The sequence below is a fragment of the Streptomyces sp. NPDC126510 genome, from assembly GCF_040302345.1.
GTDB lineage: Bacteria > Actinomycetota > Actinomycetes > Streptomycetales > Streptomycetaceae > Streptomyces.
Genome location: NZ_JBEORR010000020.1, coordinates 55402 through 113072, shown reverse-complemented (window position 1 = coordinate 113072; position 57671 = coordinate 55402). Strand labels below are relative to the sequence as shown.

Below are 57671 nucleotides of genomic sequence, written 5' to 3'. Positions count from 1 at the left end.
GAGCACGCTGTTGACGACGGTGGCGAGGGCTCCGCTGCGGAAACGCACCAGGGCGGTGGACACGTCCTCGCTCTCGGTGTCGTGGACCAGCCGCGCGGCCATGGCCGAGATCTCCTCCCACTCGCCGAGCAGGTGCAGCAGCAGGTCGTACTGGTGGATGCCGTGGCCCATGGTCGGGCCGCCGCCCTCGCTGGCCCACTTCCCGCGCCACGGCACCGCGTAGTACGCCGCGTCCCGGTGCCATGTGGTCTGGCAGTGCGCCACCAGCGGGGCACCCAGCTCGCCGCTGGTGATCAGCTCGCGGGCGTGCACGGCGCCGGATCCGTAGCGGTGCTGGAACACGACCGATGCGTACCCGCCGGAGGCCTCCTCGGCGGCGGCAATCTCGTCGTACTCGGCGAGCGACAGGGTGAGGGGCTTCTCGCACAGCACCCAGGCGCCGGCCTTCAGCGCGGCCACCGTCTGCTCGCGGTGCAGCGAGGGCGGCGTGCCGATGAGGACCAGATCGGGGCGTACGGCGTCCAGCATCGCGTCCATGGAGGTGTACCCGGCGACCTGCTCACCGGCCAGTTCGCGGAAGGCGTCGAGGCGCTCCTGGTCCACGTCGACGGCGGCCACCAGTTCCACCCGGTCGGAGTGGGCCCGCAGGGCGGGCAGGTGACTGCCGCTGACGATGGCTCCGGTGCCGACGACGGCCACGCGGCGGCGGGTGGGGGACAAGGACATGCGGCGCTCCTCGGACAACCGGCTGACAGGCGCTTGGAAAGCGCTTGCACTCGGAAAGGACCCTAGGCGCGAGAGAATGTCTGGACAACCCCCCTGCAGCGACCTGCACAAGGTCTGCCCGAGCATTCTCCCAGCTTGGGGCGGAGATACGGGTAGTCGCCCTCGTCATGGAAACGGCATTCCCCCCTTCTCCGCGCTGGGGATGACCCCACCTGGAACCGGCCGTCAGCCGGAGTGATCGCGCGGCGCACCGTCCCTGGCGTTCTGTGGCACAGCCCCCTCTTTCTGCATGCCCCTGCCATGCCATCGAGGGGTAACAGCGAAGGCCCCGTGGCTCGCCGGGGTGCTCTAGTTCGTGCTCACGGGCGCCGACTCCCCCTACGGCGGCGCGCAGAGGGCGATCGCGTGCGGTGACAACACCGGGCCGCGTGATCCCGAGGTGTCCTGGCGCGACGTCCAGCGCTCCCGTGCCCAGGACCCGCTGTTCGGGCCCGTCAGGAACGACCTCAATCCCTGCGCGTTCTGGGACCGGCCGCGTGAGCGTCTGCGCTGCGCGCGCGGGAGGCTAGCCGGCCCGGCGGTTCGCGGGACGGGGCCGGGCCGCTCAGCACCTACAGTGGCCGTCTGCGATCACAAAGTGACCGTGCGGCCGCCGCGCCGACAGGCCTCTCACATACCGCGCGGGCGATGGGCCCGCTCCCGACGCCGGGCGGGACGAGCCCGTTGCCCGGCCCACCTCTTCGGAGTCACCATGGCCGCGCCCCCGCACCCGCCCCGCCCCCGCCGCTCCGGGGCGTCCGTCCTGGTGATCCTGCTTCCCCTCGCGGTCCTGATCCTGGTGGCGGTGTCCGTGGGGTCGTGGCTGCAGTTCACCGAGCGGCAGGCGAAGGACACGGTGCACACGGTCGGGTCGGGAGCCGCCGACCGGGTGGACGTGGAGGTCACCACCCAGAGCGTCGACGCCGCGGCCGGAGAACTCGTCCTGCGGGTCCGGGTCCGTCCACGCGGGGCTCTCGGCGAGGAGGAGGGGACCGCTCCGGTGGCCGATCTCCACCTCCAGACATCCGCGGCGACGCTGGGCGACCTGGCGTTCGAGGCGCACGAGCGGCTCGCGCCCAAGGATGTGCAGGTCGCGCTCACGGGCGGGTCGACCAGCGACTACCCGTTCGACACCTACGACACCGACATCGAGTTCTGGGCGGTGCTGGGTGGCGAGCCGGTGCCGGTGCGGATGCTCTTCTCCAACAACGACACCCTCTTCTCCATCGCCGTGACACCCCCGCCCTCCCGGCAGGAGGCCGTCCTGGGTCTGAAGCTGTCCCGCTCGGGCAGCCTGCTCGTCTTCGCGGTCTTCATGATGGTCGTGATGTGGGCGCTGGCGACGTCCGTGCTCCTCGGTGCCTGGTTTCTGACGACCCGCAGGCAGGGCCTGGTCTGGCCGGCCCTCGCCTGGATGGCCGCCACGCTGTTCGCTCTCGCGGCGTTCCGCAACACCGCCCCCGGCACGCCGCCGATCGGCTGCGTGATGGACTGGTTCGCCTTCTTCTGGGCCGAGACCATCATCGCCCTGTGCCTGATCGTCGTGGTCACGGCCGGCATCCGCACCGCTCTGCGCGCGAGCGACGACCGCCCCCCTTAGGAGTGCCACCGGGCCACCCGGGCCGCGACAGGCAACCGGCCCTGATGGTCACCGCCCGCGAGCGGTGTCCATCAGGGCCGGCCCCGCCGAGTCAGGACTCGACGATCTTGCGCACGTTCTCCACGGAGCCGCACCCGGCCTTCAACTGGCGCTCACGCTCCTGCCAGAACGCCAGCCCGAGTTCCTCGCGCCGCTCCATGGCCACGTTCTCCCGCGCACCGTTGAGGATGGTGCGCTCCTCCTCGTCGGCGTGATGGGTGACGGCCTCGACCAGCTCCTCGAGCTTCGAGTCCCACTCCTCGGAGCCGACCTCCTCGACCTCGAGGAGCTCCAGAAGGGCCTCGTTGCCCTCGTCGTGCTCGTGCTCGCCGTGCTCGACCTCTTCGTCATCGATGTTCTTGTACCGCTTGAGCGCCGGGTAGACCTTGGCCTCCTCGGCCTGGGCGTGCGCGATCAGCAGGTCCGCGAACTCGCGCAGGGCATCCGCCCGGTCGTCCTCTACGCTCCGCATCCGACGGAAGAGGTCTTCCATGCGCCGGTGATCCTGAAGGATGAGTTCTACGACGTCTTTCGTGTCGGCCATGGAAATGGAACGCCTTTCCTGGGAGAGCTTCGGGTTACTTTCGTCTACCTCATTCCTGACGGTTTGCTCGCCACCGACATGCGGTCGGCCTGCCGGTCTACCAGCGGTACCAGCGACCCTTGCGGCCACCACTGTCCGCGGTACGCAGCACGAAGCCGAGCAGCCACAGGACCAGCACGATCACCGCGATCCACCACAGGGCCTTCAGTGCGAAGCCCGCACCGAACAGGACCAGGGCCAGCAGCAGGACGAGAAGCAGGGGAACCATAGTCATCAACCTCCGCTCCCTCTGGTGCCCCACCCGCAGACGAACACACAGTCGAATTTTCATGTTTCTTCACAAGGATCACGGGCACGTGAACCGCTTGCGCCCGGCGGGGGCCAGGATCGGATCACGACCGAAGTCCCCCTCTCTGCAAGGGAGTTGTTCTTCACTCCGCGGGTATGCGGAGCGGCGGCCGGTGCACCGGCCCACTCCATTCGACCCGAGGGGGGTTTCCATGGGCAGTTCCGCGAGGCGCGTCCGGGCGAGATCGAGCTGCGTGACGGTGACGGCACTGGCGGTCCTGGCCGTCGGCGCCGGTCCCGGCGGTGCGGCCGCTCCGGCACCCGCGGCCACTCCGGCAGCCGCGGCCACTCCGGCGATCGCCAAGGCGAGGGCCAAGGTCACCACGGAGCCGGCGGACGCCACGCTGGGCTACCGCGCCAACGCCCGTCACGACAGCTTCGTCGCCGGGGCCACGGCGGCCCCACCGTTCACCAAGGCCTGGTCCGTCGACCTGGGCTCGGCCGTCTCCGCGCCGGTCGCGGTCGGCGGGAAGGTCTTCGTGGTGGTCAACGCGGCCGAGGAGGAGGGGAGCGACGGCCCGCGCATGGAACTGGTCGGCCTGGACGCGGCCACCGGCAAGAGGCTGTGGCCCCAGCGGCTGATCGCCGACAACGACCCCAAGGCCACCCTTGCGTACGGTGGCGGGCTCCTCTACACCCAGACCGGCAGGGGTGTCCTGACCGCCTGGGACCCGGCGACGGGCGGGCAGCGGTGGACCCGCAGCATCGGCTCCGGCTCCTGCGAGTACCCGCCGACGTGGTACGACGGCACGCTGTACACCCAGGACGGCCGGGGCACGGCGCTGGCACTGCGCCCGAGCGACGGAGCCGAGCTGTGGCGGGCTCCGCTCGTCGACTGGGGATGGTCGCCCGTGGTCGTCGACGAACTCGGCGTGTGGTTCGGCTTCGACAACGCCTCGTACCAGCTCCTGGACCGGCGCACCGGCCGGGAGCTGCGCCGCTACGACGTGCCCGACCTGCTCGCGCTCGGCGGCAACCCGATCGCGCGCGGCGCCGGGGCGCTGTGGCTGCGCAGCGACGACGCGGACGACGAGCGGACCATGGCGTACGACCAGAAGACCGGCGCGGTCCTGCGCTCCTTCCCCGCCGACGCAACGCCGGCGTTCGGCCCGGGACGGATCTACGTGGCGTACCGGGGCGTCGTGAAGGCGATCGGCACGACGACCTACGCCACCGCCTGGAGCTACCGCAGCCCGCGCGGGGCCGCGACCGTCCGGCTGGTCGCCGGCGGGTACGTGTACATCCAGGACGGCAACGGGAAGCTGATGGCGCTGAACGAGCGCACCGGCGCGGTGGTCTGGTCCTACCAGCGCTGGGCCGAGCCGCACCCGATGGAGAACGTGCTCGCGGAGGAGGACTGGCGCGGCTGGGTCAACCCCGGCATCGCCACTGCCGGAGGCCGCGTGTTCGCACCCGGGCAGAACGGCGTCCTGACCGCGTTCGAGGACTGACCCCCCAGGGTGCGCCGGGGGCCCGCATGGGCGACCCGGCGCCCCAGGCGTTCCGAAGGGCGCTCCCGTTCCGGCATCACGCCCCGTCAGTGCCCGCACCGGGATCTCTCAGTCCGTCCCCACGACGATCACCTCGTCGGCGGCCGTCCAACGGCGGCGCTCCGACTTGGGCGGGTTGACCCGCACGCCGTAACCCGGATGCGTGGAGGCGTCGTCGTGACTGCGGTAGCCGATGGCGCACTCACCGCGCCCGCGTGCCGCGGCCACGACGGTGGCGAAGGCCGTCTCGCACCCGGGCAGCACGTAGTCGCCGGCCGGCCTCAGGCGGATGCCGGCGCCGTCGGCGGAGAACAGTTCCTCGAAGACCGCCGCGAGGTGCCGGTTCTGGGAGATCTGTGCCATGAGCAGGCCGATGAGCTTGCCGCTGATGATCACGTCGGCTCCGGGCCCGAGGGGTGCCAGCGCTCGGTTGCGGTCGTCCACCAGCTCGGTGACGACGGGGAGTTCACGCCCCGAGGCTTCTTCCATCTGTCGTAGCAGCAGCAGGGTGACGAGCGTGCGGTTGTCGGGTTCGTCCGGGGGCTGTCCCGGAGCGGGGTCCTCCCCCACGACGATCACGCTGTCGTAGGAGTGCACGTCCAGACGACGGAGCGTCTCGGGGTGGGTGACGTCCCCCCGGTGGAGGGTGACGGCCAGGCCGGTGCCGTGGGGCCCTCCGGACTCACGCACCTGCCGGACCGTCGCTTCACCGCCGTCCGCCACGACGTCGACGACCGAGCCGGGCCGGGCCCGGCGGCGGAGCTGGTCGACCATGAGCGGCGCCCGGCGGTTCCAGCCGAGCAGGAGGACCCGCTCCGGCCCCGCGGGCGTCGCGGGGCCGGAGGCCATCGCCGCCTTCTCGACCCACTGCCCGCACTCCCCCGCCCAGGACGTGTCGTCGTCGCGGGAGATGACGATGAGCAGATCGTCCGCGGCGACGGTCGTCTGCGGCGGCGGGTTGAGCAGCGGGGTGCCGCCGCGCACCAGCCCGACGACGCTGGACGTCGGATAGGACAGCAGCGCGTCGCCGAACGGGCGGCCCGTCAGGGACCCTTCGGCGACCAGGTAGAACTCGTCGCCGGCGAAGTCGAGGAGCTCCTGGTGGACGAGGGAGAGCCCGGGGTGGCGGGCGGCCTGGACGATCAGCCGGGCCGTGACGGTGTCGCTCTCCAGGACGACACCGCCCGGGCCGGCGGCGAGGCCTGCGGCCGGCCGGTAGCGGTCGTCCCGGACGGCGGCGACGACGGGCGGGCGGTTCTCCACCCCGGCCAGGGCCGCCCGCAGCGCCAGCAGCGTCTTGACGACCTCGGCGTCGGCGTCGGGCTCGTCGCGGGGCAGGACCAGCACGACACCGGCCGTCGCCGGACTGGTCAGGGTGAGCACGGCCGGGTCGGCGGTGGGGCCGCTGCGGCAGATCAGCCGCGTCCGGCCGACGGGGCCCACCTTCGTGCCGAGTGCCTCCTCCATCGCGGTCTTGTCCCGGTCGGCCAGCACCACCACCGCCGCGCGTCTCTGGTTGGCGTTGGCGGCCACCAGCTCGCCGACGACCGTGAACACCTGCTCCGACCAGCCCAGGACCACGACGTGTCCTTGTTCGAGCACGGTCGACCGGCCGCGCCGCAACGCGGTGAGCCGCTCCGTGAGTGCCGTCGTGATGAGGCCGACCAGCGTCGAGACGTACAGCAGCGCGACCAGGGCCAGCAGCACCGACATCGTCACGCGCAGCGGCGTACCGGTCACCCCGCCCAGACGCAGGGTCTCCCCCGTCAGGCGCCACACCTGTGCCAGCCGGTCCGGCAGGGACTCCGGCGCGTGCGGGTCGGTCCACACCACCAGCGCGCTGGCCGGGACGACGACGGCCAGACACAGCAGCGCCATCCAGCCGACCAGGGCGGAGGCACCGCGGGTCAGCGTGCTGTCGAACCAGTAACGGACCCGGTCACCCCACACGGTGCGCCGCTGCGCCACCCTTCCCCCTCTGTCTCCCCGAGCTCATGTGCGGCCGGCCGGCGCCGCGTGCGCGGTGCGCCGGGCGGGACGGCCGGAGAGCTCGGTCGTGGATACGCAGTCGCAGTGTGGGGGCTCGTTCGCGGTGGCGGAGGCGGTTCGCCGCGCATTCATTCCTTCGGGTACGCCTGGCACGGCGTGAGTGGCGACCCCGTCGTGACGTGAGGGTTTTGCCCCTGATTCGCTCATTGGGGGCAACGCCCGGGCGAACGGCGGCGGCCCGTCACTGCCACCGTTACAAAGATCGCCATGACTGATGATCACGCGGTGGCCCGCTCCTCCGATTCCGGTGTCTCCCGGCGGGAGTTCGCGGCGGTGGCCGGCACGGCCACGGTGGCGACAGCCCTGACCGGCGGTACCGCCACGGCCCTGCCCGCGCCGGCCGCGCCGCTCGCCCCGGCCGCTCCCGGCGGCGGCCGCGGCGCCGACTCCGACAGGTGCCTGGCCGTCGCCCGTGCCCTGCTCGTCCTGGATTCCGACGACCGCCCCCTCGTCCCTCGCTACCGGCGCGTCCTGAAAGACGGACTGCCGGCGCGACGGACCCGCCCCAAGGACGTCCTCGTCATCGGCGCCGGCCCGTCCGGGCTAGTGGCCGCCTGGCTGCTGAAGGAGGCGGGGCACCGGGTGACGGTCCTGGAGGCCAACGGCAACCGGGCGGGCGGCCGCATCAAGACCTTCCGCAAGGGCGGTCACGAAGGCGCCGGGCAGCCCTTCGCGGACCCCGCCCAGTACGCCGAGGCGGGCGCGATGCGCATCCCCGGCAGCCATCCGCTGGTGATGGAACTCATCGACCGGTTCGACCTGAAGAAGCGGCGCTTCCACTACGTCGACGTCGACGAGGAGGGACGTCCCGCCGCACGCACCTGGATCCACGTCAACGGCATCCGCGTGCGGCGCGCCGACTACGCCCGCTCCCCCCGGCGCGTGAACCGGTCCTTCGGCGTCCCGAAGGCCCACTGGGACACCCCCGCCGCAGCGATCCTGCGTGCCGCGCTGGACCCCGTGCGCGACGAGTTCAGCCACGTCGGCCGGGACGGCAAGCGGGTCGACAAACCGCTGCCGGAGCGGCTGCGGGGCTGGGCGCGGGTGGTGAAGCGGTTCGGCGACTGGTCGATGTTCCGCTTCCTCACCGAGCACGCCGGTCTCGACGAGCGGACCGTCGACCTGATCGGCACCCTGGAGAACCTCACCTCACGCCTCCCGCTGTCCTTCATCCACAGCTTCATCGGCTCCTCCCTCATCAGCCCCGACACGCCCTTCTACGAGCTGGAGGGCGGCACGGCCGTGCTGCCGGACGCCCTGCTGGAACGCGTGCGCAAGGAGGTGCGCTTCGACCGCCGGGTGACGCGCATCCAGTACCACCACCCCGACCGGCCGTCCGCGGACGGCGGGCATGTGCGGAGCAAGGGCCCGCACGTGTGGGTGGACACCGTGTCCGAGGGGCGCGACGGCCCGGTGGTCCGCGAGCAGTTCACCGCCGACGTCGCCGTGGTCACGGTGCCGTTCTCCGGGCTGCGCCATGTGCAGATCGACCCTCCCCTGTCCTACCGCAAGCGCCGCGCGATCTGCGAGCTGCACTACGACAGCGCGACCAAGGTGCTGCTCGAGTTCAGCCGCCGCTGGTGGGAGTTCGACGAGGACGACTGGAAGCGCGAACTGAACGCCGTCGACCCCGGCCTGTACGACGCCTACCGCACCGGCAAGACCCCCGCGGACGGCAGCCTGCTCGGCGCACACCCCTCCGTGCCCGGCGGGCACATCACGCGGGCTCAGCGCACCCACTACGCCGCGAACCGCGCGATCGGCCGCGACCAGCCGGAGGCGGCCGGTGTCGTGGGCGGCGGCTCGGTGTCGGACAACGCCAACCGCTTCATGTTCAACCCGTCCCACCCGGTCCCGGGCAGCGCGGGGGGTGTGGTGCTGGCGTCCTACAGCTGGGCCGACGACGCCCTGCGCTGGGACTCCCTGGACGACGAGGCGCGGTATCCGCACGCGCTGTGCGGTCTCCAGCAGGTCTACGGCCGGCGCATCGAGGTGTTCTACACCGGCGCGGGGCGTACCCAGAGCTGGCTGCGCGACCCGTACGCCTACGGGGAGGCGTCGGTGCTGCTGCCCGGGCAGCACACCGAGCTGTTGCCCGTCATCCCCGAGCGTGAGGGGCCGTTGCACTTCGCCGGTGACCACACGTCCGTCAAACCGGCGTGGATCGAGGGGGCCCTGGAGTCGGCCGTGCGGGCCGCCCTGGAGGTCCACACGGATCAGTGACCGTTGATCGAGGGGCCCCGGCGCGCGCATGCGCCGGGGCCCCCGTGCGTTCGGCTCACCCGGCGGCGCTCGCGGTGACCGCAAAGACCAAAACCTCCGTTGTTTCCGGAACGCAGACAGCCCGCCGGAGCCCGGGCACCATGTGGCCCACGTCACCCTCCCTCACAGGGCCTTTACCTACCCGCATCGACGTACCGACAGGTGGTGGCACTCGTGCGCCTGCGCACCCCCCTCGCCCTGCTCGGGGCTGCCGTGCTCGTGCTCGTCGGCCCCCCGCTGCTGACCACCGGCAGCGGCTCCGAGACCGGCACACAGATCCCGGGCCTGCGCTTCATGGTCCCCAACACGCCCGGCGGCGGCTACGACATCACGGCCCGGACGGCCGCGAAGAACGCCGAGGACGCCGGACTCACTCACAACATCGAGGTGTTCAACCTGCCGGGCGCCGGCGGCACCGTGGGCCTCAGCCGGCTGGTGAGCGAGCACGGCAACGGCAAGCTCGCCATGTCCATGGGCCTCGGAGTCGTGGGCGCCGTCCGTTCCAACGACGCCCCGAAGACGCTCGGGGACACCACGCCGATCGCCCGGCTCACCGAGGAGCAGGACGTGGTGGTCGTGGCGAAGGACTCGCCGTACAAGACGATCGACGACCTGATCGGCGCCTGGAAGGAGAACCCGGGCAAGCTCCCGGTGGGCGGCGGCTCCTCGCCCGGCGGGCCCGACCACCTCGCGCCGATGCTGATGGCGCGGGCCGCCGGGATCTCGCCGAAGCAGGTCAACTACATCCCCTTCGACGGCGGTGGTGAGCTGCTCGCCTCGATCCTCGGCAACAAGGTCGCCTTCGGCGTCTCCGGGGTCGGCGAGTACCAGGACCAGATCAAGGCGGGCGAGCTGCGCCTCCTCGCGGTCACCGGCCCGCAGCGCGTCGAGGGCCTGGACGCCCCCACGCTGAAGGAGGCGGGCTACGACGTGAACTTCACCAACTGGCGCGGGATCGTCGCCCCGCCCGGCCTGAACGACGGAGAGCGCGACAAGCTCGTGAAACTGGTCGAGGAGCTGCACGACTCGGACGAGTGGCGCACCTCCCTGCGGCAGAACGGCTGGGACGACGCCTTCCTCACCGGCGATGAGTTCGGCGCGTTCCTCGACGCCGAGGACAAGCGCGTGGTTTCGGTGCTGAAGGAGCTGGGACTGTGACGACGCAGACCGACATACCCACCGCCGAGACCGGCGGCGAGCGGCGCTCATGGCTGCGGGAGCACTCCGAACTGGGCGTGTGCGTCCTGCTGCTGGCGCTCGGCGTCCTCGTCCTGACCGACGCGCTCACCATGGACGTCGACATCGCCCAGCGCGGCCCGGTCGGACCGAAGACCGTCCCGGTCGTGGTCGGGGCCGGCCTGCTGGTCATCGCCGCCCTGCTCGCCCTGGACGTGCTGCGCGGCGGCCGGGGCCAGGCCGAGGGCGGTGAGGACATCGACCTGTCCGAGCCCGCCGACTGGCGCACGGTGCTGCTGCTCGCCGGGGTGTTCCTCGGCGCGGCCGTCCTGATCGAGCCGCTCGGCTTCCCCATCGCCGGCGCGCTGCTGTTCTGGGGCGCGGCGTTCGCGCTCGGCAGCCGCCGGACCGACCGCGACCCGCTCATCGCCGCCGGGCTCTCCCTCGTCACCTACACCGTCTTCAACAACCTGCTCGGAGTGCCCCTGCCCGGCGGTCCGCTGATGGGAGTGCTGTGACATGGATGCCTTCAACTCCCTTCTGGACGGCTTCGGTACGGCCCTCACGCCGATCAACCTCCTGTGGGCCGTGATCGGTGTGCTCCTCGGCACGGCGATCGGCGTGCTGCCGGGCATCGGCCCGGCGATGGCGGTCGCCCTGCTGCTGCCGGTGACGTACGGGCTCGACCCGATCGGCGCGTTCATCATGTTCGCCGGCATCTACTACGGCGCGATGTTCGGCGGCTCGACCACCTCCATCCTGCTCAACACACCCGGTGAGAGCGCGGCGGTGGTGGCGGCCATGGAGGGCAACCCCATGGCCAAGTCCGGGCGCGGCGCCCAGGCCCTGGCCGCGGCCGCCGTCGGGCACTTCGCGGGCGGCCTGATCGGCACGCTGCTGCTGGTGGCGCTCGCGCCGACGGTCGCGAAACTCGCCGTGGACATCGGCGCGCCGGACTACTTCGCCATCATGGTGCTGGCGTTCATCGCGGTGACCTCGGTGCTGGGCTCGTCCCGCATCCGCGGTCTGGCCTCCCTGCTGATCGGCCTCACCCTGGGTCTGGTGGGCCTGGACCAGATGACCGGCCAGCAGCGCCTGACGTTCGGTTCGCTGCAACTGGCCGACGGCATCGACGTGGTGATCGTCGCGGTCGGGCTCTTCGCGATCGGCGAGGCGCTGTGGGTGGCGGCGCACCTGCGGCGCAGGCCGCCCGAGCCGATCCCGGTGGGGCGTCCCTGGCTGGGGCGCGGGGACGTGAGCCGGACCTGGAAGTCGTGGCTGCGCGGCCCGTTCATCGGCTTCCCGTTCGGCGCGATCCCGGCGGGCGGCGCGGAGATCCCGACCTTCCTGTCGTACGTGACGGAGAAGCGCCTGTCGAAGCACAAGGACGAGTGGGGCAAGGGCGCCATCGAGGGGGTCGCCGGCCCGGAGTCTGCGGCGTCGGCCTCGGCGGCGGGCACCCTGGTGTCGATGCTGACCCTGGGCCTGCCGACCACGGCGGTCGCGGCCGTGATGCTGGCCGCCTTCCAGCAGTACGGGATCCAGCCCGGCCCGCTCCTCTTCGAGCGCGAGCCCGACCTGGTGTGGGGCCTGATCGCCTCCCTGTTCGTCGGCATGGTGCTGCTGCTCGCGCTGAACCTGCCGCTGGCGCCGGTATGGGCGAAGCTGCTGCGCATCCCGCGGCCGTACCTGTACGCGGGGATCATGTTCTTCGCGGCGGTCGGCGCGTACGCCGTCGGCGGCGAGGTGATCGACCTGGTGATCCTGCTGATCATCGGTCTGATCGGCTTCGGCATGCGCCGTTACGGGCTGCCCGTGCTGCCCGCCGTGATCGGCGTCATCCTCGGCCCGAACGCCGAGCAGCAGTTGCGGCGCGCCCTGCAGATCAGCGACGGCAGTGTCACGGGTCTGGTCAACACGCCGTTCGCGGTGACCGTGTACGCGGTGATCGTGCTGCTGCTGGTGTGGCCGCTGCTGCGGAGGGCGGTGACGCGCGAGGGCGCCGAGGCCTGAGGTCCGGCCGTCGCGGCGCCCGATTCCCGGGGGTCGCACGGGCGGCGGGTCTGTCCCCACCGGTCGCGGCGACCCGTACGCGCGTTCCTGAACATCGCGCGTACGGGTCGCCGTTCGTCTGAGGATCGCGTCCGGCCCGGGTCCGAGCGTCAGGCGGAGAGCAGCCCTCTGCCCAGCCAGTCGGAGGAGTCCCGCACCCCGGGCAGAGCGAAGAAGTAGCCGCCGCCGGTCGGGGAGATGTAGTCGACGAGGGGTTCGTCGATCAGCCGGGTCTGGGTGGCTTCGAACTGGCGGCGCACGTCCTGCTGGTAGCAGCAGAAGACCAGTCCCATGTCGAGGTTCCCGACACTGTCGACACCCCGGTCGTAGTTGTAACCCCGGCGCAGGATACGGGAGTTGTCGGTCTTCCGGGTGCGAGGGTTGGCGAGCCGGATGTGCGCGTCGAGGGGGATCGCCGTGCCGTGCGGGTCCTTGGCGTAGTTCGGGCTGTCGGTCTCCCGGGCGCCGTCCAGCGGGGCGCCGGTGTCCTTGCGCCGGCCGAACATCAGCTCCTGCTCGGACAGCGAGACCCGGTCCCAGAACTCGACGAGCATCCGGATGATCCGGACGACCTGATAGCTGCCGCCGGCCGTCCACGCGGGCTCGCCCTGCCCGTCGCCGACCCACACGAGGTGGTCCATCTGGCGGGCCGAGGCGACGTCCGGGTTGGCGATGCCGTCCTTGAAGCCCAGCAGGTTGCGCTGGGCGCCGCTGGGCCGGGGCACGTTCTGGAAGCCGTCGACACGCCACCGGATCTGCAGCGCCCCCCGGGTGTGCTTGGCGATGTCGCGCAGCGCGTGCAGCACGGTGTCCTGGCGGGCCGCGCAGATCTGCAGGGACAGGTCACCGTGGCATTCGGCGGGGTTCAGGTTGTCGTTGGGGAAGGTCCGCATGGGCGTGAGCCGGTGCGGCCTGGCCGGGGCGAGTCCGTAGCGATCGTCGAAGAGGGAGGCCCCGACTCCCACGGTGACGGTGAGCGCGTCGGCCGGTACGACGGGTCCGAGGATGCCGTTGTCCGAGGGCGGGGCGCCGACACCGAGGTCCGCGGGCGTACCGCCGGACGTGAGGAAGCGGGCCCGGTCGGTGAGGGTCTTCAGCAGGTCCGCCAGTTCGGCACGGCGGTCGGCGATGACGTCGAAGGAGACGAAGGCGGCGGCCGGTGGGGCGGGGGTGAGGATCCCGGCCTGATGGATTCCGTGGAAGGCCACCGGCCCGGCGGTCTGTTGTCCGGCCGCCCGGGCCGTGCCGCTGCCGCTCTCGGCGAGCGCGAGTCCGCCCCCGGCCAGGACCGCTCCGGCGGCTCCGGCGCCGAGGGCCGTCTTCACGAAGGAACGGCGGCCGGCGTGGGCGGGGCAGCCCGTCGGCGGGGTGTCGGCGGACGGCATGGAGGTGTTCCCTTCGGGGTCTGCTGCGGGGTGGTGTCGTCGTTCGGCGCTCATGCGGACTTCCTGATCTCGAGCAGGTCCGGCACCGGGGAGAGGTCTTCGAGGAGCTGCCCCGTGGCCCCGTCGATCCGGGCCTTCGCCGCCGGGTCGAGCCGGTCGACGGGGGTCCAGCGGTTCCCGTGGTGTGCGGAGTCGAGCAGTCGCTGCAGGCGGGCGATGTCCGCGTCGACGGCGGGCAGCAGCCGCGGGGCACGCGGGGTGAGCAACGGCCGGAGCACGGTGAGCAGTTCACGTGTGCCGGCGAGGTTGGCGTCGGCGGTGGCGAGCCCGGTGCCGCTGCCCTGGTCGGTGTCGCCGGTCAGCTCGAACTGGAGGGTGTTCTCCAGGATCTCGTGGGCGCGCAGGGGCAGGTCGGAGGGATCGAAGTCCTGGTGCGGGAAGGCTTTCCGCAGCCCGGCGGCATCGTCGGCCAACTGCTGTGCCGGGCCTTTGAGTTCCGCGGCTGACTGTCCGTGCCACAGCCCGTACTCGATCCGGTGGAAGCCGGTGAAGTCCTGGTCGCGCACACCGCCCGGCAGCCCGTCGGGCCGTCCGTCGATCCTCTGGTCGAAGTCCTCGAAGGTGCCGTAGGCGGCGCCGAGGGAGGCGTAGGTGCGGTGGGCGGTCAGCCAGTCGGTGCGGGCGGTGTCCAGGTGCCCGGCCCGGATGTCGTCTCCGAGCTGCCGGGTCTGGGTGACGAGCGTCGACAGGCCCCGGTTCACGTACGCCTTGTACGCGGTGAGCGGTGCGGTGAGGTCCCGTTCGGTGACGGGGACGACGGCGTGGGCACCGGCGGCTCCGGTGACCCGGACCGCCTGCGAGGTGACGGCCTTGCCGTCGGCGGGCACACAGCGCCAGGCATAGGTGCCGCCCGCCACGGTGGCGACGAGGTCCTGGGTGGTGCCTGGGGCCAGACCCTCGATCTCGCCGTAGACCGCGTTCGAGGACGGGTCGATCAGGTACACCTCGGACGTCTGGTTCCCCGTGTTGTGCATCCGGAAGTCCTGCCGTCCCGGTTTCGGCGCGGTGAAGCCCTGACCGCAGTCCGTCCCGGAGACGGCGACGGTCTGACCGGCGGCGGGCTTGGGGTCGGCCAGTGCCACGACGAGACCGGCCAGCAGGGTGGGGACGGCGACGACGGCGACGGGGAGGAGCAGGCGGCGGGTCGCCGCCGGGCCGGCGGCCCGGTCGGATCGCGGGTTCGCCGGCGAGGGCGACGGGGTGGTGCCACGGGCTCCTCGCACAACGCGTGCTCCCCGGACGAACAGCGGCATCACCACAGCGAGATAGCCCGCGTATCCGGCCACTTGGAGCCAGGTCATCGCCGGAGTCAGATTGAGAACGCCCTGGAGCAGGGTGCTGTACCAGGAGCCTGCGTCGACGCTGCCGCTCAGGTCGAAAGCGAACGCCGTCCCGCCGGGCAGGACCCCGCCCTCCTGGAGGTCGCGCAGTCCGTAGCCGAGGACGCCCGCGGCGATGACGACGAGCACCGCGCCGGTGACGGTGAAGAAGCGGGTGAGGTCGATGCGCAGCACCCGGCGGTAGAGCCCCCAGCACAGGAGCGCCGCGAGGACCAGCCCGACACCCGCGCCCATCAGCGGTCCTGCCGACTCGTCGGCCGCTCGGGCGGTGGTCCACAGGAACAGGGCGGTCTCCAGGCCTTCACGCCCCACGGCGAGGAAGGAGGTGAGGATCAGGACTCCGGCGCCCATGGTCAGCGCCTCGGTGACCTTCTCCCTGAGCTCGCCCGCGAGGCTGCGGGCGGACCGCCGCATCCAGAACACCATCGCGGTGACGAAGGCGACGGCGACGATGCTCAGGGCTCCGCCGAAGGCCTCCTGCGCGGTGGTGGAGAGGGATGCGGCCGTGAAGGTCAGCACCGCGCCGAAACTCATCGACAGCGCGATCGCGGCCAGCACTCCGGTCCACACCTGCGCCAGCCGCGACCTGGCCCCCGCCCGCACGAGGGTGGCGACCAGCACGGAGACGATGAGCCCGGCTTCCAGCCCCTCCCTCAGCCCGATCAGAAAGCTCGGAAACGAGTCGTCCCACATGTAACGCGGCCCTCCCGGCCCAACGCCCGGCCCCCACAGAGCGAGTTAGCCAAGGCATGCCTTACCGACGCCGACCATCATGGACTCGGCTCTCTGGGCATCCGGTCATGAATGCCTCATGGCCCGGCAAAAGTCCTCAGGAGGCGCCGACGGCCCGCGCAGGGAGAGGAGTCGGTCGGCGGACACGCGCCCTGCGCGGCGCCGACGGTCCGTGGGGGGAGGAGTCGGCCGGCAGATCCACGCCCTCACGCGGCGCTCACAACCCGCGGAACGGGAGTGGGCCCGCGCCCCCATGCCGCACCGACGGCCCCTGCCGATAACGGGAATCAGCCCGCGGATTCGCCGAAGACCTCCGCGACAAGCGCTCGGTCGCCCTGGACCTGTCGGACGAGACCGGGCGGGAGCGGGCCCGGGCCCTCGTCGCCGAGTCGGACGTGCTGGGGGAGAACTTGTCTACCGCTCCGTCAGCGGCTTCGGTACCGGCGGTGGCGCCTCGATCCCCGGCTACGACCTACCGCTGGGCGCGTCACCGGCGTCGCCCGCTCCCGGGCTCTCGACCTTGACCACGCGGCGCCCAGATCGGCGAGGAGCATGGTCGCGTACGGCCCGGCCAGGACCCGCGAGAAGTCCGCGATCCGCAGCCCGTGCAGGGCGCCGCGCTCCGTGTCCACGTCCGCCTTCGAATGATCGTCGCTGATCGCCTTCGACCTCCGGATCTCACCCTCTCACCCTCCCACCCCTTGACGCGTCAATGACAACAATGGCTTGATGTGCTGGGAGCGCTCCCACCTCATCCAGGGAAGGGACCACCATGCACGAAACCCCCCACCCGTCCCCGCACTTACGGGTCATGTCCGTCCTCGGCCTCCTGGCCGCCCTGCTCCTCCCCCTCGGCATGACGTTCGCACCCCGCGCGTCGGCCGCACCGGCGGCGGACCCCGTCCGCGTCATGCCGCTCGGCGACTCGATCACCGGCTCTCCCGGCTGCTGGCGGGCCGTGCTGTGGAACCGGCTGGCCGACAGCGGATACACGGACGTCGACTTCGTCGGCACCCTCCCCCCGCAGGGCTGCGGGCAGGCGCACGACGGGGACAACGAGGGCCACGGAGGCGAGCTCGCCACCAACGTGGCGGACCAGAACCTGCTGCCCGGCCGGTTGTCCTCCACGCGCCCCGACATCGTTGTCATGCACTTCGGTACGAACGACGTCTGGAGCAGCATCGCCCCCGACCGCATCCTCGCCGCCTACACCAAGCTCGTGGCGCAGATGAGGGTTTCGAATCCGGACATGCGGATCCTGGTGGCGCAGCTGATCCCCATGAACCCCAGCTCCTGCGCGGCCTGCGCGCAACGCGTCGTCGACTTCAACGCGCGCGTCCCCGGCTGGGCCCGGGCGACCGGCACCGAGCGCTCGCCCGTCACCGTGGTCGACCAGTGGACCGGCTTCAGCACGGCCACCGACACCTACGACGGTGTGCATCCCAACGCCTCCGGCGACGCCAAGATCGCGGCCCGCTGGTTCCCGGCCCTGACGGCGGCGCTCGACGCCGGCGTCCCGCAGGACCCGGACGACCCGGGTGGCCCGGGCGGGGATCCGACCGCATGCACCGCGCGTTTCCGGGCCGTCTCCTCCTGGCAGGGCGGCTACCAGGGCGAGGTGACGGTGACGAACGCGTCGAGTTCCGCCGTTCCGGGCTGGACCGCGACCGTCGTACCGGCGGGCGGGGCGCGTCTGACCCAGCTCTGGAACGGCTCCCTCACCACGGCCGCCGACGGCACGGCCACCGTCACCAACGCGGCGTGGAACGGCGCCCTCGCGCCCGGCGCGAGCGCCACGTTCGGTTTCGTCGCCACCGCCCCGGCGGCGGGCGGCACGCCGACGGCCACGGTCACCTGCGCAGGGAAGGCACCCACCGGGTGACGGCCGTGCCGGGCCGGAAGCACCCCGGCACGGGCTGACCCGAACCCGGCCTACCCGAACCTGGCCCGTCCGAAGCAGGCCCACCCCAACCGGTCCCGCCTGAATCGTGCCCCGACAGCGGGACCCCGTTCAGCGCGACAGCGCGACCGACAACGAGTGTCACTCGACCCCCACTCCTGGAGCCGTCATGAGACACCGCCCCACCTCTCCACGCCCGGCCACCGTGGCCGCCGCCCTGCTCGCCCTCTTGCTGTCCTTCCTCGCTCTCACCCCGCCGGCCCAGGCGGCGCCCACCGGCTTCCGGGTGCAGAACGGCCGGCTGCTGGAGGCCGGCGGGAACGACTTCGTGATGCGGGGCGTCAACCACGCCCACACCTGGTATCCGGACCGCATCAGCTCCCTCGCCCACATCAAGGCCAAGGGCGCCAACACCGTGCGCGTGGTCCTCTCCAGCGGCGACCGCTGGACCCGCAACGACGCCGCCGACGTGGCGAACGTGGTCTCCCAGTGCAAACAGAACCGGCTGATCTGCGTCCTGGAGGTGCACGACACCACCGGCTACGGCGAGCAGAGCGGAGCCGTCTCGCTCTCCCGGGCCGCCGACTACTGGATCGACATGAAGAGCGTTCTGGCCGGCCAGGAGGACTACGTCATCGTCAACATCGGCAACGAGCCGCACGGCAACATCGGTTACGCGGCTTGGACAGCCGACACCAAGGCCGCGATCCAGAAGCTCCGCGCCGCCGGGTTCGACCACACGATCATGGTCGACGCGCCCAACTGGGGCCAGGACTGGGCGTTCACGATGCGCGACAACGCCGCCTCGGTCTTCGCGGCCGACCCCGACGCCAACACGGTCTTCTCGGTCCACATGTACGGCGTCTTCGACACCGCCGCCGAGATCACCGACTACCTGAACCGGTTCGTCACCGCCCGGCTGCCCGTCGTCATCGGCGAGTTCGGCCACGACCACTCGGACGGCAACCCCGACGAGGACACCATCCTGGCGGTGGCCCAGCAGCTCCGCCTCGGCTACCTCGGCTGGTCGTGGAGCGGCAACGGCGGCGGCGTCGAGTACCTGGACCTGGTGACGAACTTCGACCCGGACCAGCTCACCTCCTGGGGGCAGCGCCTCTTCAACGGCGCGAACGGCATCGCCGCCACCGCCAAGGAGGCCGCGATCTACGGCTCCGGCGGAGGCGACACCACTCCCCCGACGGCCCCCGGCACCCCCACCGCCTCCGGTGTGACCTCCTCGTCCGCCACCCTGACCTGGGCCGCCGCCTCCGACGCGACGGGCGTCACCGGCTACGACGTCGTGCGGATCAGCGGCGGCTCCGAGTCGGCCGTCACCAGCACCACGAAGACCACCGCCACCCTCACCGGCCTGTCCCCCGCGACCTCCCACACCTTCGCCGTCTACGCCCGGGACGCCGCCGGCAACCGCTCGCCCCGCTCGGGCACGGTGACGGTCACGACCCCGTCCGGCGGCTCACCGTCGGCCTGCGGTGTCGGCTACCGGGTGACGGGCAGCTGGCCCGGCGGCTTCCAGGGCGAGATCGTCCTCCGCAACACGGGCACGTCGGCGATCAACGGCTGGACGCTGCGCTGGACCTTCCCGGACAGCCAGCGCGTCACCAACCTCTGGGGCGGTACGGCGACCCAGAGCGGCTCCGCGGTGAGCGTGGCGGCCGCCTCGTACACCGCGACGATCCCCGCGTCGGGATCGGTCACCCTCGGCTTCACGGCCTCCCGGTCGACGGCCAACCCCAGCCCGACGGCCTTCACCCTGAACGGCGCCGACTGCTCCGTGAGCTGACCGTGCCCCGTGCGGCGGTGCCGCCGCGGCCCCCGGGCCGGGCGGCACCGCCGTCGATGTGATCCGCGCTACAGCTCCACGGAAAGCGGTTTACGTCGTTCCGCAGTGGTCAGGCGGCGGGGATGTCGCACCGGCACCCCATCGCCGCATCTCCGGCAAGACGCGTCTACGCCCGCCCGGGTTCCCCGCTCGCCGCGCGGGAGGCGTGATGAGCGAGGACACCCTGCGCATCCGCGCGGTCCCGAACGGAGCGACGGAACCGAAGACACCGCCCGTGCCCCAGGCGGCCGGCCGCCGTGACGCGTTCTTCGACAACGCGAAGTACCTGGCGATCGTGCTGGTGGCGATCGGGCACTCGTGGGAGCCCCTGCGGGACGGCAGCCGGGCGGCCTCCGCGCTCTACATGGTCGTGTACGCCTTCCACATGCCGGCGTTCATCGTGATCTCCGGCTACTTCTCGCGCTCCTTCGACGCGAGCCCGGGGCGGATCAAGCGCCTGATCACCGGCCTCGTCGTGCCGTACATCGTTTTCGAGACGGCGTACACCCTGTTCACCCGGTGGACCGATCAGGAACCGGACCGGCCGGTGACCCTGCTGGACCCCCTGTATCTGACCTGGTTCCTGATCGCCCTGTTCATCTGGCGGCTGACCACGCCGATCTGGCAGCGCGTGCGGTGGCCGCTGCCGGTCGCCCTGGTCATCGCGATGCTGGCGACGCTCTCGCCGTCCATCGGCAACGACCTCGATCTGCAGCGCATGCTGCAGTTCCTGCCGTACTTCGTCGTCGGTCTGCTGCTGCGGCCCGAGCACTTCCAGCTGGTGCGGCGCCGTGCGGCGCGGATCCTGGCCCTTCCGGTCTTCGCCGGTGCGCTCGTCGTGGCCTACTGGGCGGTGCCGCGGATGAGCGGGGCCTGGTTCTACCACCGCGACAGCGCCGAGGAGCTGGCCGCGCCCTCGTGGTACGGGCCCGTGATGACGCTGGTGACGTTCGGCTGCTCGCTGGTCCTGGTCGCCTGTTTCCTCGCCTGGGTGCCCGGCCGCCGCATGTGGTTCACGGTGCTGGGCGCGGGCACGCTCTACGGCTACCTGCTGCACGGCTTCGTCGCGCAGGGGTCCAAGTTCTGGGGCTGGTACGAGCCGGCGTGGGTGCACCGGCCCCCGGGCGAGATCCTCGTGACGGTCGTCGCCGCCCTGCTCGTGACCGTGCTGTGCACCCCGCCGGTGCGGCGGGTGTTCCGCTGGGTGATCGAGCCCGACATGGCGTGGGCGTTCCGCCGGGACGCACGCGATCAGGCCCGGGAGCGCAACGCCGTACGGGCGTGAGGCGCCGGGGGGCCGACCGCCGCACTCGCCCCGCGCCCGACCGCGGGGCGAGTGCGGCGCATCCGCGAGTCGCTCGTTACCCTCTCTTGACGATCGAGGTGTGACCGATCACAATTCTCGCATGAATGTGACCGGTCACACCAGACGCCCGGCGAGCATCCGGGATGTCGCCACGGCCGCGGGGGTCTCGTACCAGACGGTCTCACGGGTGATCAACGGTCATCCCAGCGTCCGGCCGTCCACCCGGGAGCGGGTGCAGGCCGCCATCGAGGAGCTGGGCTTCCGGCGCAACGCCACCGCTCTCGCCCTGGCGAGCGGACGCACCCGCACCGTGACCGTGCTCACCTCGAACACCACCCACTACGGGTACGCCTCGATCCTGCAGGGCATCGAGGAGTCCGCCCGTGCCGCGTCCTACGCGGTCGGCATCGGCGTGCTGGAATCCGCCGAGGACGCGGCCGTCGCCGCCGAAGTGCAGCGCGCGACGGACACCGGCGGCGGGATCGTCGTGATCGCCTACGATCCGGCCGGTGTGCGGGCGCTGGATGCCGTGCCCCCGGGGGTGCCGGTCGTGGGCGTGGTCGAGACCCCGGCGAGCCCGCCCGGCGGCGAGAGCCCCTGGGTGTGGACGGACGACCGCGAGGCCGCCTACCAGGCGACCCGCCATCTGCTCTCCCTCGGCCACGAGACCGTGCACTACGTCGCCATCCCCTCCAGCACCCGCCGCACCAGCGCCCGCACCAGCGGCTGGCGGCAGGCGCTGAAGGAGGCGGGCGCCCCCGAACCCCGTCCGGCGCAGAGCAGCTGGGGACCGGCGGGCGGTCACGCCGCGGCGCTGAAACTGGCGCGGGACACGTCCGTCACCGCGATCCTGTGCGGCAACGACGACCTCGCCCTCGGCGTGCTGCGCGCCCTGCACGAGTTGGGCCGCCCGGTGCCCGGCGAGGTCAGCGTGGCCGGGTTCGACGACGCCCCGCACTCCGCCTTCCTCACTCCGTCCCTGACCACCGTGCGCCTGGACTTCACCGGCCTCGGCCGGGCCGCCTTCGCCCTGCTGCACGGCGCCTTGGAGGAGTCCGCCCCGGTCGCCCCGCATCCCGTGTCCGAACCGGAACTGGTGGTGCGGGAGAGCTCGGGCCCACCGCCCGCCCGTGTCTGAACAGCCCCTGTGCGCACCGTAGCCGCGCGTCCGGTCTTCTGAACCCCACCGCGTGCGGCGAAAGATCGTGTCCGGAATCACCAGTGGAGCCGTCAACCGACCGGAGGTCCAGCAGCGTGATCACCCCCACCCCCACGAGATCCCGCACCAGAACCGCTCTGTTCGCAGCACTACTTGGAGCAGCCGCCATGGCAGCCACCCTTCCCGCGACCGGAGCGGCGGCCGCGGCCGCCGCTCCGCAGCGCCTGACCGTCGACCTGGACTCGTCCGAGGGCCCGGTGATGCTCGGCGCCAACGGCTCGCTCTACGGGCTCAGCGACGACGGGGTGCCCAGTGACGCCGTGATGGAGCCGCTGAAGATCACCAGCGTCTCCCAGAAGCCGGAGGGCGGCGCCCAGCATCCCAACGGCGACGCGCTCACGGTCTCCCGGTCGTTCTTCCGCACCGGCGGCGGCGAGATCAACGTGATGATGCAGGACATCTACGCGAAGTGGCCGTACGAGGACCTCGGCATCGACGACTACCTCCCCAAGGTCGACAAGATCGTCAAGGAGATAGCGGCCGACCCGAACAGCGACCGCTTCGTCTACATCCCGTTCAACGAGCCCGACCAGATCTGGTACAAGCTCGACGTCAAGGACCAGGCTCAGTACGAGAAGAACCGCGACCGGTTCTTCGAGGACTGGAAGACGGTGTACCAGCGGATCCGCGCGATCGACCCGGACGCGAGGATCGCCGGGCCCAACGAGGCCGGGTACCACACCCGCCTGCTGAGGGACTTCCTCGCCTTCGCGAAGCGGGAGGACGTGCTGCCCCAGGTGATGACCTGGCACGAGCTCGGTTCCGGTTCGCTGCGTGACTTCCAGGCGCACCACGACGACTACCGCGCGCTGGAGCGCGAGGCGGGCATCGCCCCGCTGAAGATCAACATCGACGAGTACGCCAACCGCCGCGACCTGTCCGTGCCCGGGCAGCTCGTGCAGTGGGTGTCGATGTTCGAGCGCAACAAGGTGTACGCCAACATGGCGTACTGGGACGCCGCCGGCAATCTCAGCGGCCAGATGGTGCGCACGAACATCCCGAACGGCGGCTGGTGGCTGTTCCGCTGGTACGCGGGCCTGACCGGGAACACCGTGAAGGTGACGCCGCCGCGGCCGAACACCGTCGACACCCTCCAGGGCCTCGCGTCCCTGGACCCCTCCCGCCGCCAGGCCCAGGTGCTGCTCGGGGGCGCGGACGGTGACGCGGACGTGGTCGTCGAGAACGTCCCGCGGTCCGCGTTCGGGCGTACGGTCACCGCGACCGTCGCCGAGGCCGCCTGGTCGGGATACGAAGGGCAGCATCCGGCGCCGCGGGTCCTCGCGCGCACCAAGGTGAAGATCGCAGAGGACGGCTCCGCGACCGTCCCGCTGCGCGGCCTGCACAAGATGTCCGCGTACCGGATCGTGCTCACTCCCGGCGGCTCGGGCAGCCCGTCCGCCGTCTCCGTCCCGTGGTCGGCGTCGTACGAGGCCGAGGACGCCGCCATCACCGACGGCAGGGTCTACACCCAGGGCACGGTGAGCAACGCCAACGGCTACGCGGCCTCCGGCACCAAGGACGTCGGTTCCCTCAACCAGCCCGGCAGCCAGGTCGCGTTCACGGTGGACGTGCCGAAGGACGGCACCTACGACCTGTCGATCCTCTACGGCAACCAGTCCGGCGGCCCCGCCACACAGAAACTGATCGTCGACGGCGCCGACCCGGTGACGGTCACCTACGCCTCCACCGAGAACTGGACCTACCGCGCCAAGAAGGACGTCGGCGTCCGGCTGACGGCGGGAACGCACCGACTGGTGCTCGCCAAGGGCGCCGCCGAGGTCACGCTCGACCGGATCGACCTGACGGCCCGCACGGGCCCGGCCTCCGCGTCGTACGAGGCGACCCTGGCGGACATCAGCGGCACGCCGTCCTACGACTACACGTCCTCGGCCGGCGTGGGCACCGGCGCCCTGGTGCTGCGCCCGGGTGACAAGGCCGTCTTCGACGTCTATGCGCCGCGCGACGGCTACTACACGGTCACGCCGCGGACCTCGGCCGCGGTGAAGCTCGTCCTGCACGGCGAGAGGGTCACGGCGACGCCCGGCCGCCCGCTGCGGCTGTACCTCGTCGCGGGCAACAACCGGGTCGCGATGACGTCGGGCCACGCCGCAGTCCGCTCCCTGGACGTCTCGGGCGACGGCTCGGCCGCGGGCACCCTCTCCTACGAGGGCGCCTCGGCCACGCTCGCGGGTGGCGCGAAACTCGTCGACTCCCCGCACGCCTCCGCCGGCTCGTACATCGGCGAGCTGGGCAACAGCCCCTCCAGCACCGCCGGGTTCACGGTGGAAGCCCCCAGGTCCGGCCGGTACGTGCTGGTCGTCCACTACGCCCACAACGACCGCCGGGACAACGGCCACGCCTACAACACGGACATCATGTCCCGGACGGCGGACATCACGGTCGGGAGCGCCGCACCGCGGAAGGTCACCTTCAAGAACACCTGGAGCGAGGACGACTACTGGACGGTCGGCGTCCCGGTCGATCTGGCGAAGGGAGCGAACAAGGTGACGTTCGGCAACGCCACGGCCTGGGCGCCGGACATCGACCGGATCGAGCTGGGCCGCGTCGTGGGCTGAGCCGTGCGGTGACGGATGACTCCGGTGCCGCAGTCCGCCGCGGAGGCGGGCTGCGGCACCGTCGCGTCCGGGGTGATCCCTTTTCAGCCAATCCCGGCGCGCGGGCACCCACAACACGGTCTCCCGCCGCTCGCACCCCTTATGCTTCTACAAGCTTGTAGAAGACAGCACACGCACATGAAGGAGTGGACGCCACCATGGTGTTCAAACGACTGCTCGGCGCGCTCGGTGTCGGCGGCCCCACGGTCGACACGGTCCTCGACCCCGCTCCCGTCCGGCCCGGCGGCACCCTCACCGGTCAGGTTCACCTCGCGGGCGGCAAGGCCGTCTTCGAGATCGAGCACATCACCCTGGAACTGGTGGCCCGGGTCGAGGCGGAGCACCAGGGCGGTGAGAGCGAGGGCGTCGTGGCCTTCGACCGGTTCACCGTCGGCGGCGGCTTCCGGCTCGCGGAGGGCGAGCGGCGCAGCCTGCCGTTCAGCGTGGTGCTGCCGTGGGAGACGCCGGTCACCGAACTGCACGGGCAGAGCCTGGGCGTGGTCCTCGGGGTGCGCACCGAGCTGTCGGTGGCGGGCGCGAAGGACAAGGGCGACCTCGACCAGCTGAACGTCTCGCCGCTGCCCGCGCAGGAGGCCGTGCTGGAAGCACTCGGCGGGCTCGGGTTCGGTTTCAGGTCGGCCGACCTCGAGTACGGACGCATCGGCGGTACGGGCCAGCGACTGCCCTTCTACCAGGAGATCGAGCTCCTCCCCGCTCCGCGGTACGCGCAGCAGATCAACGAGATCGAGCTGACGTTCCTGGCGAACCCAGGCGGGATGGAGGTGGTGCTGGAGGCGGACAAACGGGGCGGCTTCCTGTCCCCCGGCCACGACGCGCTCACCCGGTTCACGGTCTCCCACGACGCAGTGGGGCAACAGGACTGGCCCTCGCTCGTCGACGGCTGGATGCGGCAACTGGCCGAGCACCGGGCGTCGTACGCCACCCCGTCCGGGTACGGCTCGCCCATGACCCACGGCTCCCCCACCCCCTTCGGCCCGGGCGACCACGCACACAAGGCGGAGCACCACGACGGCCGCCGCTCGGGGCCGGGCATGGGAACGGCCGTCGCCGCGGGCGCGGCCGGGCTCGCGGTCGGAGTCGTCGGCGGCATGGTCGCGGGCGAAGTCGTCGACGAGGTCGGGGACTTCTTCGAGGGAGACGAGGAGGACGAGGGCTGACACCGGGGTGTCGCGCCCCCGGCCCCTCACAGCGGTGTCGCCGCGTGCAGGATGAGGACCATCGTCACCGCCGAGTTCGCCGACGACATCGCCGAGGCGGCCGTGCCCGCGGCCGCGCCCCACGCCGCCAGTCCGACCGCCGTGAACGCCGGCGGCCAGTGACGCACGGCGGGGGCGGGGCCGAGCAGCGCCGCCACCCGGCGCGGTACCGGTCCGGGGGCGGCGAGCCCGGCGAGGGTGGGATGGGGGGTGCCCCGCGAGACGAGTGCGGCCGTGCCGATCGCCCGTGCCACCGTACGGCGGCTGCCGATCGCCCGGGCCGCCTCCTCGTCCGCCCACCGCTCCGCCGTGTACGCCACGGCGGTGCGCAGCGGCCGCAGGAACGGGTTGGCACGGGCCGCCAGTTGCACGGCGAGCAGGAAGCGGTCGTGGCGTGCGGCGAGGTGCGCCCGCTCGTGGGCGAACAGCGCCCGCCGCTCGGCCGGCCGCAGCCGGTCCAGCAGGGCCGTGGTCACCACGACCCGGCCACGCCCCCGGCGCGGACCCGGGCCGTCGCCACCGGCACGCGGTACGGCACCACGACGGCGGCCTCCGGGCGGCAGCGCGTACGCGTAGGGCTCGGCGTCGGGCAGTACCGCCACCTCCGTCCCCCGCAGCCCGGCCAGGGCCAGATGGGCCCGGCGGCGCACCCGTCCGTGCCGCCGCACCGTCCGGGCACAGGCGACGACCACCGCGCACAGCGCGGGAATCGCGGCCTTGCCCACGACCTCGTCGTGGGGCACCGCCGCCCGCACCTCGGGGTCGGACCAGCCGTCCGGCAGTGGGTTGCCGGGCAGTTGGGCGGTGCCGACGACCATCACCAGCGCGAGACACACCGTGCTGCACAGCGCCAGCACCACGGCCATCACCGTCAGCAGCCGGGTCGCGGTGCGCGGATGCAGATGCTGTTCGGCCAGGCGCGCCACCGGCCAGGCCGTGAGCGGCAGGACGAGTGGCAGAAAGACGAAGACCCCCATGAGGCTTCAGTCGTCCCCTTCGCCCTGGGCCTGATCGAGCAGGTCACGCAGCAGCCGCTCCTCGTCCGGACCGAGACCGGTGACGAAACTGGCCAGCACGGCCCCGCGGTCGCTCTCGGCGTCCAGCACCTTGCGCATCTTGCGGGCGGCCAGGCCCGCCTGGTCCGAGGCCGGTGTCCAGGCGAAGGACCGGCCGACCCGCTCCCGGGTGACCGCGCCCTTGCCCAGCAGCCGGGTCAGGATCGTGATCACGGTCGTGTACGCGAGGTCGACGCCGAGGCGTTCCTGCACCCAGCCGGCCGTGGCCGGGCCGTCCGCCTCCCGCAGCGCCGACAGCACCAGCGCCTCCAGCTCGCCCTGACCCCTCCGGGGACGCTGCCCGGGATCCGTCACCGCCCTGCCTCCCTTACGCCGCCGTGTGTCGCCCTCGCGGCCATCGTAACGATCCACCGGCCCGGCCCCCACCTACTTCTACAGTGCTGTAGATTTCAGATGGGCATCACACCGCACACGCCAAACGCTCAAGAAGGAGTACCCCGTGGGAGTTTCCCTGTCCAAGGGCGGCAACGTCTCGCTCAGCAAGGAGGCGCCCGGTCTCACCGCCGTCCTGGTCGGACTGGGCTGGGACGTGCGCACGACGACGGGCGTCGACTACGACCTCGACGCCTCCGCCCTGCTCCTCGACGCCTCCGGCAAGGTCCCCTCGGACCAGCACTTCGTCTTCTACAACAACCTCAAGAGCCCGGACGGTTCGGTCGAGCACACCGGCGACAACCTCACCGGAGAGGGCGAGGGCGACGACGAGTCCGTCAAGGTCGACCTCGCCGCCGTCCCCGCCGACATCGACAAGATCCTGTTCCCGGTGTCGATCCACGACGCCGGCAACCGCGGCCAGAGCTTCGGACAGGTCAGCAACGCCTTCATCCGGGTCGTCAACCAGGCGGGCGGTCAGGAGATCGCCCGCTACGACCTGTCCGAGGACGCCTCCACGGAGACCGCGATGGTCTTCGGCGAGCTCTACCGCCACGGGGGCGAGTGGAAGTTCCGCGCGGTCGGCCAGGGATACGCCTCGGGCCTGGCCGGTATCGCCTCCGACTTCGGCGTCAACGTCTGACACGGACCGACCGCGCCGCCGGACCCGACCACGTGTGGCCGGGCCCGGCGGACGCATCAGCAACCGACCGGGAGACCCTGTGGCCGACCTGTCCCGCCTCCGCCCGGACGACCGCGCGGACTTCGAAGCCGTACTGCACCACGCGCTGGGCACCGCGGACATCCGTGGCGTCCTGGGCGCCGACCCGACCGGCCGGGCGGCAGCGCACCTGCGCGCCCACGCGCTCGCCCACGCCGACGACATCGCGGCGGCGGCCGAGCAGCCCTACCGCTCCTACCTCGCCGTGCGCCGGGCTGCCCGGCGAGAGGCGCGACACCCACTCGGCAGGGGCGAGCTGCTGCCGGCCCTCGCGGTGCTCACCCCGCTCGTGTCGGGCACGTCCGCCGCGGCACTGCTCCTGACCGGCGGCCTGCTCCACATCGCCGACGCCCTCGGCCCCCTGCCCGGATCGCTGATCGCGGCCGGCTGGACCCTGGCGCTCGTGGCGGCCCTGACCGGCCTCGCCGCGCTGGCCGCGCTGCTGCACACGGCCCTGCGCCGGCGCGGCGGCCCCCCGGCCGCCGACCAGGTGGAGCACGCCCGGCTGGTCTGGCGGCAGGAGCTGCTCGACCGCGGAATGCTGCCCCACCTGCACCGGCACCTGGTGCCGCATCCCGGGACGGCGGTCACGCCGTGCTCCGCGCCCGATACGCTCACGCCGTGCCCGGCCCGGGCGAGAGAGGACAGGACACCATGTTCGGACTGAGCGAGCTCGCGATCATTCTCATCGTCGTCATAGCCGTCATCGGGATGAAGAAGCTCCCCGAGCTGACCCGCTCGGCCGGAAAGGCGGCCCGCATCCTCAAGGCCGAGGCACGCGCGGCGAAGGACGAGGAGACCGGGACGGCCCCCGCTCCGCGGGTGGTCCAGGGCGAGATCGTCCCGCCGGGCACCGGCACGCCCCCGCCCGGCACCCGGGCGGCGGGCGCCCCGGACCACCCCTGATATGACGCCGATTACAGCGTGCGCTCCAGGCGGTCCGCCACGAGCCTGACGAACCGCGCCGGGTCCTTGGGCTGACCACCCTCGGCGAGGACCGCCAGGGTGTGCAGCAGCTCGGCGGACTCGGCGAGCTGGTCACGGTCCTCGCTCGCCAGGTACGCCTGGTGCAGGCCCTTCACCAGCGCGTGGCCCGGATTGAGCTCCAGGATCCGCTTGGTGCGCGGCACCTCCTGGCCCATCGCCCGGTACATGTTCTCCAGGGCCGGGGTCAGGTCGTGCGCGTCGGAGACGATGCAGGCCGGGGAGACGGTGAGCCGCGTGGAGAGACGAACCTCCTTGATGTCCTCCTCGAGCCGCTCCCGCATCCAGCCGAGCAGTCCGGCGTACTCCTCGGCCTGCTTCTCCCGCTCCTCGCCGGCCTTCTCCTCGTCCTCGGTGTCGAGGTCGATCTCGCCCTTGGTGACCGACCGCAACGTCTTGCCCTCGTACGTGCCGACGGCGTCGACCCAGACCTCGTCGACGGCGTCGGTGAGCAGCAGGACCTCGATGCCCTTGTCCCGGAACGCCTCCATGTGCGGGGAGTTCTCGACGCTCTGCCGGGACTCTCCGGTGATGAACCAGATGTCGTCCTGGCCGTCCTTCATCCGCTCCACGTACTGCGCGAGCGTGGTCGGCTCGTCGTCGGAGTGCGTGGTCGCGAACGAGGAGACGGCGAGGATGGCGTCGCGGTTCTCGGAGTCGGTGACCAGACCCTCCTTCAGGGCGGTGCCGAACTCCCGCCAGAACGTGGCGTAGCGCTCGGCGTCCTTGGTCCTGATCTCCTTGACCGTGGACAGCACCTTCTTGGTCAGCCGGCGCTGCATCATCCGGATGTGCCGGTCCTGCTGGAGGATCTCGCGGGAGACGTTGAGCGAGAGGTCCTGCGCGTCGACGACGCCCTTGACGAAGCGGAGGTAGGGCGGCAGCAGCGCCTCGCAGTCGTCCATGATGAACACGCGCTTCACGTATAGCTGGACCCCGCGCTTGAAGTCCCGCGTGAACAGGTCGTGCGGGGCGTGCGAGGGGACGAAGAGCAGCGCCTGGTACTCGAACGTGCCCTCGGCCTGGAGCCGGATCGTCTCCAGGGGCTCGCGCCAGTCGTGACTGATGTGCTTGTACAGCTCGTGGTACTCGTCGTCGGACACCTCGTCGCGCGAACGGGCCCACAGCGCCTTCATGGAGTTGAGCGTCTCGGGCTCGGGCGCGTCCTGCCCGTCCTTCGCCTCGGGCACCATCCGGATCGGCCAGGTGATGAAGTCCGAGTAGCGCTTGACGATCTCCCGGATCGTCCACTCGGAGGTGTAGTCGTGCAGCTGGTTCTCGGGGTCGGCGGGCTTGAGGTGAAGCGTCACGGACGTGCCCTGCGGCGCGTCGTCGACCCGCTCCAGGGTGTACGTGGCCTCGCCGCGCGACGTCCAGCGGGTCCCCTGGCTCTCGCCGGCGCGGCGGGTCACCAGCGTCACTTCGTCGGCCGCCATGAAGCCCGAGTAGAAGCCGACACCGAACTGGCCGATGAGCCCCTCGGCCCCGCCCGCGTCCTTGGCCTCCTTCAGCTCCTGGAGGAACGTGGCCGTTCCCGAGTTGGCGATGGTGCCGATGAGCCGGCCGACCTCGTCGTACGACATGCCGATGCCGTTGTCCCGCACCGTGAGGGTGCGGGCCTCCTTGTCGACGTCGAGCTCGATGTGCAGGTCCGACACATCGGCGTCGAGGGAGTCGTCCCGCAGCTTCTCCAGACGCAGTTTGTCGAGCGCGTCGGAGGCGTTGGAGACGAGCTCCCGGAGGAAGACATCCTTGTTCGAGTAGACCGAGTGGATCATCAGCTGGAGCAGCTGACGTGCCTCTACCTGGAACTCAAACGTTTCGGTCGTCATGGTTCGCGAATCCCTCACAGGTCCCACAGTCGCCTGAACTGGTGACAGTCACTGTAAAACACCAAGTCAGGCCGGGGCCCCGGAAGTCAGACGAGGTGGGCGAAGACGACCAGGTTCTCGGTGTAGTCCCGCGCCTTGCGGTCGTAGGAACCGGAGCACGTGATGAGCCGGACCTGGGCCCTCGGTGTGTCGCCGTACACGCGCTCGCTGGGGAAGTCGTCCTTCTCGAACGACTCCGTGGCGTCCACGGCGAAGGTCGCCTTGCTGCCGTCGGCCCGTGCGACCTGGAACCGGTCGCCCTTCCGCAGCGCGCTGAGCCCGGCGAACACGGCCGGTGAGGTCGCGGTGTCCACGTGCCCGGCGATGATCGCGGTGCCGACCTCTCCGGGCGTGTGGCCCTTGGCGTACCAGCCGACGAGGTTGATGTCGTTCGGCGGCGGGGGCTCCAGCTGGCCGAAGTCGTTGAGGGCGAGGTCGGTGAAGGGTGCGTCGACCGAGATCTTCGGGATGAGCAGACGCACCGGCCGGGACCGCGGCAGGTGCGGGCCGTCGGACCGGTTCGGCGCCGTGGACGCGGGCGTGTCGGGCAGGTCGGGGACGGCCGAGGGGGCAGCGACGGCGGGCGGCGCGTGCGGCGGGCCGGCGTCGTCGGGCGACTCACCGCTGCCGCCGAACAGGTTCACGGTCAGCACGAGCGCGGCCACCGACCAGACCACCGTCATGACGGCGCGGAAGCGCCGCTTCGACGGTGCCTGGCCGAGGCCGGAAAGAGCGGGGGGAGGGGCTGCCATCAGGGACCACCTCATTCGGGCACGGCAGCGGGCACGGCACGCGGGGGGACGAGCCGGGCCGCCGCGACGTGAGAGGCACGTGCGGCGGCCACGGCGGCTATCACGTCAGGCATCGGTCATACGGCGCCCTGCGTGGCCTTCCGGCGGCGCAGCGCGTACATGCCGGTGCCGGCGACCGCCAGCGCGGCCAGCCCGCCGGCGGTCACACCCGGCGCGGAGGCGAGCCCGCCGCCACCGGTGTGCATGCCACCGCGCGGCTTGTCGTGCTTGCCCTCCCAGGAGCCCTTCTCGTGCTTGTCGCCCCAGTCGCCCTTCTCCTCCTTGCCGCCCCAGTCGCCCTTGTCGCCGTAGCCGTCCTCTTCCTGCTTGCCGCCCCAGTCGTCCTCGTCCCGGTACGTGTCCGGGTCGTGCTTGGGGTTGTCCCAGTCGTCCGAGTTCACCGCGGCCAGCGCTCCGCCGCCGGTGTGCACGCCGCCGTGCGGCTTGCCGTGCTCGTGGTGCTTGCCCTCCCAGTCGCCCTTCTCGTGCCCGTGCTCCTTGCCGTGCTCCTTGCCGTGCTCCTTGCCGTGCTCCTTGCCGTGCTCCTTGCCGTGCTCCTCGTGCTTGCCCCCTTCGTCGCCCTTGGCGGCGTCGGAGTCCTTGTCGTGGGAGCCGTCCCAGTCGTCGGCGGTCACAGCGGCCAGCGCTCCGCCGCCCGTGTGCATGCCGCCACGCGGCCCGTCGTGGTTGTCGTCCTTGTGGTGCTCCTTGCTGTAGGAAGAGGTGGTGTCGTGGTCCCAGTCACCCGTCGCCTCGGCGTAGGCGGCAGGTGCGGCGATCGCGAGGGCGGCCGTTGCCGTGGCCGTCGCGAGCAGCATGCGGGCAGAGCGCATCGGTGAGTCCTTCCGTCGCGGTCCGGGCAGCTGACGCCTCGCCAGCTCACGAGACCCGGTCTCGACGTGAACCACCGTCAGTCATGCCGGTCCGTCCCACCATCCGGGGCGATCACACGGGTTACGACAACACTCCGACGGCGGCATACCCCGGCCGTGCGCCCGTCGCCCGGGGCCCTCGGTGTGCGCTCCCGTCAGCGGCGTCCGAACCCCCGGTGAGTCATACGGGCCGGGTCCGGGTCCGCCAGCTGGGCCGCCATGCCGACGAGGACCAGCCCGCCCGCGATGAGCAGGCCCTCGGCCAGGGCGATGCCGGATCCCAGCACGGCGACGCCGAACGCCAGCCCCCACCAGGCTCCGGTCCGCCGGTACTCGCGGGGCCGGGCGGGGCGGCCGGATCTCATCGCCCGGGTGAACCGGGGGTCCTCCCGCTCGAGTCGTGCTTCGAGAGCGACCAGACGGTGGTCTTCGGACTGGGGCACGGCTTCTCCTTCCCGGAGCCCGAGCGCTTCGAGGCAGTGCATGGCCGAGGCCATGACAAGTCCTGGGGTGTGGGGCCCTGTGACGGCGCGGAGGGAGACAGGCCGCCTTCGCGGTGGTGCGGCGTGCCACGGCTGTCTCACCCGGGCTTCAGCTTCTCCCCCCTCCAGCGGCTTCCACCATCGGGCCCCACCCTCATCCTTCCCGGTGGCCGTCCCCCACGAACGCCGGTCCGAACGCGGCGTGTTCGGTCCGAGGATGGGTGCTGTCACGGATGGCGGCAGGACCCGGCAGCGCACACCGCGGGAGGTGAGGTCTCCAGGAGGGGCACGCGGTGCCTTGTCCCGGCGGATCTTCCTGCCGGCGGCCGGACTCGCCGCGATCCGCCGGGGCCTGCCTCACCGTCCCCGTCCCGCCCTCGTACCCGATCCCGACCGGAACGGCCGACCATGAGCGATTCCCCCACCCGCATCCTGCTCGCCGACGACCACGCCCTGGTGCGGCGCGGTGTCCGGCTCATCCTGGACGCCGAGAACGACCTCACCGTGGTCGCGGAGGCCGACGACGGTGCCGAGGCCGTCGCCCGGGCCCGGGAGCACCGGCCCGACCTGGCCGTCCTCGACATCGCCATGCCCCGCCTGACGGGGCTCCAGGCGGCCCGGGAGCTGTCCCGGACCTGCCCGCAGACGCGGATCCTGTTCCTGACGATGTACGACAACGAGCAGTACTTCTTCGAGGCGCTCGGTGCCGGGGCCTCCGGCTACGTCCTCAAGTCCGTCGCGGACCGCGACCTGGTCGAGGCGTGCCGGGCGACGATGCGGGGCGAGCCGTTCCTGTATCCCGGTGCGGTCGAGGCGCTGATCCGCGACCATCTCGACCGGGCCCGGGAGGGCGGCGCGGGGTCCTCCCGGGGCCTCACCGACCGTGAGGAGGAGATCCTCAAGCTCGTCGCCGAGGGCCACACCTCGCAGCAGATCGCCGACCTGCTGGTCATCAGCCCCAAGACGGTGGAACGGCACCGCGCGAACCTGCTGCAGAAGCTCGGCCTGAGGGACCGTCTGGAAATGACCCGCTACGCCATCCGTGTCGGGCTGATCGAACCCTGAGCGCGTCCGCGACCGGTCACCGGCGCAGGCGCCCGCCCTCGGCGGGCCGATTGCTGTCCGGAGGGCGTCCGCGGCCGGTCGCCCGCTAGCGCTCGGCCTCGGCGGGCTGACGCGCGGACGGTGTGCTGTCGCCCGCGGGATCGGCGTCGTACGCCGGTGCCGTGCGGCGGGGCAGGAAGCCCTGACCCGCCCGGAGCGCGCGGGCGAGCAGATGTGCGCGTCCGGCTGCGATGGGGCCGAGGACCGCGAGGACGAGGACGTATCCCGCGATGAACGGGGCGAGCCGGGCGTCGAGACCGGCACCGGCGGCCATGGCGGCCAGGATCAGTGCGAACTCCCCGCGGGCCACGAGGGTGGTGGCGATCTCGGCGGCGGGATCGAGGCCGTAGCGGTAGACACGGGCGACGAGGAGGCCCGCGGCGACGTTCATGACGAGCGTCAGCGCGGCCGCCGCGGCGACCGGTCCGACCACGGAGACGATGTCGCCGGGGTCGATGGAGAGTCCGAAGGCGAAGAAGAAGATGGCCGCGAAGGCGTCGCGCAGCGGATGCACGAGGTCCCGGATACGCGGGCCGGAGGGGGTGCCGGCCAGGATCAGGCCGACCATGAACGCACCGATGGCGTCGGCGACTCCGAGGACCTCGGCGACTCCCGCCACCAGCACGGCCGCGCCGAGGAAGCTGATGACGAGCAGTTCGTTGTCGCGGGTCGCGATGAGCCGCCCCACCGGTTTGGTGCCGTAGCGGGCCGCCGCGGCCAGCAGCAGCAGGAAGCCGAAGGCCTTGGTGCCCTGCAGGAACATGTCGCCGACGCCCTGGGCGCCGCCGATGACGGGCTGGAGGGCGGCCAGGTACAGCGCGAGGAAGATGTCCTCCACCACGATGACGCCCAGGATGAGGCGCGTCTCCGGGCGGCCGATGCGGCCCAGGTCGATGAGGATCTTGGTGACGATGGCGGACGAGGAGATCCCGAGGACACCGGCGAGGACCAGTGCCTCGCGGACGCCCCAGCCCAGGGCGAAGCCGAAGGCCAGTCCCGCGCCGACGTTGAGCAGCAGGTAGATCCCGCCCGCCGTCAGCAGACGCCGGCCGCCGCTCTTGAGGTCGTCGAGGTGGAACTCCAGGCCCAGGTAGAAGAGCAGCAGCACCAGTCCGAGCGCCGAGAGCATCTCGAAGTCGTGGGCGTCCTGGACGATCACGAGGCCAGGAGTGTGGGGGCCGAGCAGGATGCCCGCGAGCATGAACAGCGGAATCGTGGGGAGCCCGATCCTGCCGCCGAGGCGGGCGAGGAGGGCGGCGGCCAGGAAGGCTCCGCCCATGGCGAGAAGGCTGTCAGCGTGTCCCACGGATCACCACCTTCGTGGACGCGCAGGCGGATCGTTTCACCGAACGGGGATGGATAGGGGCTCCTCCTCCAGGGGCTGTGACGGGCAGCGTCGTGCGCCGGGGGCGCGGACCCGGGACGCGGCCATGATCATCGGCGCGTCGGCCCGGGCGGTGCTGCCAGCCTCACACGGGCACCGGTGGCGTCACCATCGGTGCCCGCACCCACATCCGGATGGGGACGACACCCATCCCCGGCGAGGCGGTGCCGGTCACACCTGCCGGTGGTCGATGCCCAGCAGGCTCGCGGCCGCCCGGAAGTCGGCCGTGCGGTGGCCGACCGCGAGGGACCAGTGATGGCCGACGCCCGTGGCGCTCCAGGCGTCGACCCATTCGCCGGGGTCCCGGCCGAAGTCGACGCGGCTGGTGGTGTTGCCGATCTCCAGCAGCGGTCCCGGTACGACGGTGCCCTCGGAGGTGACGAAGGACAGACTGCCATCGGCGTCCTGGCCGAGGCCGAGCAGGGTGACGGGCCCGTGCCGGACGTCGAACTCGACGCTCACGCCCCAACCGCGTTTGCCGTGGTACACGCCGAGCCCGCGCAGCAGCGGGTCGCGGGCGCCGACCGCGAGGTGGGCGGGGCCGTCGTGGCCCATCTCCACCACGCCGTCCTCGAAGTTCAGGGCCTGGATCTCGGTGAAGGAGCCTCCGGCGCCGACACTCTGGGATGCCAGCTGGGCCACGGACGTGCGCAGTTCGTATTCGCCGGCCGCGGGCACACCCCGGGCGGTGAGCAGCGAGGCGCCGAGGATCATGCCGGCGCCGAGCCGCTCGTGCAGCTCACCGTCGAGTCCGCGGTGGTAGTAGGCGAGACTGTCGAGTTCGAAGTCGGCGACCAGGCGGTCCACGGCGACGGACACGGTCGCGCCCCAGGCGAAGTCCTCCTCCGCCACGCTCTCGTCGAGGGTGAAGATCTGCCGGGCGAGAGCCATCCGATCGCGGGTCTCCGTCTCGGTCACCCGTTCCACGCGGTGCCGGAGATCGTCGAACTCCAGTACCTCCACGTGCGAGCCGAACGTCGTGGCGAGCAGCGTCGGATCGGTCTGCACGTCGAGCATGCCGGGGTACACGTGCCCCATGAGACCGTGCCGGGCGTGCCGGAGCGCGGCACGGATGTGCGCGGCCCGGATCCACTGTTCGATGCGCCGCCAGGCGGACTCCTGGCGCAGCCAGCCCGACACCGAGCGGAAGGGGATGCCGGCGCGCCGGAAGACGTTGCCGACCTCGGGGACGGAGCACTGTGCGCAGTAGGCCAGCCAGTCCCCCGTGCCGAAGGCCGCGTGGTCCATCCTCTCGGACGGCTGGAGGTCGATGACCAGCACGGGTGTGTGCGAGCGCCGGGCGATCGGCAGCACCATCGACGAGGTGAGGTAGGTCGTCAGGAACAGCACGATCAGGTCGCAGTCGGCCCTGCGCAACTCCTCGGCGGCGCGGGCGCCTTCCTGGGCGTCGGAGACGAACCCGGCGTCGGTCACCTCCGCGTCCATCTCCCGGAAGCGCTCGGCGACATAGGCGGCCGACTCCTTCAGCTGCGGCAAAAGGCCGGGGAACTGCGGCCAGTAGGTGCCGAGTCCGCCGGCGACCAGCCCGATGCGGGTGCGGCGCCGGGTGACCGGCGGGAGCAGGTCGTGCAGGGCGGCGGTCCGTACGGCCGTGCGGTCCGCGGTCGTTGCCATGGTCGGTGCTCCTTTTCGGGGTGCTGCGGCTCAGGTGCTGGGCACGCGCAGGTCGGCCCGGTCCGGCACGGTGCTCGCGGAACGCGGGACCAGGACGCGGATGATGAACACGCCCGCGAACGCCGCCGCCGTCATGCAGGCGGTGATCGTCCAGAGCAGGACGGAGGGGCTGTGGTCGGCCAGGGCCGGGGTGAAGAACGCGGCGACCGCGAAGACGCCCCGTGCCAGGGCGTAGGTCAGGCCCTGGGTGGTGCCGCGGGTGTCCGCGGGCAGCGTGAGCTGCGACCACACCTTGTAGTTGGTCTCTCCGGCGAAGGGGTGGGAGAGCTGGTAGAGCACGAAGAAGACGAGCATGCCGACGAGTGCGCCCGCAGTCAGGGACGCGATGACGAAGGCGAGGATCTGCACCACCGCGGCCACATGGAACAGCCGGTCGCGCCAGGGGCTGTCGGCGACGCGTACGAAGGCGAACGTGAGCAGCACGCCGACCGGGATGAAGGCCAGGTTGATCCCGGTGGCCAGGCTCTGCGAGGCATCGCTGACGGTGACGAGCAGATAGGTGCCGAACTGGCCGAAGGTGTTGGCCCCGAGCCCCCACGCGACGTAGAAGACGAAGGTCGCGGCCATCGGCAGCATCGCGGCGCGGCTCCACACGCCTTTCAGGGAGATGCTCTCGGGGACGGTCCCGGTGTCCGTGTCCGAGGGCCCGTCGGACAGCTTCAGCCGGGACCTCAGGGCCCAGGTGACGAGTGCGGCGACGGCCAGTTGCCCGGTGACGATCCGGGCCCCGGTCATGCCCGTGGTGGACAGGGCGAAACCGAGGAAGATGGCGACGGCGATGCCCAGCATCCACATGACCTGGGTGAAAGCCACCAGTCTTCCCCGGGCCCAGGAGGGCGCCGCGTCCGAGACGACGGCCAGGGAGGTCGGCAGGTCGGCCCCGGCCGCGAGCCCCGCGACGAGCACACCGGCCAGCAGGGTGATGTCGTCCGGCGCGAGGGTGATGACGAGGGCGCCGATCGCGAAGCAGAAGATGTCCCAGTTGTAGACGCGGCGGCGGCCGAAGAGGTCGGCGAGGCGTCCGCCGACGAGGGACCCGACGGCGATGCAGCCGGTGACGATCGCGCTGATCGCCCCGGCCATCCACACACCCATGTCGTAACTGTCGCGGTAGATGGCCAGGTTGACGGAGATGCTCACGATCAGCCCGGCGTCGAGGTAGGAGGCCATGCCCGACAGGGCGGCGGCTTTCCAGAGCGGTCTGGGGATGGGGCGGGTACCGGCCATGATGCGACTCCGTCGTCTGGTGACATCGCGGTTCCGGGGGCCTGGTCGCAGCGAATATAGGGCGAGAAAAACGTTGCAACAAGGTGTCGCGCACGTATGGCTGACATGACGTCGCATTGTGGGATCCCGTACCGGCGCTATGGCGTGGCCGCTCCAGCTCACCTACGGTGACAGGGGTCTGAAAACGTTTCAGGGGAAGGACCGCCTCCGTGATCTCCCCCGAGCTCCGGCGACTGTTCGACGCCCCGCCCCGCGACTTCGGCCCCACTCCCCTGTGGTGGTGGTCGGGTGCGAAGGTCACCCGCGAGCGGCTCGCCTGGCAGTTGCGGGCGTTCGCGGAGGGCGGCGTCCACAACCTCGTCGTCATCAATCTGGCTCCGGCCGGCCCGACGTTCGGGGCCCGGGCCGACGATCCGGTGTGGTTCGGTGAGGAGTGGTGGGCGCGCTTCACGGACGCCTGCGAGATCGCGGCGGAGCTGGGCACGCGCCTGTGGTTCTACGACCAGATCGGCTTTTCCGGGGCCAATGTGCAGGGCGGTGTGACGCGGCGTCACCCCAAGGCCGCCGGACTGGCGTTGCGCTGTCGTGAGGTGCGGGTCTCCGGGGGCACGGTCGCCCTGGCGGACACCGAGACGCCGCTGGCCGCGTACTCCCGGCGAGGCCGGCGGCTCGAACTCGCCGCCGGCGGGACCGTCGCGGCCCCGGACGGAAGCGCGGTGCGGCTCGTCACCGCCGTCCCCACGGCGTTCGACTACCTGGACCCGCACGCCGTGGGCCTGCTGATGGACGCCGTCCACCACGAGTACGACCGCCGCGTACCCGAGTACCTGGGCACCGTCATCCGGGGCAGCTTCCAGGACGAGCTGCCCGGCACCAACGCCTGGAGCCGCCGTTTCGCCGACGAGTTCCGCACCCGGCGCGGCTACGACCTGCTCGATCACCTGCCGGCCCTGTTCGGCACCGACGCCGGCGTGCCGGAGGGGAAGATCCGCGCCGACTACTACGCGGTCCGTGCGGAGCTGACCGAACAGGCCCTGTTCCGGCCGCTCGCCGCATGGCACCGCGAGCGCGGTCTGCTGCTGGGCAGCGACCAGAGCCACCCCGCCCGCGCGGGGTACCCGGCCCAGTCCACGCAGCTCTACACCGACTACTTCCGCACCCACCGCTGGTACAGCGCCGCGGGCAGTGACCACCACGGCGACGCCAAAGTGCACTCCTCCATGGCCCACCTCCACGGCCACGAGCGGGTATGGATCGAGGCGTTCCACTCCTCCGGCTGGGGCGGCACGCTGGAGGACACCTACGGCTGGCTGCTGCCGTTCCTGCGCAGCGGCGCCAACCTCTACAACCCGCACGCCAGTTACTTCGGTACCGCGGCCGGCTGGTTCGAGTGGGCGCCGCCGTCCACCGACTGGCGCCAGCCCTACTGGCGGCAGTACCCGGCGTTCTCCCGGGCCGTGGCCCGGATCTGCTCGATCATGTCGTGGGGCGGCTACGCGGCCGACGTGGCGGTGCTGCACCCCACCGCCACCATGCAGGCCCTCGTGCCGCTGGACGCGCCGGTCCGGCACTTCGGCGACGGCCGGCTGGGCGAGGGCCACGCCCTGGCCGACGAGACGCAGCGGCACTACCTGGACCTGTGCGGCACGAACAACTGGCTCCGGCCGCATGCCGGTGCCCTGGACCGGCACGGCATCTCCTTCGACGTCGTCGACGACGCGTCGGTGCAGCGCGCCGAAGCCGCAGACGGTGCCCTGCGGATCAGGGACCTGGTGTTCAGGGCGGTGCTGCTGCCCTCGGCGAGCGTGCTGGAGGAGGAGACCGCCCGGCGGCTGGCCCAACTGCTCGACACGGGAGGGCGGGTGGTGGTCGTGGGCCGTGCGCCCGCGACGGCGGCGGGCCGGTCCGGTGACGACTCGGTCGTGGCGGCGCTGCTCGCTCATCCCCGGCTTGAGCGGGTGCGCGACCCCGAGGCCGCCGCCGCGGCGGTGGCCGACGCGGCCGGACACGCCACCGGCGAGGTGCCGTTGCTCGTCCGGCGCAGCGGGAACGACGCGGTGGCTCTGGTCACGGCTTCCTTCCCGGAGATCGGCGCGCATCCCCTGCGACCGCCCGGCTCCGTGCCCGAGCCCATGCCCACCTCGTCCATCACCGTCCGGGCCCGCGTCGCGGAGGCCGAGGTCTGGAACCCGGCGACCGGCTCGCGCGGCCCCGCCCGCGTCACGGTCCTGGAGGACGGCACCCTGTCGGCCATCGAGGTGCCTCTGGACGGTGCCCCGGCGGCGTTGGTCGTCTGGCGCGAGGGCCGTTCGGCACCGGCACCCTCCGCGCGGGGCTCGGAGACGCGGGTGCTCGACGTCTCGTCCGGCTGGCACGGCCGGCTGGTCCCGACGATGGACAACGCGTGGGGCGATCTCGCACTGCCCCCGGGTACGTCCGTGGCGGAGCCGCAGATCTGGACCATGGACTGGACCGAGGGGGCGGCGTGGGAGCAGACCCGGGTCACCTACGGCAACCGGGTCCGCGTCCTGCCCCCGGTGCCCCTCGACCGGGTTCCCGAGCCGCTGGACACGGCGTGCGCGGAGCGGGTCCTCGCCGGTGAACTGCCCCTGGTGCCGCCGGACTCGGCCTGGGGCGCCGGGGTGTACTCGGCGAGCCGGGGGATCCTCGACCAGGGCGGCCTGCTGGGTACCAAGGGGCTGGTGAACGAGGAGTTCGTGCATGTCCCGGTACCTGGCGGCGGCACGGCCGCGCGGGTGCGGGCGATCGTCGAGACCGCTCAGCGGGGGGCTGCCGAGCTGCACGTCGGCGCGGAGGCGGTCAAGCGGATGTGGTGGAACGGGGAGCCGCTGGACCCCTGCGACGGCGGCTATCTCGCCTCCGCGCCGGTCAACGTGGAACGGGCCCGGAACGTGCTCGAGTACGAACTGTCGGACGCCCAGGACCGGCCTTCGACGATCTCGGCCGCCGCGGGCACCCCGCTCGGCAGCTTCTTCTGCCTGTCCGAACCGGGCGGGCTCGGGCCTCGGCCGCGGTTCATGCGCCCACCGGACCGGGTCCGGCCCGACGGCCGGGTCGTCTACCGCGCGCGGTTCCCGGTCCCGGCCGGGGGCACGCGGACGGTGCTCGTCGTGGGTGCCGCCTCGGCGGTGACGGTGCTGCTCGACGGGCACGTGGTGGCGCGGCAGGAGAAGGTGGAGTACTACGAGGCGGACTGGGGCGCCGTGCCGATGTTCTTCCGTCACGAGCCGGAACTCGGGGCGGGCGAGCACACGCTGGAGATCGTGGCCGACAGCGCCGACGCCCGGGACGCCGTGTACGTCGACCTGGTGGCGCGGTCGGTCGCGGGGGTGACGGCCCTGGTCGGTGGCGCCGGCTGGGAGGCCGAGACGGGCGGGTGGCGGGGCCGGACGGTCGAAGACGTCCGCAGGCGGGGCGAGTTGCAGCACTGCCACGCCGCCGTGCGACCGCACCCGCTCCCGGAGACCGCGTGGCTCGCCGGCCCGCCGGTGGCCGGCGGTGCCGTATGGCCGTCGCGGTCCACCGATGACGTCCGGGCGGCACCGCAGCGTTTCCGGTTCACGGTTCCGCCGGGAACGGTGTCGCTGGAGCTGCCGTTGGCGCTGGGCGCGCGGGTGCGGGTCGGGGACGGGAGGGAAACGGCCGTGACCGGCGGGTCGCTGACGCTCCGTGGGCCGTTGACGGAACCGGCCCGGGTCGAGGTGGTCACCGAGCCCACCGCCGTGCTGCGGGGCGGCTCGGCCTGGCGCGGGCCGGTCAGGGTACGGACCGTGCCGGCGCCGCTGGCGCTGGGTGACTGGCGCGAGGTGGGGCTGGGCGGATGGAGCGGGGGCGTGACGTACGCGCGGTCGGTGGAGGTGCCGCAGGGGCCCGATCCCGTGCTGGATCTGGGGCGGGTGCGGGGCAGCGTGGAGTTGTCGGTCGACGGGGAGTTCGCCGGTGAGGCGTTCTGTCCGCCGTACCGATTCCCGCTGCGCGGTACGGCGGGGCGTACCGTCCGGCTGGAGGTGACGGTACGGGGCACGCTGGCGCCGTATCTCGCGGAGGCCACGCCGACCGCCTGGGCGTTCGCGTCGCAGCTGTCGTCGGGGTTGTGGGGGCCGGTGACGCTGCGGATCACGACCGACGGTTAGGAGTCGGCGGGCGGTCGGGTGGAGTCGCGCAGGACGAGGCCCGGGGCGAAGACGCGGGCCTCGTGGAGGTGGTCCGCGCTGGCCTCGATCTCGTCGAGCAGTATCTCCACGGCCGCCCGGCCGAGTTCCTCGACCGGCTGGCGGACCGTCGTCAGGCTCGTCGCCCCGAAGGTCGCGACGTCGAGGTCGCCGTAGCCGACGACCTGCACGTCCTCGGGGACGCGCACGCCCCGTTCGGTCAGGCCCCGGCACAGGCCGGCGGCGAGGAAGTCGTTGGTGCAGAACACCCCGTCGGGCAGGTCCTTCAGGCCGCGGGCGATCTCCGTGCCGTACGCGACGGTCATCCGCTCGGCGACGACCTGGCCGAGCCGGGCCCCGCGACGGCTGCGCACGGCCTGCCGGGCGCCCTGGTAGCGGTCGGAGCACTGGCGTATGCCGCGCTCGCCGTTGACGACGAGGAGGTCGCGTGCTCCGCTGTCGAGGAGGTGCTGCACGGCGATGCGGCCGCCGGCGATGTCGTCGACGGAGGCCGAGCAGCCCTCCCGGTCGGGCATCGCGCGGTCGGCCAGGACGAGCGGGATGCCCCGCTCGCGCAGCCGGGCCAGCCGGCCGGGGTCGGCGCTGAGCGGCACGACCACGACTCCGACGGCCCGCTGCTCGACGAGCATGCCGAAGTAGCCCTGCTCCCGTTCGGGGGCGTCGCCGCTGTGGCACAGGACGAGGGAGTAGCCGTGGTCGTAGGCCGCGTCCGCGGCGCCTCGAGCGATGCGTGCGTAGAAGGAGTTGGTGACGTCGGGCAGGACGAGCCCGATCGCGGAGGAGTGGCCCGTGCGCAGGCCCGCGGCTCCCGGATGGGGGACGTAGTCGAGCGCGGCGACGGCGACGCGGACACGCTCGGCGGTCCGGGCGGTGACACGCTCGGGCCGGTTGAGGACGTTCGACACGGTCGACACCGAGACACCGGCGGCCGCGGCGACGTCCTGGATGCGGGCGGGGCGTGCCGGAACGGCGTCCACCCCCTCGCTGTTGCGGCCGCGCGACCAGGCACGACGATGGCCTTCATGGGCGCCGGAAGTATACCGTGACCGCGTGTGGAACGTTTTTTCCCGCGGAGTGTCGGTGGACAAGCGGGAACAGGGCGTTGTCGGGCCGCTCCTGCGTCACGACTGCACCGTGCCGGCCGCCGCACCGCTGGGCGCCGCCGCCGAGCCGCTCCCGAAGCGGACCCCCTTGGCCTCCTTGCCGAGCGCGCTCAGCAGGATCACCACGGCCAGGGTGGGCACGATGGTCCACGCCATCGCCGAGGGGTACCCGTGGCGCTCGGCGAGGGCCTCCTGGATCGGCAGGTTGAGTGCGGCGATGAGGTTGCCGAGCTGGTAGGTGACGCCCGGGTAGAAGCCCCGGACGGCGTCCGGGCTCATCTCGGTCAGATGCGCCGGGATGACGCCCCACGCGCCCTGCACGCACACCTGCATCAGGAAGGACGACAGCATCAGCCAGCCGACGGTGGTGGACAGCACGAAGAACGGCACCACGACCAGTCCCCCGGCTGCCGCGATCATGATGGTCCGGCGGCGGCCCAGCCGCTCGGAGTACGCACCGAGCAGCACCCCGCCGATCATGGCACCGATGTTGTAGACCACCGCGATCGCGATCGACGTGTTCGCCGACAGGTCGAGGCCCTTCTTCACGAAGGTGGGGTAGATGTCCTGGGTGCCGTGCGACATCCAGTTGAAGGCGGTCATCAGCGCGACCAGGTAGACGAAGCGCCGCAGCACCGCCGGGTTCCTGAACACCTGGTGCGCGGGGGTGCGGTTGAGCGCGACGCTCTTCTCCCACACCTCGCTCTCCTCCACCCTGCTGCGCACCCACAGCGCGACCAGGGCGGGCAGCAGGCTGAACGCGAACAGGCCGCGCCAGCCGAAGACGGGCTCGATGACGAAGAAGGCCACGGCCGCCAGGAGATACCCCAGCGAGTAGCCGCTCTGCAGCAGGCCCGACCAGAATCCGCGCCGTTCGGTGGGGATCTTCTCCATGGCCAGGGCCGCGCCCAGACCCCACTCGCCGCCCATACCGATGCCATAGAGCAGGCGCAGCACCAGCAGCACGGTGTAGTTGGGCGCGAAGGCGCAGGCGAAGCCGACGATCGAGTAGAAGACGACGTCCACCATGAGGGGGACGCGGCGGCCCCGGCGGTCCGCCCACATGCCGAACAGCAGCGCGCCGACCGGCCGCATGACCAGGGTCGCGGTGGTGAGGAACGCCATGTCGGTGAGGGAGACATGGAAGTCGTCGGCTATCTCGCTGTAGACGAGCACGACCAGGAAGTAGTCGAACGCGTCCATGGCCCAGCCGAGATAGGCGGCCACGAAGGCGTTGCGCTGGTCCTTGGTCAGACCCGCTGCCTGGCCCTTCACGGTCTTCAGCACGGCGGCCTCCCGAAGTTCGCAGCCGAGGCTAGGCACGCGGCGACGGGAATCGGGCAAAGGACGACCCAGTTTTGGACCAAGAGCGCCGACGACCGGTCAACGGCGTTCGGGCGGCCGCCTTCCCGGCGCCGTGACACCACCGGACGCCGCCGCGTCGATCAGGCCGCGGAAGGTGGGGCATTCCAGGTGGCTGCGCGCGGGGCACGCGGCGGCATGCCGCAGGGAGTCACGCAGGGCACCCAGTTCGCGGATCCTCCGGTCCAGTTCCTCCGCCTTGGCCGACAGCACCTGCCGGTCGATCAAAGGCCGCCCGTCCGGCGCGAACATCCGCGCGATCTCGTCGAGCGAGAAACCAGCCGTCCGCCCCAGCGCGATCAGCGCCAGCCGCTCCAGCACCCCGCTGTCGTACTGGCGCCGCAGGCCGCGCCGGCCGGTCGAGGCGATCAGCCCCTTCTCCTCGTAGAACCGCAGCGTCGAGGCGGGAACTCCGGCGCGGTGCGCCACTTCTGCTATGTCCAGGTCTGTCATTGTCTTGACCTCAAGTCGACTTGAAGTAGAACGCTGTCATCCCGTCCCGGCGAGGGCAAGCGGGACGAGGCAGAGCAGAGGGAGAAGAAGCCGATGAATGACGCACACAGGTCCTACGACGAGCAGGCCGCCCGCTGGAACGGGCCCGCCGGCCACGCCTGGGTGGACCTCCAGGAGGTGCTGAACGGGATGTTCAGGCCCATCGAGGAGCTGCTCGTCGACGCCGTGGCCGCCGACCACGCGGCGAGCGTGCTGGACGTCGGCTGCGGCACCGGCGCCGTCACCCGGGCCGTCGCACGCCGGGCCGGTCACTGCGTCGGGGTCGACATCTCCGGGCCGATGATCGAGGCGGCCCGGGCGCACGCCGAGCGAGAGGGCGTGGCGGCGTCCTTCATCGAGGCCGACGCTCAGGAGTACACGTTCGAGCCGGCCGCCTTCGACGCGGTCGTCTCGCGCTTCGGCGTCATGTTCTTCAGCGACCCGGTGCGGGCCTTCGCCAATCTCCGCAGCACGGTGCGGGACGGGGCCGGACTGCGGTGCGTCGTGTGGCGGGGCGCCGAGGAGAACCCGTTCATGACGACGGCGGAACGCGCCGCGGCCCCGTTCCTGCCGGAGCTGCCCGTGCGCCGGCCGGACGAGCCGGGCCAGTTCGCGTTCGCGGACCCGGAGCGGGTCCACCGCGTACTGGCGGAGAGCGGCTGGGCCGGCATCGACTTCCAGCCGGTCGACGTGGTCTGCACCCTGCCCGAGAAGGACCTCGTCACCTACTTCAGCCGGCTCGGTCCGCTCGGCACGGTCCTGCCCGAGGCCGACGAGCGGACCCGGGCGGAGATCGTCGAGGTGGTCCGCCCCGCCTTCGACCCCTTCGTGGAGGGCGCGGACGTCCGCTACACAGCGGCCTGCTGGATGGTGTCGGCGCGGGCCGCCGGCGCGAAACTTTCGTGAGGTCCGGCCCTCTTTTCCGAACGCGGGCCACCGGCGCATAGTGAGATCACGATGACGCAGAAGAGAGCGCTGGTGGTCCGGGGCGGCTGGGAAGGTCATCAGCCGGTCGAGGCCACGGAACTGTTCCTGCCCTTCCTTCACGGCAACGGGTACGCCGTCCGGGTCGAGGAGTCGACCGGGATCTACGCGGACGACGCCGAGATGGCCGCCACCGACCTCGTCGTGCAGTGCGTGACGATGTCGGAGATCACGCGTGATGAGCTGGCGGGCCTGAGCTCCGCCGTGATGGCCGGCACGGGTTTCACCGGCTGGCACGGCGGTATCGCCGACTCGTTCCGCTCCTCCTCGGACTATCTGCACCTGGTCGGCGGCCAGTTCGCCACGCACCCCGGCAAGGAGCCGTGCGAGCGGCGGGGTGAGGCATCGGACAACTTCCTGCCCCACACCATCACCCTGACCGAGGCCGGCCGCGCGCACCCGATCACCGCCGGCATCGAGGACTTCACGCTGGACACCGAGCAGTACTGGGTGCTCCACGACGACCTCATCGACGTCCTGGCCACCACCACGCACCCCACCCGGCCGTGGCAGCCCTGGCACCGGCCGGTCACCTCCCCTGCGGTCTGGACCCGCCGATGGGGCGCCGGGCGGATCGTGGTGACGACGCCAGGGCACAGCGTCGACGTGCTGGAGAACCCCCACGTCCGCACCATCGTCGAGAGGGGCATGCTGTGGGCGACGCGCACCGCATCGGAGTCGTAGGGCTCGGCGTCATCTCGCGCGCGTACCTGGACACGCTCGCCGGCCATCCCGCTGTGCGGATCACCGCGGTCGCCGACCTCGACCCCTCCCGGTCGGCCGCGGCCGCCGCCGAACTGCCCGGCGCCCGGGCCCTGAGGGTCGAGGAGCTGCTGAGCAGCCCGGAGGTGGACACGGTGCTGAACCTGACCACCCCGGCGGCGCACGCCGGGATAGCGGTCGGTGCGATCCGGCACGGTAAACACGTCTACGGGGAGAAGCCGCTGGCAGCGGACCTGGAGGACGGCCGGGCCGTCCTGGAAGCCGCCGCGAAGGCGGGCACCGGTGTGGGCTGCGCCCCGGACACCGTGCTGGGCACGGGAGTTCAGACCGCGCGGGCGGCCGTCGAGGCGGGGACCATCGGACGCCCCCAGTTCGCCTCGGCCGTGATGGTGACCCCGGGCCACGAACGCTGGCACCCGAACCCGGACTTCTACTACACGGCGGGCGGCGGCCCGCTGCTGGACATGGGGCCGTACTACCTCTCGTCCCTGGTCCATCTGCTGGGACCGGTGCGTGCCGTGACCGGGGCGGGCGGGCGGCTGCGCGCCGAGCGCGTCATCGGATCCGGTCCGCGCGCCGGCGAGCGCATACCGGTCGAGGTGGACAGCCATGTCTCCGGAGTGCTGGAGCACGTGGACGGAACGCTGACGACGCTCACGACGAGCTTCGACGGCGTGGCCACCACGGCCGCGCCGATCGAGGTCCACGGCGAGAACGGCACCCTCTCGGTCCCCGACCCGAACCGCTTCGACGGCGAGGTCCGTCTCCACACGCTCGGCGACACCCGCTGGCGCCCCCTTCCGGCGTCGGCGGGCTACGCGGACGGTGCCCGCGGTGTCGGCCTGCTCGACTTCCTCACCGCCGACGGTGACCGGGCGCCCCGCGCGAACGGCGAACTCGCCCTGCACGTGCTGGAGACGATGACGGCTCTGCTGCGTTCGGCGGCCGAGGGACGCCGGATCGAGCTGACGACGTCGGCGGAGGTGCCCGCGGCCGTGCCCCTGACGACCGCGGCGCAGTGGCTCGGTCGGCAGGAGTGACGTCAGTCCACGGGCCATGTGTGCGCGGGCACGTTCATGTGCATGTAGTCCATGTACGTCCTGGTCATCTGCCGCAGCGCCTCACGGCGGTCTGAGATGCCGGCCTTCTCCAGGTGGTGCACCGTCTCCGCCTGCCACACGGCGCCGTTGCGGCCGGTGACGCAGCGCTGCTCGATGATGCCCAGCAGGGGCTCGCGCCACTCGGCGTCCATGCCGGTCAGCTCCAGGCCCCGGTGCGCCAGGGGCAGCAGGCGCCGCAACACCAGTTCCGTCACGGGCACCTCGCCCACGCCGGGCCAGTACAGACGGGCGTCGATGCCGTCGCGGGCCGCGGTGTGCAGGTTCTCCTCGGCGACCGAGAAGGACATCCGCGACCACACCGGCCGGTCCTCGTCGACCAGGGCGCGGGTCAGACCGTAGTAGAAGGCGCCGTTGGCGATGATGTCGGCCACGGTGGGGCCGGCGGGCAGGACCCGGTTCTCGATGCGCAGATGGGGGCCGCTCTCGGTGACGGCGTAGATGGGGCGGTTCCAGCGGTAGATCGTGCCGTTGTGCAGGGTCAGTTCGCTCAGCTGGGGAACGCCGCCGCTGTCCAGTTCCTTCTGCGGGTCCTCGTCCTCGCACAGCGGCAGCAGGGCCGGGAAGTAGCGCACGTTCTCCTCGAAGAGGTCGAAGACGCTGGTGATCCAGCGCTCCCCGAACCACACCCGGGGCCGTACGCCCTGGGCCTTGATCTCCTCGGGGCGGGTGTCGGTGGCCTGTTCGAACAGGGGGATGCGGGTCTCGCGCCACAGCTCCTTGCCGAACAGGAAGGGCGAGTTCGCCGCGAGGGCGATCTGCACGCCCGCGATGGCCTGGGCCGCGTTCCAGTAGTGCGGGAACTCCCTCGGGTCGACCTGGAGGTGGAACTGGGTGCTGGTGCAGGCCGCCTCGGGAGTAATGGTGTCGGCGTACGTCGACAGGCGCTCCACTCCGTCGACCTTGATCCGCAGGTCCTCGCCCCGGGCCGCGAAGATCTGCTCGTTGAGGAGGCGGTAGCGCGGGTCGCCGGAGAGCGCGGACTCGCTGACGTCCGACTCGCCGAGGGTGGGCAGGATGCCGACCATGATCAGGTGCGCGCCCACGGCGGCGGCACGGTCCTCGGCGTGGTTGAGGGCGTCCCGGATCGCCTGCTCCCAGGAGCCCGGGCCGCCGGTCGTCAGCAGCCTGGGCGGGATGTTGATCTCCAGGTTGAAGCGGCCCAGCTCGCTCGACCATGCGGGATCGGCGATCGCCTGGAGCACGTCGGTGTTGCGCATCGCGGGCAGCCCGGAGTCGTCCACGAGGTTGAGCTCGATCTCCAGCCCGACCTGAGGGCGCTCGCTCTCGAAGCCCGACTCGCTGAGCATCCGGGCGAGCACCTCGAGGTCGGTGTGCATCTTCTCGCGGTACCGACGGCGGTCCTCCCGGGTGAACACCAGGGCCGGCACGTCACGTCCCATGTGCCCTCCTGCGCTCCTTCGGCGGATACGTCCGCTCCGCGGCGTGCGGGTCTCGTCCCAGAGTCGCACCTTGTCCTCGACCCCGCACCCACCTAGCCTGATTTTGTGCCGCAAATAAACAAATTCCGACCGCACAAGGACGTGTCGGCCGACAGCAGCTCCCTGACCCGGCTCCGGATCGCCCTCACCGTCTTCTTCGCCCTCGACGGCTTCGTCTTCGCCGGCTGGGTGGTGCGCATCCCCGCCATCAAGGCGCAGACCGGCGCATCCGCCGGCACCCTCGGCCTCGCCCTCCTGGGCCTCTCCGCCGGCGCGGTCATCACCATGACGCTCACGGGCCGCCTGTGCCGCCGCTACGGCAACCACCGGGTCACCGTCGTCTGCGCCGTCCTGCTCTCCCTCAGCGTCGCGCTACCCCCGCTGACCCACTCCGCCCTCGCGCTGGGCCTCGTCCTGCTGCTGTTCGGGGCCGCGTACGGCGGGATCAACGTGGCCTTCAACAGCGCGGCCGTCGAACTCGTGGCCGCGCTGCGGCGGCCGGTCATGCCGAGCTTCCACGCGGCGTTCAGCCTCGGCGGCATGGTGGGAGCGGGGCTGGGCGCGCTGGTCGCGGGGGTCCTCTCCCCCACGCGCCACCTGCTGCTGCTCACGGTCGTCGGGCTGCTCGTGACCGCAGCGGCGGGCCCCACCCTCCTGCGGCACGAGCCGCCGGTGCCCCCGGAACGGGAGCGGCCCGCCGAGGGATCCCCGCGCCGCCCGGACCGCCGTACCCGGGGACTGGTCCTCGTCTTCGGCCTCATCGCGGGGTGCACCGCGTACGGCGAGGGGGCGCTGGCCGACTGGGGCGCCCTGCACCTCGAACAGGACCTGCACGCCTCGGCAGGCGCCGCGGCCGTGGGCTACTCGTGCTTCGCGCTCGCGATGACGGTGGGGCGGCTGACGGGCACGACCCTCCTGGAACGTCTGGGGCGGACCCGGACCGTCGTCGTGGGCGGCACCACCGCGGCGGTCGGCATGCTGCCCGGCTCCCTCGCCCCCTCCCTCTGGGCCGCTCTCGCCGGCTACGCGATCACGGGCATCGGCCTCGCGAACCTCTTCCCGGTGGCCGTGGAGCGCGCGGGCGCCCTGGCGGGCCCCGGCGGCGTCGCCACGGCCTCCACGCTGGGGTACGGGGGCATGCTCCTCGGCCCGCCCGCGATCGGTTTCATGGCGGACTGGTTCACCCTGCCGGCCGCGCTGACCAGCGTGGCGGTACTGGCCGGGGTGGCGGCGGTCGTCGGGGCCCTGGTGGGGGCGGCCGCCCGGCGGACGGCAGGGGACTGAAACGCGTGGAGCCACCAGGGGGGATGCCGGTGATCCTGGGTACCCGTGTCCACGCCCGTGGTGATCACCGGGCCGTACCCCGTGCACGAGGAGGCAGACCCGTGACCGAACAGCAGCACCCCGGAAAGCAGCACCCGACGCCGGAGTTTCCCTCCCAGGACCAGCCGCACCCCGGCTGGACGGGGCCGATGGACCCGCCCCCGGACCATGGTGAGGAGTCCTACCGGGGCAGCGGCAGGCTGGAGGGCCGCAAGGCCGTGATCACCGGCGGGGACTCCGGGATCGGCCGTGCGGTCGCCCTGGCGTTCGCCCGCGAGGGTGCCGACGTGCTGTTCACCCATCTGGATGACGAGAAGGACGACGCCGCCGAGACGGCCCGGCTCGTCGAGGAGGCCGGCCGGCGCGCCGTGCCCGTCGCGTGCGACGTACGGGAGGAGGGGAACTGCCGGGCGCTGATCGACCGCGCCGTGGACGAGTTCGGCCGGATCGACGTGCTCGTGAACAACGCCGCGTACCAGATGTCCCAGCCGGACGGCATCGAGGCGATCACCACCGAGCAGTTCGACCGGGTGCTGCGCACCAACCTGTACGGCATGTTCTGGCTGTGCAAGCTGGCCCTGCCGCACATCCCGGAGGGCGGCAGCATCATCAACTCCACGTCCGTGCAGGCGTACAAGCCCAGTCCGCATCTGCTGGACTACGCGACGACGAAGGGCGCGATCGTCACCTTCACGCAGGGGCTGGCGCAGATGCTGATCGAGAAGGGCATCCGCGTCAACGCGGTGGCGCCCGGCCCGGTGTGGACGCCGCTGATCCCGGCGACCCTGCCGGACACACAGACGTTCGGCAAGCAGGCCCCCATCGGCCGGCCCGCACAGCCTGCCGAAATGGCTCCGGCGTACGTCTTCCTCGCCTCGCAGGAGGCGTCGTACATCACCGCCGAGATCGTCAACGCGACGGGCGGGACGCCGCTGCCGTAGGCACCGCGGCCGGCCTCCGGAAACTCCCGGGCCTGGAGAGCGCTTCATGCGGCAGACTCGGCGCCATGGAGACCGCCGAGTTCCTTCAAGCACTGGAGACGGAAGGCCGGCTGCTGGCCGCGGCCGCCGAGGAGGCGGGGACCGACGCGAAGGTGCCGACCTGCCCCGAGTGGCAGGTGCGCGACCTGTTGCGGCACACGGGCGCGGTGCACCGCTGGGCCGCCGCCGTCGTCGCCGAGCGGCTCACCGAACCGCGCCCGCCGGCCGAACCCACCGATCTCGACGGCGGGGAGCTCGTGGCCTGGTACCGCGCCGGCCACCGGGACCTCGTCGACACGCTGGCCGGCGCCTCGCCGGATGTGGAGTGCTTCGCCTTCCTGCCCGCGCCGTCCCCGCTGGCGTTCTGGGCGAGGCGGCAGGCGCACGAGACGGCGGTGCACCGGGTCGACGCGGAGTCCGCGCGCGGCGGCGCCCCTGCCCCCGTGGCCCCGGAGTTCGCGACCGACGGCATCGACGAACTGCTGCTCGGCTTCCACGGCCGCTCCAGGAGCCGGGTACGCACCCCGCGACCGCGCGTCCTGCGGATCCGCGCGGAGGACACCGGCGCGGTGTGGACGGTACGGCTGTCGCCGGAGCCGCCCATGACCACACGGGACGCGTCCGGGGAGGCCGAGTGCGAACTGTCCGCCGGGGCCGAGCAGTTGTACCTGGCGCTGTGGAACCGGGCTCCTCTGCCGACCGCGGCGGGTGACCAGGCGCTCGCGAGCCTGTGGCGGGAGACGTCGGCGATCTGAGCAGACCGCCGACGGGCGATCAGTCGTCGGCGAGCGTCCTCGCCAGGACCGCGCGCTGCACGGGAAGCACCTCGCCGTGCAGCGCGCGCCCCTTGGCGGTGAGACACACCTTCACGCCGCGCCGGTCCTCGGAGCACATGCCGCGCTCGACGAGTCCCTCCTTCTCCAGCCGGGCGATCAGCCGCGACAGCGCGCTCTGGCTCAGGTGAACCCGCTCGGAGATCTCCTGCACGCGGTAGGACGGCGTGCCCTTCGGCGTCCGGCACCCGGCGAGGACGTCGAGCACCTCGAAGTCGCTGGCGCACAGGCCGTGGCCGTGCAGCGCCCGGTCGAGTTCGCACTGTGTCCGCGCGTGCAGCGCCAGGATGTCCCGCCACTGTTCCACGAGGGCCTGCTCGGCCTGCTGAGCCGTCATGCGCCGCACCGTAACAGAGCACGGAGATTGTTGCACCTGAATTAAATGCGTTTGCATCCCATGCATACGCATGTAGTGTCCAGGGCATGACCTCTCCGCTCATCTCCCCCACGTCCGAGGGGCGTTGGACGCCGCGACTGTGGGGCACCCTGCTCGTGCTCTGCGCCGCGATGTTCCTGGACGCCCTGGACGTGTCCATGGTCGGCGTCGCCCTGCCGTCCATCGGCGCCGACCTCGGCCTGTCGACCTCGGCACTGCAATGGATCGTCAGCGGCTACATCCTGGGCTACGGCGGCCTGCTGCTCCTCGGCGGACGCGCCGCCGACCTGCTGGGGCGGCGGCAGGTCTTCCTGGTGGCGCTGGGCGTCTTCGCACTCGCCTCGCTGCTCGGCGGTCTCGTCGACTCGGGGCCGCTGCTCATCGCCAGCCGCTTCGTCAAGGGCCTGAGCGCGGCCTTCACGGCCCCCGCCGGCCTGTCGATCATCACCACGACGTTCCCCGAGGGCCCACTGCGCAACCGCGCCCTCGCCATCTACACCACCTGCGGCGCCACCGGTTATTCGATGGGCCTGGTCTTCTCCGGCCTGCTCACGGAGGCCAGTTGGCGCCTCACCATGCTCCTGCCCGCCCCGATCGCGCTGATCGCCCTGGCCGTGGGTCTGAAGCTGCTGCCGCGCAGCGAGCGCGAACGCGGCCGGGGCGGCTACGACCTCCCGGGCGCCGTGCTGGGCACCGCCTCGATGCTGCTGCTCGTCTTCACCGTCGTCGAGGCGCCCGAGGCGGGCTGGGCCTCGGCCCGGACCGTCCTGTCCTTCGCCGCCGTGGCCATGCTCCTGGCGGCCTTCGTGGCCGTCGAGCGGCGCAGCCCCAGCCCGCTGATCCGGCTCGGCGTGCTGCGCTCCGGGCCGCAAGTGCGGGCACAACTGGGCGCGTTGACGTTCGTCGGCAGCTACATCGGCTTCCAGTTCCTGGTCACCCTGTACATGCAGCAGCTGCTCGGCTGGTCCGCGCTGCACACGGCCCTGGCCTTCCTGCCGGCGGGCGCTCTGGTGGCGCTCTCCGCGACGAAGGTCGGATCCGTCATCGACCGGTTCGGCACCGCCCGGCTGATGGTGCTGGGCTTCGCCCTGATGGTCACCGGGTACGTGCTCTTCCTGCGCATCGACCTCGACCCGGTCTACGCGGCGGTGATCCTGCCGACGATGCTGCTGGTCGGCTCCGGCTTCGCGCTGACCTTCCCGTCCCTCAACGTCCAGGCCACCAACGGCGTCGACGAGCACGAGCAGGGCATGATCTCCGGGCTGCTCAACACCTCGGTCCAGGTCGGCGGCGCGATCTTCCTCGCCGTGGTGACGGCGGTGGTGACCGCGAACTCCCCCCAGGGCGCCCATCCCTCCCCGCAGGCCGTGCTCGACAGTTACCGGCCCGGCCTGCTGGTCGTGACGCTCGTCGCCCTCGCCGGACTGCTGATCACCCTCACGGGTCTGCGTCCCCGCCGGGACCGGACGTCCGCCGGGCAGTCCGTCATCGTCGCCAGGTCCATCCCCGAGGAGGCGGAGCGCGTCGCCGTACGCGACTAGCGCGACCGGGGGGCGCCTCCGACCGTGCGCCCGGCGGGCTGCCTTGCCCGCCGGGCGCACGGCTGTTTGACTCGCCGTATGACCAGTCACGGGGGACGGCGCAGTCAGGCCGAACGGGATGCCATCACCGTCGAGATCGGGTACGCGCTGTGCAGTGCGGCCTTCGCGGCGGCGGTGGTCTTCGGAGCCGTGGCCGGGCCCGCGTTGCTCTTCGACCTGCCGGAGACGCCGGAGCGGCTGCTGGTGTGGGCCGCTCTGGTGCTGGCGCCGGTGCTCTTCGCCGCCCGCGTCGTCAGCGTGCTGCTCCGGTTCCGGAGGGCGGATCAGCCCAGCCAGCCCGGCCGCACCAACCCCGACTCGTAGGCCAACACGACCAGTTGGGCCCGGTCGCGAGCACCGAGCTTCACCATCGTGCGGCTGACGTGGGTCTTCGCGGTGAGCGGGCTGACGACCAGACGACGGGCGATCTCCTCGTTGGACAGGCCCATCCCCACCAGCGCCATCACCTCGCGCTCCCGCTCGGTGAGCCGGTCCAGCACGCCGGCCGCCGCCGGTTCCCTCGAGCGGGAGGCGAACTCGGAGATCAGCCGCCTCGTCACCCCCGGCGACAGCAGTGCGTCTCCCGCTACCACCGCCCGTACGGCGCGCAGGAGTTCGTCCGGCTCGGTGTCCTTGACCAGGAAGCCGGAGGCGCCGGAGCGGATCGCCTCGAAGACGTACTCGTCGAGCTCGAAGGTGGTGAGCATGACCACCTTGACGACCCCAAGGTCCGGGTCGGCGGTGACCTGACGGGTCGCGGCAAGGCCGTCGAGCACGGGCATGCGGATGTCCATCAGCACGACGTCGGGCCGCAGTTCACGGATCCGGCGCACCGCCTCCGCGCCGTCGGCGGCCTCCGCGACCACCTCGATGCCGGGCTGCGCGTCGAGCAGCGCCCGGAATCCCGCCCTCACCAGTGACTGGTCGTCGGCGAGCAGTACACGGATCACGGGTCCTCCTGGTGCGGTCCGGCGGTGCCGGCGGATGCCGACAGCGGCAGCACGGCGAGCACCCGGAACCCACCGTCCGGGCGGGGTCCCGCCACGATGGTGCCCCCCAGGGCGGCGGCCCGCTCCCGCATCCCGGCGAGCCCGTTGCCGCTGCCGCCCGCGTCGGCGCCGGTCGCGGGCCCGTCGTCGTCCACGCGCAGCCGCAGCATGCCCGCGTCGTGCGCGAGGTGCACGCGCGCGTGCCGTGAACCCGAGTGCCGTACGACGTTGGTCAAGGCCTCCTGGACGATCCGGAAGGCGGCCAGGTCCGCGCCCGGCCCGAGGCGCGGCGGCTCCCCCTCGACTTCCACTGTGAGGCCTGCGCTCGCGGCCTGCTCCACCAGTTCGGGCAGCCGGTCGAGGCCGGGAGCAGGCGTGCGGGGCGCGTCGCCGGGGGCGCGCAGAGTGTGGAGCACTTGGCGCACCTCGCCGAGCGCCTCCTTGCTCTGGTCCTTGATCGTGGTGAGGGCGGTGCGGGCCTGCTCGGGGTCGGTGTCGAGCAGAGCGAGGCCGACGCCCGCCTGGACGTTGATGACGGAGATGCTGTGGGCGAGGACGTCGTGCAGCTCCCGCGCGATCCGCAGCCGCTCCTCGTCGGCCCGCCGCCGGGCGGCCTCGGCCCGCTCGGCCCGCTCGCGTGCCCACTGCTCGCGCCGGACACGGAACAGCTCCGACACGGCCGCGACGGCCACCACCCAGGCGGCGACCACGATCTCCTCACCCCAGGAGACGGCGGAGTCCCCGGACGGCGGCAGCCACCTGAAGAGCCAGTGCGCCACCAGGACGTGCCCGGCCCAGAGCATGCCCATGGCGGTCCACGCCGCCCGGCGGTGCCCTGCGACGATGGCGCTGAAGCAGGCCAGAGCGACGGTGAAGAGCACCGGCCCGTAGGGATACCCGGCCCCCAGATAGACCATGACGGCGGCCGCCGTGCCGAACACCACGGCCACCGGATACCGCTTCCGCCACAGCAGCGCCCCACAGGCCGCCAGCAGCATCACCCGTGCGAAGAGATCCGGCTCCGCCCGTTCGACCTGCTGTCCGTGGGCGGCGAAGCTCGATCCGGCCAGGACGAACACGGTCACAAGGACCGTGGACCGCCAGGGCCACCGCGGCTCCCGCCCATCCCACCGGTCCCCGGACGCGGGCCCGTGCCGCCACCACTGCGGCGGACCGCCCCGCGCACGCTGCTCGTCCATACCGGCCACGCTAGACGCCACGGCCTCGCAGCCGCGTCAGCCCCGCGTGGTGATCACGCGTACTCCCAGGAGAGTACGCGTGATCACCGGGCCGGCGGCCTACCCGGGCCGGGCACCAGCCCCACCCCCCTGGCCAGTTGCTCCGCCGCGTGCCGGAAGAACGTCTCCCGGTCCTCCACCACCCGGTTGAACTGGCCGAACAGTTCGAAGCCGACCAGCCCGTACAGCTGGGCCCAGGCAGCGACGAGTGCGGTCACCACCTCCGGGGGGAGATCCGGGGCGAGATCGGCGGCCATCCGCTCGGCCTCCGGGCGGAGGGCGGCCGGCAGGGAAGGCCGGGCAAGGCCCGGACCGTGGTGGGCGTCGCGCGTGATGCCGATGAGCAGGAGGCCGACGCGGGCGGCGGCCGGGACGGTGACCTCGGGGGCCGTGTAGCCGGGCACGGGCGATCCGTAG

General features: G+C 72.0%; 49 protein-coding genes and 1 pseudogene (2 of these 50 only partly in view). 26 read left to right on the top strand and 24 right to left on the bottom strand.

Annotated features, from left to right (window positions below; translation table 11 throughout):
• On the bottom strand, positions 1-726 hold the 5' portion of the coding sequence (locus ABTX60_RS26750; RefSeq protein WP_352099550.1) for a Gfo/Idh/MocA family protein. Its footprint begins 390 nt before the window's first position; 726 of the gene's 1116 nt are visible here — the first part of the coding sequence; its start codon is at positions 724-726; its stop codon lies off the left edge, out of view.
• A 751-nt stretch (positions 727-1477) separates the two neighbouring features.
• On the opposite strand from ABTX60_RS26750, the gene ABTX60_RS26740 reads away from it, so the two are divergent.
• Positions 1478-2365 (top strand): DUF4436 family protein, encoded by an 888-nt coding sequence (locus ABTX60_RS26740; RefSeq protein ID WP_352099602.1) that lies wholly within the window; start codon positions 1478-1480, stop codon positions 2363-2365.
• Positions 2366-2456: 91 nt separating this feature from the next.
• Here the strand turns inward: ABTX60_RS26740 and ABTX60_RS26735 are convergent, their stop codons facing one another.
• Both ABTX60_RS26735 and ABTX60_RS26730 read right to left on the bottom strand, forming a co-directional pair.
• Positions 2457-2948 carry a hemerythrin domain-containing protein gene (locus ABTX60_RS26735; protein ID WP_352099549.1) on the bottom strand — a complete coding sequence of 164 codons (492 nt, stop codon included), beginning with the start codon at positions 2946-2948 and terminating at the stop codon, positions 2457-2459.
• Positions 2949-3045: 97 nt separating this feature from the next.
• A complete protein-coding gene (locus ABTX60_RS26730; RefSeq protein ID WP_184567467.1) occupies positions 3046-3216 on the bottom strand; it encodes a DUF5670 family protein in 171 nt (56 codons plus the stop codon).
• 232 nt (positions 3217-3448) lie between these two features.
• On the opposite strand from ABTX60_RS26730, the gene ABTX60_RS26725 reads away from it, so the two are divergent.
• The gene (locus ABTX60_RS26725) at positions 3449-4747 is read left to right on the top strand and encodes an outer membrane protein assembly factor BamB family protein (RefSeq protein ID WP_352099548.1); all 1299 of its coding nucleotides are present in this window, start codon (positions 3449-3451) and stop codon (positions 4745-4747) included.
• Between the two features lie 108 nt (positions 4748-4855).
• On the opposite strand, the gene ABTX60_RS26720 is transcribed toward ABTX60_RS26725, so the two are convergent.
• Positions 4856-6754: a CASTOR/POLLUX-related putative ion channel gene (locus ABTX60_RS26720; protein WP_352099547.1), complete on the bottom strand. Its 1899-nt coding sequence runs from the start codon at positions 6752-6754 to the stop codon at positions 4856-4858.
• A gap of 288 nt (positions 6755-7042) precedes the next feature.
• Here ABTX60_RS26720 and lgoX point away from each other — a divergent pair, with 288 nt between their 5' ends.
• The 4 genes from lgoX to ABTX60_RS26700 all read left to right on the top strand — a co-directional run bounded on the left by lgoX (position 7043) and on the right by ABTX60_RS26700 (position 12286).
• Positions 7043-9058 carry an L-glutamate oxidase LgoX gene (gene lgoX, locus ABTX60_RS26715; RefSeq protein ID WP_352099546.1) on the top strand — a complete coding sequence of 672 codons (2016 nt, stop codon included), beginning with the start codon at positions 7043-7045 and terminating at the stop codon, positions 9056-9058.
• A gap of 213 nt (positions 9059-9271) precedes the next feature.
• Positions 9272-10255: a Bug family tripartite tricarboxylate transporter substrate binding protein gene (locus ABTX60_RS26710; protein WP_352099601.1), complete on the top strand. Its 984-nt coding sequence runs from the start codon at positions 9272-9274 to the stop codon at positions 10253-10255.
• Entirely contained in the window at positions 10252-10791 is a 540-nt protein-coding gene (locus tag ABTX60_RS26705; protein WP_352099545.1) for a tripartite tricarboxylate transporter TctB family protein, read from the top strand. The genes ABTX60_RS26710 and ABTX60_RS26705 overlap by 4 nt, the downstream gene beginning before the upstream one ends.
• A 1-nt stretch (position 10792) precedes the next feature.
• Positions 10793-12286, top strand: coding sequence for a tripartite tricarboxylate transporter permease (locus ABTX60_RS26700; protein WP_352099544.1), 1494 nt, complete (start codon positions 10793-10795; stop codon positions 12284-12286).
• Positions 12287-12435: 149 nt separating this feature from the next.
• Here ABTX60_RS26700 and efeB read toward each other — a convergent pair whose 3' ends face one another.
• On the bottom strand, positions 12436-13710 hold the full coding sequence (gene efeB / locus ABTX60_RS26695; protein ID WP_352099600.1) for an iron uptake transporter deferrochelatase/peroxidase subunit: 1275 nt from the start codon (positions 13708-13710) through the stop codon (positions 12436-12438).
• Positions 13711-13760: 50 nt separating this feature from the next.
• The gene (gene efeU / locus ABTX60_RS26690; protein ID WP_352099543.1) at positions 13761-15803 is read right to left on the bottom strand and encodes an iron uptake transporter permease EfeU; all 2043 of its coding nucleotides are present in this window, start codon (positions 15801-15803) and stop codon (positions 13761-13763) included.
• A 374-nt stretch (positions 15804-16177) separates the two neighbouring features.
• On the opposite strand from efeU, the gene ABTX60_RS26685 reads away from it, so the two are divergent.
• Positions 16178-16366: a hypothetical protein gene (locus ABTX60_RS26685; RefSeq protein ID WP_352099599.1), complete on the top strand. Its 189-nt coding sequence runs from the start codon at positions 16178-16180 to the stop codon at positions 16364-16366.
• On the opposite strand, the pseudogene ABTX60_RS26680 reads toward ABTX60_RS26685, so the two are convergent.
• A pseudogene (locus tag ABTX60_RS26680) lies at positions 16338-16474 on the bottom strand (CoA transferase); the annotation flags it as partial. The gene ABTX60_RS26685 and the pseudogene ABTX60_RS26680 sit on opposite strands and share 29 nt — an antisense overlap.
• Before the next feature lie 140 nt (positions 16475-16614).
• Here ABTX60_RS26680 and ABTX60_RS26675 point away from each other — a divergent pair.
• The 6 genes from ABTX60_RS26675 (at position 16615) to ABTX60_RS26650 (ending at position 25900) form a co-directional block, all read left to right on the top strand.
• Entirely contained in the window at positions 16615-17724 is a 1110-nt protein-coding gene (locus ABTX60_RS26675) for a GDSL-type esterase/lipase family protein (RefSeq protein ID WP_352099542.1), read from the top strand.
• A gap of 187 nt (positions 17725-17911) precedes the next feature.
• Complete coding sequence (locus ABTX60_RS26670) at positions 17912-19543, top strand: cellulase family glycosylhydrolase (protein ID WP_352099541.1); 1632 nt, start codon at positions 17912-17914, stop codon at positions 19541-19543.
• Positions 19544-19751: 208 nt separating this feature from the next.
• The gene (locus ABTX60_RS26665; protein ID WP_352099540.1) at positions 19752-20867 is read left to right on the top strand and encodes an acyltransferase family protein; all 1116 of its coding nucleotides are present in this window, start codon (positions 19752-19754) and stop codon (positions 20865-20867) included.
• 121 nt (positions 20868-20988) lie between these two features.
• Positions 20989-22026, top strand: coding sequence for a LacI family DNA-binding transcriptional regulator (locus ABTX60_RS26660; protein ID WP_352099539.1), 1038 nt, complete (start codon positions 20989-20991; stop codon positions 22024-22026).
• 188 nt (positions 22027-22214) lie between these two features.
• Entirely contained in the window at positions 22215-24683 is a 2469-nt protein-coding gene (locus ABTX60_RS26655; protein ID WP_352099538.1) for a CBM35 domain-containing protein, read from the top strand.
• A 197-nt stretch (positions 24684-24880) separates the two neighbouring features.
• The gene (locus tag ABTX60_RS26650) at positions 24881-25900 is read left to right on the top strand and encodes a sporulation protein (RefSeq protein ID WP_352099537.1); all 1020 of its coding nucleotides are present in this window, start codon (positions 24881-24883) and stop codon (positions 25898-25900) included.
• Positions 25901-25926: 26 nt separating this feature from the next.
• Here ABTX60_RS26650 and ABTX60_RS26645 read toward each other — a convergent pair whose 3' ends face one another.
• Positions 25927-26916, bottom strand: coding sequence for a M56 family metallopeptidase (locus tag ABTX60_RS26645; RefSeq protein ID WP_352099536.1), 990 nt, complete (start codon positions 26914-26916; stop codon positions 25927-25929).
• Between the two features lie 6 nt (positions 26917-26922).
• On the bottom strand, positions 26923-27309 hold the full coding sequence (locus tag ABTX60_RS26640) for a BlaI/MecI/CopY family transcriptional regulator (protein ID WP_352099535.1): 387 nt from the start codon (positions 27307-27309) through the stop codon (positions 26923-26925).
• A 145-nt stretch (positions 27310-27454) separates the two neighbouring features.
• Between ABTX60_RS26640 and ABTX60_RS26635 the strand changes: the two genes are divergently transcribed.
• The 3 genes from ABTX60_RS26635 to ABTX60_RS26625 all read left to right on the top strand — a co-directional run bounded on the left by ABTX60_RS26635 (position 27455) and on the right by ABTX60_RS26625 (position 29014).
• Positions 27455-28030 (top strand): TerD family protein, encoded by a 576-nt coding sequence (locus ABTX60_RS26635; RefSeq protein ID WP_352099534.1) that lies wholly within the window; start codon positions 27455-27457, stop codon positions 28028-28030.
• Between the two features lie 79 nt (positions 28031-28109).
• Positions 28110-28775, top strand: a complete 666-nt coding sequence (locus ABTX60_RS26630) for a hypothetical protein (RefSeq protein WP_352099533.1) — start codon at positions 28110-28112, stop codon at positions 28773-28775.
• Positions 28763-29014 carry a twin-arginine translocase TatA/TatE family subunit gene (locus ABTX60_RS26625; protein WP_352099532.1) on the top strand — a complete coding sequence of 84 codons (252 nt, stop codon included), beginning with the start codon at positions 28763-28765 and terminating at the stop codon, positions 29012-29014. Before ABTX60_RS26630 ends, ABTX60_RS26625 begins: the two co-directional genes overlap by 13 nt.
• An 11-nt stretch (positions 29015-29025) precedes the next feature.
• Here the strand turns inward: ABTX60_RS26625 and htpG are convergent, their stop codons facing one another.
• From htpG to ABTX60_RS26605, 4 genes are all read right to left on the bottom strand, one after another.
• Complete coding sequence (gene htpG / locus ABTX60_RS26620) at positions 29026-30924, bottom strand: molecular chaperone HtpG (RefSeq protein ID WP_352099531.1); 1899 nt, start codon at positions 30922-30924, stop codon at positions 29026-29028.
• Positions 30925-31010: 86 nt separating this feature from the next.
• Positions 31011-31715 (bottom strand): class F sortase, encoded by a 705-nt coding sequence (locus tag ABTX60_RS26615; protein ID WP_352099530.1) that lies wholly within the window; start codon positions 31713-31715, stop codon positions 31011-31013.
• 116 nt (positions 31716-31831) lie between these two features.
• On the bottom strand, positions 31832-32587 hold the full coding sequence (locus tag ABTX60_RS26610) for a hypothetical protein (protein WP_352099529.1): 756 nt from the start codon (positions 32585-32587) through the stop codon (positions 31832-31834).
• 194 nt (positions 32588-32781) lie between these two features.
• Positions 32782-33069 (bottom strand): DUF3040 domain-containing protein, encoded by a 288-nt coding sequence (locus tag ABTX60_RS26605; protein ID WP_352099528.1) that lies wholly within the window; start codon positions 33067-33069, stop codon positions 32782-32784.
• Positions 33070-33516: 447 nt separating this feature from the next.
• Between ABTX60_RS26605 and ABTX60_RS26600 the strand changes: the two genes are divergently transcribed.
• A complete protein-coding gene (locus ABTX60_RS26600) occupies positions 33517-34173 on the top strand; it encodes a response regulator (protein ID WP_352099527.1) in 657 nt (218 codons plus the stop codon).
• Between the two features lie 85 nt (positions 34174-34258).
• Here ABTX60_RS26600 and ABTX60_RS26595 read toward each other — a convergent pair whose 3' ends face one another.
• From ABTX60_RS26595 to ABTX60_RS26585, 3 genes are all read right to left on the bottom strand, one after another.
• Complete coding sequence (locus ABTX60_RS26595) at positions 34259-35518, bottom strand: cation:proton antiporter (protein ID WP_352099526.1); 1260 nt, start codon at positions 35516-35518, stop codon at positions 34259-34261.
• 249 nt (positions 35519-35767) lie between these two features.
• On the bottom strand, positions 35768-37231 hold the full coding sequence (locus tag ABTX60_RS26590; protein WP_352099525.1) for an L-fucose/L-arabinose isomerase family protein: 1464 nt from the start codon (positions 37229-37231) through the stop codon (positions 35768-35770).
• A 30-nt stretch (positions 37232-37261) separates the two neighbouring features.
• On the bottom strand, positions 37262-38518 hold the full coding sequence (locus ABTX60_RS26585) for an MFS transporter (protein ID WP_352099524.1): 1257 nt from the start codon (positions 38516-38518) through the stop codon (positions 37262-37264).
• A gap of 209 nt (positions 38519-38727) precedes the next feature.
• On the opposite strand from ABTX60_RS26585, the gene ABTX60_RS26580 reads away from it, so the two are divergent.
• A complete protein-coding gene (locus tag ABTX60_RS26580; protein ID WP_352099523.1) occupies positions 38728-42672 on the top strand; it encodes a glycosyl hydrolase in 3945 nt (1314 codons plus the stop codon).
• Here the strand turns inward: ABTX60_RS26580 and ABTX60_RS26575 are convergent.
• The 3 genes from ABTX60_RS26575 to ABTX60_RS26565 form a co-directional block, all read right to left on the bottom strand.
• Positions 42669-43688 (bottom strand): LacI family DNA-binding transcriptional regulator, encoded by a 1020-nt coding sequence (locus ABTX60_RS26575; RefSeq protein ID WP_352099522.1) that lies wholly within the window; start codon positions 43686-43688, stop codon positions 42669-42671. The two genes, ABTX60_RS26580 and ABTX60_RS26575, sit on opposite strands and share 4 nt — an antisense overlap.
• 144 nt (positions 43689-43832) lie before the next feature.
• A complete protein-coding gene (locus ABTX60_RS26570) occupies positions 43833-45101 on the bottom strand; it encodes an MFS transporter (protein WP_352099521.1) in 1269 nt (422 codons plus the stop codon).
• Positions 45102-45197: 96 nt separating this feature from the next.
• Positions 45198-45629, bottom strand: coding sequence for a helix-turn-helix domain-containing protein (locus ABTX60_RS26565; RefSeq protein ID WP_352099520.1), 432 nt, complete (start codon positions 45627-45629; stop codon positions 45198-45200).
• A gap of 93 nt (positions 45630-45722) precedes the next feature.
• Here ABTX60_RS26565 and ABTX60_RS26560 point away from each other — a divergent pair, with 93 nt between their 5' ends.
• Genes ABTX60_RS26560 through ABTX60_RS26550 form a run of 3 tightly spaced genes read left to right on the top strand, consistent with a single transcriptional unit; the run spans position 45723 to position 48415 of the window.
• Complete coding sequence (locus ABTX60_RS26560; protein ID WP_352099519.1) at positions 45723-46574, top strand: methyltransferase domain-containing protein; 852 nt, start codon at positions 45723-45725, stop codon at positions 46572-46574.
• A 51-nt stretch (positions 46575-46625) separates the two neighbouring features.
• The gene (locus ABTX60_RS26555; RefSeq protein ID WP_352099518.1) at positions 46626-47336 is read left to right on the top strand and encodes a ThuA domain-containing protein; all 711 of its coding nucleotides are present in this window, start codon (positions 46626-46628) and stop codon (positions 47334-47336) included.
• Positions 47306-48415 carry a Gfo/Idh/MocA family protein gene (locus tag ABTX60_RS26550; RefSeq protein ID WP_352099517.1) on the top strand — a complete coding sequence of 370 codons (1110 nt, stop codon included), beginning with the start codon at positions 47306-47308 and terminating at the stop codon, positions 48413-48415. The genes ABTX60_RS26555 and ABTX60_RS26550 overlap by 31 nt, the downstream gene beginning before the upstream one ends.
• A gap of 2 nt (positions 48416-48417) precedes the next feature.
• On the opposite strand, the gene ABTX60_RS26545 is transcribed toward ABTX60_RS26550, so the two are convergent.
• Positions 48418-49896 carry a glutamate-cysteine ligase family protein gene (locus ABTX60_RS26545; RefSeq protein WP_352099516.1) on the bottom strand — a complete coding sequence of 493 codons (1479 nt, stop codon included), beginning with the start codon at positions 49894-49896 and terminating at the stop codon, positions 48418-48420.
• 105 nt (positions 49897-50001) lie between these two features.
• On the opposite strand from ABTX60_RS26545, the gene ABTX60_RS26540 reads away from it, so the two are divergent.
• From ABTX60_RS26540 to ABTX60_RS26530, 3 genes are all read left to right on the top strand, one after another.
• Entirely contained in the window at positions 50002-51219 is a 1218-nt protein-coding gene (locus ABTX60_RS26540) for an MFS transporter (protein WP_502992400.1), read from the top strand.
• A gap of 101 nt (positions 51220-51320) precedes the next feature.
• Positions 51321-52199, top strand: coding sequence for an SDR family oxidoreductase (locus tag ABTX60_RS26535; RefSeq protein WP_352099515.1), 879 nt, complete (start codon positions 51321-51323; stop codon positions 52197-52199).
• Positions 52200-52264: 65 nt separating this feature from the next.
• Positions 52265-52993 (top strand): maleylpyruvate isomerase family mycothiol-dependent enzyme, encoded by a 729-nt coding sequence (locus tag ABTX60_RS26530; protein ID WP_352099514.1) that lies wholly within the window; start codon positions 52265-52267, stop codon positions 52991-52993.
• Between the two features lie 19 nt (positions 52994-53012).
• On the opposite strand, the gene ABTX60_RS26525 is transcribed toward ABTX60_RS26530, so the two are convergent.
• Positions 53013-53408 (bottom strand): MarR family winged helix-turn-helix transcriptional regulator, encoded by a 396-nt coding sequence (locus tag ABTX60_RS26525; RefSeq protein WP_352099513.1) that lies wholly within the window; start codon positions 53406-53408, stop codon positions 53013-53015.
• Between the two features lie 86 nt (positions 53409-53494).
• Between ABTX60_RS26525 and ABTX60_RS26520 the strand changes: the two genes are divergently transcribed.
• Together ABTX60_RS26520 and ABTX60_RS26515 are read left to right on the top strand one after the other, a co-directional pair.
• Positions 53495-54988 (top strand): MFS transporter, encoded by a 1494-nt coding sequence (locus ABTX60_RS26520; protein ID WP_352099512.1) that lies wholly within the window; start codon positions 53495-53497, stop codon positions 54986-54988.
• A gap of 78 nt (positions 54989-55066) precedes the next feature.
• Positions 55067-55351, top strand: a complete 285-nt coding sequence (locus tag ABTX60_RS26515; RefSeq protein WP_352099511.1) for a DUF6332 family protein — start codon at positions 55067-55069, stop codon at positions 55349-55351.
• Here ABTX60_RS26515 and ABTX60_RS26510 read toward each other — a convergent pair.
• From ABTX60_RS26510 to ABTX60_RS26500, 3 genes are all read right to left on the bottom strand, one after another.
• Positions 55312-55977, bottom strand: coding sequence for a response regulator transcription factor (locus ABTX60_RS26510; RefSeq protein WP_352099510.1), 666 nt, complete (start codon positions 55975-55977; stop codon positions 55312-55314). The two genes, ABTX60_RS26515 and ABTX60_RS26510, sit on opposite strands and share 40 nt — an antisense overlap.
• Positions 55974-57215: a sensor histidine kinase gene (locus ABTX60_RS26505; protein ID WP_352099509.1), complete on the bottom strand. Its 1242-nt coding sequence runs from the start codon at positions 57213-57215 to the stop codon at positions 55974-55976. Before ABTX60_RS26505 ends, ABTX60_RS26510 begins: the two co-directional genes overlap by 4 nt.
• A gap of 83 nt (positions 57216-57298) precedes the next feature.
• Positions 57299-57671, bottom strand: partial view of a TetR/AcrR family transcriptional regulator gene (locus ABTX60_RS26500; protein ID WP_352099508.1) — the 3' portion only. It continues 335 nt past the right edge of the window; 373 of the gene's 708 nt are visible here — the last part of the coding sequence; its start codon lies beyond the right edge, outside the window; its stop codon occupies positions 57299-57301.

Coding starts and splice junctions, on each gene's coding strand:
- ABTX60_RS26740 (WP_352099602.1), top strand. CDS start 1,478: ATGGCCGCGCCCCCGCACCCGCCCCGCCCCCGCCGCTCCGGGGCGTCC.
- ABTX60_RS26735 (WP_352099549.1), bottom strand. CDS start 2,948: ATGGCCGACACGAAAGACGTCGTAGAACTCATCCTTCAGGATCACCGG.
- ABTX60_RS26730 (WP_184567467.1), bottom strand. CDS start 3,216: ATGGTTCCCCTGCTTCTCGTCCTGCTGCTGGCCCTGGTCCTGTTCGGT.
- ABTX60_RS26725 (WP_352099548.1), top strand. CDS start 3,449: ATGGGCAGTTCCGCGAGGCGCGTCCGGGCGAGATCGAGCTGCGTGACG.
- lgoX (WP_352099546.1), top strand. CDS start 7,043: ATGACTGATGATCACGCGGTGGCCCGCTCCTCCGATTCCGGTGTCTCC.
- ABTX60_RS26700 (WP_352099544.1), top strand. CDS start 10,793: ATGGATGCCTTCAACTCCCTTCTGGACGGCTTCGGTACGGCCCTCACG.
- efeB (WP_352099600.1), bottom strand. CDS start 13,710: ATGCCGTCCGCCGACACCCCGCCGACGGGCTGCCCCGCCCACGCCGGC.
- efeU (WP_352099543.1), bottom strand. CDS start 15,803: ATGTGGGACGACTCGTTTCCGAGCTTTCTGATCGGGCTGAGGGAGGGG.
- ABTX60_RS26675 (WP_352099542.1), top strand. CDS start 16,615: ATGCACGAAACCCCCCACCCGTCCCCGCACTTACGGGTCATGTCCGTC.
- ABTX60_RS26670 (WP_352099541.1), top strand. CDS start 17,912: ATGAGACACCGCCCCACCTCTCCACGCCCGGCCACCGTGGCCGCCGCC.
- ABTX60_RS26665 (WP_352099540.1), top strand. CDS start 19,752: ATGAGCGAGGACACCCTGCGCATCCGCGCGGTCCCGAACGGAGCGACG.
- ABTX60_RS26660 (WP_352099539.1), top strand. CDS start 20,989: ATGAATGTGACCGGTCACACCAGACGCCCGGCGAGCATCCGGGATGTC.
- ABTX60_RS26655 (WP_352099538.1), top strand. CDS start 22,215: ATGGCAGCCACCCTTCCCGCGACCGGAGCGGCGGCCGCGGCCGCCGCT.
- ABTX60_RS26650 (WP_352099537.1), top strand. CDS start 24,881: ATGGTGTTCAAACGACTGCTCGGCGCGCTCGGTGTCGGCGGCCCCACG.
- ABTX60_RS26645 (WP_352099536.1), bottom strand. CDS start 26,916: ATGGGGGTCTTCGTCTTTCTGCCACTCGTCCTGCCGCTCACGGCCTGG.
- ABTX60_RS26625 (WP_352099532.1), top strand. CDS start 28,763: ATGTTCGGACTGAGCGAGCTCGCGATCATTCTCATCGTCGTCATAGCC.
- htpG (WP_352099531.1), bottom strand. CDS start 30,924: ATGACGACCGAAACGTTTGAGTTCCAGGTAGAGGCACGTCAGCTGCTC.
- ABTX60_RS26615 (WP_352099530.1), bottom strand. CDS start 31,715: ATGGCAGCCCCTCCCCCCGCTCTTTCCGGCCTCGGCCAGGCACCGTCG.
- ABTX60_RS26610 (WP_352099529.1), bottom strand. CDS start 32,587: ATGCGCTCTGCCCGCATGCTGCTCGCGACGGCCACGGCAACGGCCGCC.
- ABTX60_RS26600 (WP_352099527.1), top strand. CDS start 33,517: ATGAGCGATTCCCCCACCCGCATCCTGCTCGCCGACGACCACGCCCTG.
- ABTX60_RS26590 (WP_352099525.1), bottom strand. CDS start 37,231: ATGGCAACGACCGCGGACCGCACGGCCGTACGGACCGCCGCCCTGCAC.
- ABTX60_RS26585 (WP_352099524.1), bottom strand. CDS start 38,518: ATGGCCGGTACCCGCCCCATCCCCAGACCGCTCTGGAAAGCCGCCGCC.
- ABTX60_RS26565 (WP_352099520.1), bottom strand. CDS start 45,629: ATGACAGACCTGGACATAGCAGAAGTGGCGCACCGCGCCGGAGTTCCC.
- ABTX60_RS26560 (WP_352099519.1), top strand. CDS start 45,723: ATGAATGACGCACACAGGTCCTACGACGAGCAGGCCGCCCGCTGGAAC.
- ABTX60_RS26555 (WP_352099518.1), top strand. CDS start 46,626: ATGACGCAGAAGAGAGCGCTGGTGGTCCGGGGCGGCTGGGAAGGTCAT.
- ABTX60_RS26545 (WP_352099516.1), bottom strand. CDS start 49,896: ATGGGACGTGACGTGCCGGCCCTGGTGTTCACCCGGGAGGACCGCCGT.
- ABTX60_RS26530 (WP_352099514.1), top strand. CDS start 52,265: ATGGAGACCGCCGAGTTCCTTCAAGCACTGGAGACGGAAGGCCGGCTG.
- ABTX60_RS26525 (WP_352099513.1), bottom strand. CDS start 53,408: ATGACGGCTCAGCAGGCCGAGCAGGCCCTCGTGGAACAGTGGCGGGAC.
- ABTX60_RS26520 (WP_352099512.1), top strand. CDS start 53,495: ATGACCTCTCCGCTCATCTCCCCCACGTCCGAGGGGCGTTGGACGCCG.
- ABTX60_RS26515 (WP_352099511.1), top strand. CDS start 55,067: ATGACCAGTCACGGGGGACGGCGCAGTCAGGCCGAACGGGATGCCATC.
- ABTX60_RS26505 (WP_352099509.1), bottom strand. CDS start 57,215: ATGGACGAGCAGCGTGCGCGGGGCGGTCCGCCGCAGTGGTGGCGGCAC.